A 57,428-nucleotide genomic window follows, 5' to 3' on the forward strand; every position below is an offset into this window, starting at 1 on the left:
TTTATCGGTATTACCGACGTCACGGTGGTCGCCGCCGAAGGGGAAGAGTCTGAAGCACGCTCTTTCGCAGTGTCCGCCGCCGAGGCTGAACAGCGCCTACTGGCGCTGGTCAGGTCGTTCTAGATGGCCTGGCTGTGGTTGCTGATCGCGGCCGGGTTTGAAGTGACCTTTGCCATGGGCATGAAGTACGCCGAGGGCTTCACCCGGCCTTGGCCGTCGCTGGTGACCGTCGTGGCGGCGGTGGGCGGGATCTACTTCCTGACCCTGGCCATGCGCGAGTTGCCGGTGAGCATCGCTTACCCGATCTGGACCGCCATCGGGTCATTGGGCACGGTGTTTCTCGGGTTTGCGCTGTTGGGCGAAAGCCTGACTCTGCTCAAAGTGCTGTCGGTCGGGCTGATCGTCGCCGGGGTGGTGGGGCTGAAGTAGGCTGGATGGCATAAACTGGTGCATGAGTTGTCATCTTTGCTGGCGATGCTAGGCGAGTTTTTTGCTTTGCGCCTTGCATCAGCTCACAGATCATCAGGATGTCCGCCCATGTCGCACGATTCTGCCCCGCGCTACCCTCTGGTGCTGGTACCGGGAATGCTCGGGTTTGTCCGGTTGCTGCTCTACCCCTATTGGCACGGGATCATTTCCGCGCTGCGTCAGGGTGGGGCGGTAGTGATTGCGGTGCAGGTCTCGCCGCTGCACTCCAGCGAAGTGCGTGGTGAGCAACTCCTGGCGCGGATCGAAGAGATCCTGCGCGAGACAGGGGCCGAGAAGGTCAACCTGATCGGTCATAGCCAGGGCTCGCTGACCGCCCGGTACGCCGCCGCCAAGCGCCCTGACCGGGTTGCTTCAGTCACGTCGGTGGCAGGGCCGAATCATGGTTCGGAGCTGGCGGATTACCTGCACGAACACTATCCCCATGACAGCGTCAGAGGACGCATGCTCAGCGGCCTGCTCCGTTGGATCGCGGCGCTGATGAGCCTGCTCGAAACCGGCTATCGCGGGCCGAAGCTGCCGGTGGATATTCATGCGTCCCATCATTCACTCACCAGTGCAGGCGTGGCGTTGTTCAATCAACGTTATCCACAAGGCCTGCCCGAATTCTGGGGTGGGCACGGACCGGAAGAAGTCAACGGCGTGCGTTATTACTCCTGGTCCGGGACGTTGCAACCGGGCAAGACCGACCGGGGACGCAATCCGCTTGATGGCACCCATCGCAGTTGCCGGTTGTTCGCCAAAACCTTCGTTCGCGAATCCGGGTATTGCGACGGGATGGTCGGGCGTTACAGCTCGCACCTAGGAATGGTGATTGGCGACGAGTTTCCGCTGAATCATTTCGACATCGTCAATCAGCCTTGGGGATGGGTGGGCAAGGAGGCCGAACCGATCCGGTTGTTTGTCGAACATGCGGCACGGTTGAACGCGGCAGGGCTTTAGACCGCGTTCTTGTTTATCTCGGACCACATGGCACGATCCCTGTGGGAGCGTGGCTTGCCCGCGATGAGGCCAGATCAGACAGCGTTTGTCTTTCGCCCCAGCACCGTGGTCCACCGCTCGGACAGAATCACCCCACCCAAGGTCAACAGGCCGCCCACCAGGTGATACAGCGCCAACTGCTCATGCAGCACCACCGCCGCAATGAGCGCGGTGATCAGCGGCAGTAAATTGAAAAACAACGTGGTCCGGCTCGGTCCCAGGCGCACCACGGCCTGCATCCACGCCAGAGGTGCAACCATCGAAGCCAGCAGGCAGGCGTACAGCACCAATGGAATGTTCTGCAGGGTCAGGCCGACTTTCGGGGAGGCGAGAAACAGCGGAAACAGCACCACCACCGCGACCAGCACCTGCAAGTACAGCAGCACCAAGGGCGGCAAACGCAGCTGCCATTTTTTCAGCAGCGTGCTGTAAATCGCGTAGGCCAGGGTGGCGATCAGCATCATGGCGTCACCCAGGTTCACGCCATGTTCGAGCAGTACCTCCAGGCTGCCGGACGAGACGACCACCAACACCCCGGCAAACGACAGCACCGCACCGGCCAGTGCGCCAATGGTCAGGCGCTGGCCCAGACTGATGATTGCCATGGCCAGTGACATCAAGGGCATCAACGACAGGATGATGCCCATGTTGGTGGCTGAGGTCAGGCTCGCGGCGAAATACGCCAGGCTTTGGTAAACCGCCATGCCGAGCACGCCGAGGACAAAGATCTTGCCCAGGTTCGGGCGAATCGCCGGCCAATGGGCGATCACCGGTTTGAGCATGAAGGGCGTGAACAGCAAGCCGGCCAGCAGCCAGCGGTAAAAGCCGATCTCGGCGGGGAAGATCGCCCCGGCTGACATTTTGGTGATCACGGTATTGCCGGCCCAGATAAAGATGGCCAGCAGGGGATAAGCGTATTGCATCGGGTAAACCAGAACGTTAATGGAGGGCAATTATCCTCTGTCTGGATACAAGCCTATACTTCGATCCTGACAACCTGCCCCTGAATCCGGACAGCATGACCCGTAAACACATCGACCTGCTGGATTTCAGCGAACTGCCTTCGGCGGTCTACTTCCGTTACGCCGACTTTGATACCCACGAATTCGCCGCGCCGCACCGTCACCCCTGGGGCACATTGGAGTATGCGGCCCACGGGGTGTTGCACATGGACGTCGACGGCAGCCGTTTCATGTCGCCGCCGCAATACGCGGTGTGGGTGCCGCCGCAAATCGAGCACAGTTTCTACAGCCATCAGCCGATCAATTACCGCGCCGTTTGCCTGGCGCCGACGGTCTGTGCCGATCTGCCCCGGCAGGCTTGCACGCTGGCCATCAGCGACATCCTCAAGGCGATCCTCAAGGACTTCGCGGCGCGGGATGTGAAGATCCCCGAGCGGGAAGCGGACAAACGCCTGGCCCAGGTCCTGGTGGACCAGTTGCAACAGGCACCGGTGCAGGAGTGCTACTTGCCCTACGCCAGCAGTCCCGGGCTGCTGGGCATACTCGAGGCGCTGCAAGCCGACCCCGGGGATAACCGGCCACTGGCGGATTGGGCCGGGCAAATACATGTCAGCGAACGCACCCTGGCGCGGCAGTTTGTCCGCGAGCTGGGCATGAGTTTCGGTGAGTGGCGCCAGCGCTTGCGCTTTCTGACGGCGATTGAGGCGCTGGACAGCCACCGCAGCATTCAGGAGATCGCCTTCGATCTGGGGTACAGCACAGGCTCGGCGTTTATCGCGATGTTTCAGCGCCAGGCTGGATGTACACCCGATTACTATCGGCGCAACAAGATGTTTTAACCAACTTGTTGAGATGTTTCATACAGCATTATCCGAATCAAGCTGCACAGGAGCAGGTTTGAGGCGCTGTAGGCTTCGGCGCTCTTTATATAAGTTTGCGGGTAATGATTGTGAAAAAATTATTATTAAATTCCGAGCGTGTTCCGGAAACTCCCGATATTGAACGCCGGGAAAGTATTCATTCCACTTTTATCAATGGCGCTATTCCCGACTGGGTAACCAGTGCCTCTCTCCAGCGAATAGGCGATTTGCGCACAGCCCCTAAAATTCTTCCCGAATGGAGCAAGACGGCATCCTACCTGGAGCATTTGGCCGCGAAAGACACCATGCAGGCCAGTTGGCAGGCACAGAGCCGGGTCGATCAAATGCTTGGGAAACTGCAAGATGTGGTGTCCTTCGCCCAGCCATTGCTGACCCGTGCCCTCAATGAGCAGTACGGTCTGATGCTGGATGTTCGTGAAACTTTTTTGCGCTTGTATTACCCGGCTAAAACATCGCCATGGACGATTAACGTCACAGGGGGAGTCAGTAGTCGAACCGTCTCTTTAATTGATGCATCACTGCAAAACTTTGCCGAAAGTGAAGTGTTTACCGGCGACTCTTCCTTTATCACCAGGCCTGACGAAGTCGGCCGCTTTGAAATAAAAAAGTTGGGTATAACGGTCGAGCAGTTCAAGGCGCTGTGCCGAACGCTGGATATAGGCGCCCGGTACCAAACCTATCTGCAAAGTTATCTGATGCCCGAAGAAGCCACTGCCCGGGCGTTACTGCGCAAGCACATTATCGCCAGCCAGCAGAGCGCCATGAAAGCCGCAGCACATCTGGCGTTGATGAAAAAAGACATCGGGGCCGAGGCGTACCTGACGGTATTGAACATGGTCCTGGGCAAGCGGGGCATTGTGTTTGATGGCGCACCTGCACGCTTCTATCACTTGAACATGCTCGACACCCGCCTGACCGGGGTTGTGCTGATCGCCGCCGATATCGACACGCCCGGTGCCAATGTCCGACGCGTCATTGCCTATGTACCGCACGATCCGGAGCATCCGCTGAAGGAGTATGCCTCGTCGGTCGACTTCGTGCGGGAGCTGACTCGCCAGTTGCAGGGCAATGATCAGGCGTCCCCTGCATCCCGTCGAAGCTATCAGGCGTTTTTCAGTCGATTTGTGGACCACGGGCAGCGTGGTCATTTTTTCGCCGCACTCAACGCGAAATTGTGGCAAGTCACCTATCACGGTGCGCAGCCTGGCTCCAGTTTGCCTGCCTGGCGCGAAACCCGGGTGGAACGCCCGGACCTGCGATTCACCACCCTGTCGTTCGAAAGCGATACAGCCAATCGCTTTGACGGCGACCTTTGGTCTTATCTTTATCAGCGGCAGGTGGACAAGATCCTTTCTGACGGGCGTGCGCTGGCCGTGTCCAGCGCCGATGCGGACAGTGCCGCAAGATGGGCCTGGATAGAAAACCTGGAAAAAATGCTCACCGACATCATGGAAGTGGCCCTGTTCGTCGCCACGCCATTTGTGCCGGTGCTGGGCGAGCTGATGCTGGGGTACGTCGTCTATCAACTGGTTGACGGGGTCGTGGAGGGTGTCGTCGAGCTCGCCGAGGGCGAGTACGTGGAAGCCGCAGAACATCTGCTGGGCGTCGCTGAAAACCTCATTCAGTTGGGCACCCTTGCCGTTGGAGGGGGTCTTGCCACCCAAGTAGTGAAACCCCGGTTGTCGTCCTTTCTTGAAGGGGCCCGTCCCGTGACGCTGAGAACTGGTGAGCAGCGGCTATGGGGGCAAAATCTGCGGCCCTACCAGCAACAGAACCTGCGTCTGGCGGCGGACTCCAAACCTGACCTCTACGGCCTGCATCAACACCAGGGCAGGCAGATTCTGCCTCTGGATGACGGCCATTTCGAACTCAAGGTTGATTCGCGGACCGGCAAGCACCGCGTTCAGCATCCGACCCGCCCCGAGGCCTATCAGCCGGTGGCGGAGAGTAACGGCACGGGCGCATTTGTGATCGAGGGCGAGAAACCCCATGCCTGGGATGCCGATACGCTGATCAAGCGACTCGGCCCGTCGGTAGAAGGTTTGACGGACAGGCTCGGTGAGATCCGCACGGTCAGCCGTGCGGATATCGGTGCGCTTGTACGCATGTACGCCGATAACGAACGGGCAATCCCTTTGCTGAGCGATACGGTGACCCGGTTCAGCATCGACCGGGATATCCACACCTTCATCCGAAACATCGGCAGCGCTCGCGCACAGGATTATCTGCAGGCCGATCCACTCTGGCAGTTTCAACTGCTGGACGGTTTGTGGCCCGGCAGAGCCATTGAGCTCAAGGGGGCCGATGGCCGTGTGTTGTACGCCATCGGGGCCGGTGAAGAGCCGGTGTCTTTCCCGGCGGATCAAGCGGCGGATACCGACCTGATCGACACCTTGCTGTTGCTTCTCGATGATGCCCAGACCCGGCAACTGCTGGGTGATGAACCCGATGCAGCGGTCGGCAGCCGTATGCAGAATGCCGAGCGTTTGAGGAGGCAGCTCGCGAAACGGGCCGAACAGCGCAAGGCGTCTTTGTTCGACAGGCGTTACCGAAGCGTCGAGCGCGCCGTCAGTGCCGAGGCGAGGTTCATCCAGGACCAGGTCGCTGGATTGCCTGGTGTCGTTGCACAAGAGCTGTTGGCGCTGGCGCGTCCGGAGGAATTGCAGGCGCTCAAGTTGCGCAGGCTTCCCGAACGACTTGAGGGTTTCGCCCATTGGGCGCTCAGGGATGTGCGAATCAGTCGTGCGTACGAGGGCTTTTATCTGGAGTCGGTCGACAACTCGGACTTCGACGCCCTGGCGCTGCACTCGCTGGAAAACCTGCCTGGCTGGAATGCCGATGTCAGGATTGAGCTGCGTCACTACCGCTTCGACGGGAAAAAACTGGACAGCATCGGTCGTGATGACGCTGCGATTCGACGAACGCTTGTGGTGAGCGACAACGGGTTTTTCCAGGCGTGTGACGAGCAAGGCGACGTCCTGCATTCAGGCGGTGATTTGTTTACCTCGATCTTGCAGGCGTTACCCGATGCCGAGCGAAATGCGTTGCAGATTCAAATCGGCCAGGGCCCGGCCCTGAAAGCGGCATTGCGTCAGCACGCCCTGAAACCCTACAGGCTGTTAAGTGTTCTTAGCGATTTGCCGGAGTTGAAAGCGCCGACTTTCGACCCGGCGATCATGCGCCTGCGTGGGGGAGCCCCCGCGCAGGCGAGCGAACTCGCGCAATTGCAAAAGGTTGAGCAAGACTGTCTGGAATTCGTCAACGGCGCATTCCATCCAAGTGTTCCTCCGATTGCACGATACGACTACCTGCGCGGCTTGAAGCTGATGTACGACAGCTTGTCCCTCGATTGCTGGGACTCACTCTGGCATGGCCTTTCCAAGGCGAACGGGGAGGGCCCCGAGGCCAATCTGCGAACAGTACAAAGCATCGAAGTGTTGCCTGACCTTAAAAAGCTGATGTCGCCCGAACAGTACGACGCATTGATCGGGCGACTGTTCACCGAGGACGGTTTGGTGGCGCTCACGGAATCCGAGCGCAATCTGGGTGCCCACGCCCGCAATCTCGAGCAAACCGGACGCCTGGAGGCGTATCAGACGCTGCAACGCGCTGTGAGGGACAACACTCCGACGTCCAGCGAGCGGTGGGTCGAGTTGGAAAAATATGCAGACAAGGTGCGATCAGTCGTCACGACGGCAGCACAGCCAACGGAAGTGACGCCCCAGGTCATGGCCAATTTGCGCCAGGCACAGCGTGCCATCTATCGAGCCAGGGAACTGTTGCCTCTCTCGGGCAACCAATTGCCGGGCATCTGGGAAAACGGCGGCTCGGCGATCGCGAAAATCAAGGGGCTGCGAGGGCTGGACCTGCAAGAAGGGGAATTCACCGCACGCTTGACCATTGCCGAACATGCGCGCAAAGCCATTGAAATCAAGGGGGGTAACTGTTCGGAAAACTCCAAGGTGACCTTTGCGCTGTTGGCCAGCCAGCCGAGAGTCTCCCGGGTCCACCTCGTCAAAGCCACTGCCTTCGATCATCAGTACGTGGTGATCGGCGATGACTTGACCAATCTCAAGCAGCTGGTCGTTGCTGATTCCTGGCCGGAGTTCCCTGTCGCCCATACGGCGGACAACGGCTATTTCCAGTTCGAACTGCCGCCCATTGAAACCCTCGAGCCAGGTCCGGCAAGCGCGGAATTCGCCTTTATCAACGATGTCCCGGCGGGTCGGGCTGCGCTGCCGGAGGTTTCGCAGAGCAACACCTTCCGGCAGATAAAAATCAACAAATTGTACAAGTCGGGGGCTTACGCCCAGTTCACGTCTTTGAAGGCGTTGGGCACGCAATACAGTCTGCCAGGGGAGGTCGGGGTGTCGTTCGAGCGATTGCCCGTTTCCGTGATCGAAAAACGCATTTTGTCCTGGGAAGGCTATAACCAGGCATTCAGGGACTTGTTGGCCGAAGAGCCCGCAATCGAACCCCCGACGCAATGATCCTTTATGACTGGAGGAAGGTGTAACCAGGCTTGACTACACTCCTCGGGGAGGCCGCATCGTTCGATGCGGCGACAAGGAGATAACTCCATGAAGATATTGCGTGTCCCTTTGTTGATGATCGGTTTGCTGCTCTGTTCCCAAGGGTTTGCCACCACTGACCAACAGAACAAGATGACCACTTGCAATGCCGACGCTACCGCTAAAAACCTCAAGGGCGATGAGCGCAAAGCCTTCATGAGTAATTGCCTCAAGGCTGCGCCGGCGGCCAACGATGCCGGCAAAGCCTTGACCCCTCAGCAAGAGAAAATGAAAACCTGCAACGCCGACGCTACCGCCAAAGCCCTCAAGGGTGACGCGCGCAAGGCGTTCATGAGTGATTGCCTGAAGAAAAAATAAACACTCAGCTGAAATTGCGGGGGAGCTGTGAGGGCCTCTTCGCGAGCAGGCTCGCTCCCACAATGGAACTGAGCACACAGGACTCAATGTGGGAGCCAGCTCGCGAAGAGGCCGGTCAAGGTACTGCAAAAAAACCTGAACCTGAGACCAAGGTCGCCCCACACAATCCCTAGTGCTGCCACCGGATCGCTGGCAGACTGCCCATCCTTTTACGCCGTTCGTTTTGAGGCTGTATGCCAACGTTTTCTCAGCGTCATGTTTTGCTGGTCATCAGCTGGGTCATTATTTTTGGCGGACTGCTGCTGGTGCTCCCGCTGCGGTTGCTGCCCAGCCTGATGGCCGGGTTGCTGGTGTTCGAACTGGTCAACATGCTCACCCCGCAGTTGCAGCGATTGATCGAAGGTCGGCGCGCACGCTGGCTGGCCGTGGCCTTGCTGGGGACATTGGTGGTCAGTGTGCTGAGCCTGATTTTCGCCGGCGCCATCAGTTTTCTGCTGCACGAGGCGGAAAACCCGGGTGCTTCGCTCGACAAATTCATGCACGTGGTCGACCGTGCTCGCGGACAGCTGCCGCCGTTCATCGATGCTTACCTGCCGGCCAGCGCCGCCGAGTTTCGAGTGGCCATTGGCGAGTGGATGAGTAAACACCTCAGCGAGTTACAACTGGTGGGCAAAGACGCCGCGCACATGTTTGTGACACTGCTGATCGGAATGGTACTGGGCGCGATCATTGCCTTGCAGCGCGCTCCAGATCTGACCAAGCGCAAACCATTGGCCGCGGCGCTGTTCGATCGTCTGCACCTGCTGGTTCAGGCGTTCCGCAACATCGTGTTCGCGCAGATCAAGATTTCCCTGCTCAATACGTTCTTTACCGGGATTTTTCTGGCGGTGCTCCTGCCGCTGTTCGGCATCAAGCTGCCGCTGACCAAAACCCTGATCGTGCTGACTTTCCTGCTGGGGCTGCTGCCGGTGATCGGCAACCTGATGTCAAACACCCTGATCACCATCGTCGGCTTGTCGCTGTCGATCTGGGTGGCGGTGGCGGCGCTGGGTTATCTGATTTTTATCCACAAGCTCGAATATTTCCTCAACGCGCGCATCGTCGGCGGGCAGATCAGTGCCAAGTCGTGGGAGTTGCTGCTGGCGATGCTGGTGTTCGAAGCCGCGTTCGGCCTGCCGGGGGTGGTGGCAGGGCCGATTTATTACGCGTATCTGAAGAGCGAGTTGAAGCAGGTGGGGATGGTTTGATCGGGAAATGTATTGCCTGATCTGACATCATCGCTGGCAAGCCAGCTCCCACAGATATGGCGTAGCCGCGAGAACGGCGCTGTACCTGTGGGCGCTGGCTTGCCAGCGATGGAGGCGACTCGGTGTCGGATCAGCCCATCGAGCCGTAGCGTTTTGCAGCTTCGATCGCCAGACCACTGCCGATGCTGCCAAAGATGTTCCCTTCCACATGCCGCGCATTCGGCAACATCGCCGAAACACTGTTGCGCAGAGCCGGAATCCCGCTCGAACCGCCGGTGAAGAACACGGTGTCCACCTGATCGACCCGCACATCGGCATCCGCCAGCAATCGGGTCACGCTGTCGCGCACCCGCTCCAGCAAGTTCTCGATGGCCGACTCGAACAGGGCACGGCTCAGCTCAACGCTCAGGCCGGCTTCGATGCGGTCCAGGGCTACGTGGCGGCTGTCGGCATGGGTCAGCTGGATCTTGGTTTCTTCCACTTCCATGGCCAGCCAGTGTCCGGCACGTTGTTCGATCAGTTTGAACAGGCGATCGATGCCACCGGTGTCTTCGATGTCGTACCGCATGCTGCCCAGCGCCAGGGTCGACTTTTGCGAGTACACCGAGTTGATGGTGTGCCAGGTCGCCAGGTTCATGTGGTGGCTGGTGGGCATGTAGGCGCCGCTCTTCATCCGGCTGCCGTAGCCGAACAGAGGCATCAGGCCCTGCAGGCTCAGTTGCTTGTCGAAGTCGGTCCCGCCGATGTGCACGCCACCGGTGGCCAGGATGTCGTCGTGACGGTTGTCGTGGTTGCGACGTTCCGGGGACAGGCGCACCAGCGAGAAGTCCGACGTACCACCGCCGATGTCGACAATCAGCACCAACTCTTCTTTTTCGATGGTCGACTCGTAGTCGAATGCCGCAGCGATCGGTTCGTACTGGAAGGACACGTCCTTGAAGCCGATGGCGCGGGCGACGTCCACCAGGGTGTTTTCCGCTTCCTGGTCGGCCATTTCATCGTCATCGACAAAGAACACCGGGCGACCCAGCACCACTTCATCAAATTCCCGACCAGCGGCAGCCTCGGCACGCTTCTTCAACTGCCCGATGAACAGCCCGAGCAGGTCCTTGAACGGCATTGCCGTGCCCAGCACGCTGGTGTCGTGCTTGATCAGCTTGGAACCCAGCAGGCTCTTGAGCGAGCGCATCAGGCGGCCTTCATAGCCTTCCAGGTACTCGTGCAGCGCCAGCCGGCCGTACACCGGGCGGCGTTCTTCCATGTTGAAGAAGACCACCGAAGGCAGGGTGATCTTGTCGTCCTCCAGCGCGATCAGCGTTTCCATGCCGGGCCGGAGCCAGCCGACGGTGGAGTTGGACGTGCCAAAGTCGATGCCACAGGCACGGGCTGGAGATGCGTTTTTCATGTCTTTCAAGTTCCGGTTAAAAAACGGCCGCGCAGTGTATGTCAGTGCGGCACAGAATCGAAGGCCGACTATCTGCTAAATCTGCTGATCAATGGCTTGAAAGACGCGCCATCACCCCCAAACTACCCTGCATCTAACCGGACAGCCGAGGGGGCAGGCGCCATTCGCCCCGCCCGCTGCCGATAAACTTCTGAAGCGCTGCCCGGTCACAAACTTGAGATCGGTCAAACCCTGTGCTGCAAAAAAGCGCATGCTGTGTCAGGTGGCGCGATTTCGATAACGGATGGTGATTCCCGCGATGGACTTCAAAGACTATTACAAGATTCTCGGCGTGGAGCCGACCGCAGACGACAAGGCGATCAAGGCCGCCTATCGCAAGCTGGCTCGCAAGTACCACCCCGACGTCAGCAAGGAAAAGGACGCCGAGGCCAAGTTCAAGGATGCCTCCGAGGCCTATGAAGCGTTGAAAAGCGCCGACAAACGCGCCGAATACGACGACTTGCGCCGCTATGGCCAGCATGGTCAACCGTTCCAGGGGCCGCCGGGCTGGCAAAGCCGTGGCGGTTTCGGTGGCGGCGGTCAGGATACCGGCGATTTTTCGGACTTTTTCAGTTCGATCTTCGGTAACCGTGGCCCCGGCTTTGGTGGGGCAGAGTCGCGTCGCAGCAGCGGGCGTCGGGGGCAGGACGTGGAAATGGAACTGGCGATTTTCCTGGAGGAAACCCTCTCGAACGAATCGAAGAAGGTCACCTTCCAGGTGCCGCAGTACAACGCTGCCGGCCAGCATGTCAGCAATACCACTAAAAGCCTGAACGTGAAGATCCCCGCCGGTGTGACCGACGGTGAGCGTATTCGCCTCAAAGGCCAGGGCGCACCGGGCATCGGTGGCGGCACCAATGGCGACCTGTACCTGACCATCCGTTTCGCGCCGCACCCGAAATTCGATGTCGAAGGCGAAAACCTGATCATTACGCTGCCGCTGGCCCCCTGGGAACTGGCCCTGGGCACCGAAGTGGCGGTGCCGACCCTGACCGGCAAGATCAACCTCAAGGTGCCCGCCGGCAGCCAGAACGGCCAGCGCATGCGGGCCAAGGGCCATGGCCTGCTGAGCAAGGCGGGGGAACGTGGCTACCTGTTCGTGCAACTGAAGGCCGTCATGCCGAAAAAATCGGACGATGAGATCAAGGCCCTGTGGCAGGAACTGGCGAAGAAGGCCGCGTTCGACCCGAGAGAACATTTCTGATCCAAGACCCGGAGTAGCCCGATATGAGCAGCCCTCTGATCGTTCAACTGGACATGGCAGAATTCTGTGAGGCGACCGACCTGTCGGACGTCTACGTGATCGAAATCGTCGAACACGGCATCCTCGAACCCCAGGGGGGCGCGCCCAAGGACTGGCGCTTCACCGATTACGAACTGACGCTGGCCAAGCGCGCCGCCAAACTGCGGCGTGACCTGGAACTGGAATGGGAAGGCGTCGCCCTGGCGCTGGATTTGCTCGAAGAGGTGCAGCAACTGCGGGCGGAGAACCGGATGTTACGGCAGCGGTTGGGGCGGTTGGTGGTGGAGTAATCGGCACACCGAATCTGTGGCAAGGGAGCCTGCTCCCTCGCCACAAGGGCCCACCGGTCATCACGTCTTCAAACCTTTCTGGGCAGCACCACGGTAAACAGTGTGCCGTCCTCTTCATTCGAGCTGACCTCAATCGTCCCCTGGTGGGCGGTGACCACCTCCTTGACGATAAACAACCCCAATCCCAGGCTGGTTGAAGGCTGGCCCAGTTCTTCGTCGGCACTGCGTACCAGCGGATCGAAAATGGTGGCGATGGCGTCCTCGGGAATCGGTGTGCCGTGGTTGTGTACCCTGAGCTGAACCGTTTCCGGCTCGCCCTTGAGGGTCACCGTCACCTCGCCTTTGTTCGAACCATGCTGCAAGGCGTTGCCGATCAGGTTCTGCAACAATTGGTCGATGCGCCCCGCGTCCCAGACACCCCGTACGTCGCCCAGTACTTCCAGCGTCGGATCGCACTCCGGATTGCCCGCACAGGCTTCGGCAATCGCCGCGTGTGCAGCTTCGGCCAAGTCCATGGGCGCAGGTTCGATCGGCAGACTCCTGCCCAGACGACTGCGTACCAGTTCCAGCAGGTCGCTGACCATCGCGGCCATGTGCCGCGCCCCTTGCTTGATGTTGATGGCGCACGTCAGAGCGTCGCCTTCCAGTGTGGTTTTGCGCAGCAGCAGTTCGGTAGACATGCTCACCGCTTGCAGCGGCGCGCGCAGGTCGTGGCCGAGAATCGCCAGAAAGATGTCCCGCGAACGATTGACCTGCTCGGCATAGGCCGCGGTGGACTCGGCCAGGGCTTCGTCGATGGCTTCATTGAAGCGAATCATGTCCTGGAAGTAGGCGAGGTCGGGGCTGTTCAGGCTGCCGATCCACAGACGAATCACACTGGCACGCAAATGGCGAAATTCACTGGTCATCTGCACCAGATCAAAACCCACGTTGTGGCGCAATTCGCCGTGACTGGCGCCGGCCTCATCCAGGCTTGGGGTCTTTTCCGGCCCTTCGCCACGGGCTTTGGCCGCCTGTTCGCTGGGGGTTTGAGGCTTTGTCATGTCCCTGGCCGCTGCCAGCAGGATCGACTTCGCATGATCGCGCAGCGAGGCACTATCCATCGAATGTGCGGCCGGGGTGATGGTTTTGGCGAATTGCTCCCACTCATCGACGATGCGATTAACGTTCAAGGTGATGAATTCGGAAAGACGCATGGCGGTTACCTGAGCATGAATCGAGGTCAGCGATTCGAATAGTAGTCTCTTTGACGGGAAAAATACGACCGCTGGTGCGACGGCATGACCAGAAGCATTTGTGGCGGTACATACCTATCGATGGCTCTTTGATTTTCGAACTATGCGCACCTTTTCAGAGGGTTGGCCCAACAGGAATTTGCTCTTTTTTTTCAGGCGCCGGTGAATAAACCTGTGGCTTCCTATCCTGTCATCAAGGTGATTGAACAGTGTCTGATTTGCATGGAAGCAACTTGCGGGCAACGCCCGCGCAAAATAATGGGGTTCATTACAGTCGTGTACTCGACGTCATACCCGGCGCAATCAAAAAGGCCTCGATGTCGAGACTGAAAAGCCTTGAAACACTGAGACCAGAGACCCCCGAGTGGTATAGCGCTGCACGGGAAATAGACCGCCAATACTTGAAAGAACTGATCGAAGAACAGGCACGCGTGCAAGGCGTGCTGGACAAGTCCCTGGGCGATTTGCGGCACGACATCAAGGCCTTCGCCGAACCTCTGCTCAGTGCGTCGATGCAGGCGAACTTCAATGGCGTGGAGAACATCGACGCCTTGAGCGCACAGCTTGAAGTGCCCAGCAAAATTGCCTTCGTCATTGATACCGGGGCCAGTCGCGTGCGGCAGTCCACGTTGCTGGAGGCGGCGCTGCACAACTTCGAGAAATCGGAAACCGCTGAAGACGCCTGGCGCAGCAGCTCGGGTATCTATCGCAAGGACGAGCGCGGCGCACTTGCGCTTGAGCCTGGGGTCTCCTTGCCCGGGTTTGCATCGATGTGCCGCCGCCTCGACATTGGCGGGCAGTACCAGCGGCACATCAAATCCATCCTGCTGCCTGCGACACCCGAAGCCCGGCGCGCCTTGCAGGACGAATCGGTGGCCAGTGAAAAAGCCACGTTTCAGGTGGCGTCACTGATCGCCCGATTGAAGGGCGATATCAGCGACCATGCTTACGGCCAGCTCGGGCAACTGCACCAGAGCCAGGCCGATGCCACGCTGTACGACCGGCCGTTGCACTGCCATCGATTGTCGTTGATGGGCTTTCGGTTGACGGGCATCGTGCTGTTCAGCGCCATCAGCGATCCGTCGCAGATCAAGCAGGCGATCGACGCCTTGACTCCTGACTCAGTGAAGTTCTGGAGCGAGTGGTCGCAGCGCATCCCGGTACTGCCAGGCTCGGAGTACGAGCGGTTCAAGCTGCTGCAGGCGTTTTTCGCCAATGGTCCCCAGGGGCTCAACGATGAGCTGTTGCGCCGGGACGACATCTACCATCAGAGCCGTTTGTCCGGCCCCTTGATCGCCTATGTACCGGATGATCCGGAACATCCACTGAGGGAATACCCGTCCCTGACCGCGTTCATGAAAACCCTGATCGGACAGCTGCGCGACTCGCAATACCAGGCCTTTTTCAGCCGGTTCGTGGCGCAAAAGGACAAGGGGCTTTTTTTCAGCCGGGTCAACGAACGCCTCAAAACGGTTACCTGGCAGCAACGCGAACCACTGGACATGGGGCCGTGGTGGCGTGAAACGGCGGTCGAGAATCCCGATGCAGAACCCATCACCAACCAGATCACAGGCGATCTGTGGGCGACCCTGTTCATTGAACGCCGCGACAAGGCCATCGCCGATGCCCGACGCATCGCGGTGCCCACCGACGACGAGGACGCCAACGCCCGCTTCAAGCGCCTGACCAGTTACCTGGACATCGGCTGGAACCTCTTCAACTTTGCCGCGATGCTGGTGCCGGGTCTGGGCGAAGCGATGCTGGGCATCATGATTGCGCAGATGCTCGCCGAAGTGGCCGAGGGTATCGAAGACTGGAGCAAAGGTGACAAGGAAGAGGCCACTGCCTACTTCAATGGCGTACTAATCAACTTTGCGCAGCTGGCGCTGATGGGCGCCGGTCATGGGGTGCCAGCCGGCCAGCTGACGCCGATCAAGGTCTCGCCCTTCGTCGAAGGGCTCAAGCCCGTGGAGGTCGCGGGCAAGCCGCGGTTGTGGAATCCGGACCTGACGCCGTATGAACAGTCGGTCACCTTGCCCAAGGAGGCCGTCGTCGGTGAAAAGGGCTTGTACCGGCATCAGGAGCAGGACCTGCTGCGCATCGATGACAAATGCTACGAAGTCAAACAGGACCCGAACACGGGCCAGCCTCGCCTGCAACACCCCACCCGCGCCAACGCCTATCAGCCCTTGCTGGAGCATAACGGCGCGGACCTGTGGAAGACTGAGCTCGATCAGCCGCTGGAATGGGATCGGCGTCAATTGCTCAAACGTTTGGGCGCCTCGGTGGATGGTTTCACGGATCAAACCCTGGAGCAGATTCTGACCGTCAGTGGCGTTCACGAAAATGCATTGCGCCGGCTGCACGTGGAACACGAAGCCGCACCGGCCCTGCTGACCGATACCCTCAAGCGCTTCAAGGCGTACGCCGAAGCCGAAGCGTGCGCAGACCAGATACTGGCCGGTCGAATCGGTCAGGATTGGGCCGATTATGCCGTGCGCTTCATGACTGAACTGCCGGGCTGGCCCGAGGGCAAGGCCATCGAAGTGTTCGAGGGGCCGGGCCTGTCGGGGGCGGTGATCAAGGAGGGCTATGCCGATGCGTTGCCGGCCGAAACCTTGCAGATGACCTGGCAGGATTTGCTGGGTGGTGCGCTGCCGGAACGGGTGGTCGGGTTCGTGGACGAACAGGCCCTTCGCGAAATGCTCGGGCAGTGGTTTGCCGGGGATGCAAAGGCGCGCACCAAGGCCTTGCGCGATCGCCTGGCCGATCAGGCGCGGGGCAGTAAAAAGCGTCTGTTCGACAAACTGTACGAGCGCCGGGAGCGTGTAGACGATGCCCGTGTGAGCTTGCTCAAGGGCGACGAGTCGTCGCTGTCGACCAGCGTGGCGCAAGCGCTGCTGGATCATGCCGACCCCTCGGACCTGAAACACCTGGCCGAGAAAAAACGCGTGCCCTTGAGGTTGTCCCAACAGGCTGGAGAAGCGGCGCACCAGTTGCGAGTGGCGCGCGCCTATGAGGGCCTGTACCTCGACGAACTGCACAACACCGACACCGAGCGCCTTGAGCTGCACTCCCTGGCGGCCCTGCCTGGCTGGCCTGCGGACCTGCGCCTGGAGATTCGGGACTATTCATTTTCAGGGCGGTTGCACGACAGTCTCGGCCCGGAGGACGCGCCGATCCGCAAAGTGCTGATCCGGGGGGAGGATGGCCGATATGAAGCACGGGACGCACTCAATCAACACCTGCACGGTGCGGACTCGCTTTATGCCGCCGTATTGCACGCTTTACCCGACCCACAGCGCATCGCCCTGGGTTATGAAATCCATGACGCGGCAGGGCTTGAGCGCGCGGTGAAGGCACAGCCTTTGGATCGAGCCATGTTGGAGCCGATCCTGCGGGACAACCCGCTGCTCAAACCGTCCTACGACCCGAGCGTCATGCGCTTGCGCGGTGGCATGCCGGGTTATGCGCAGGTTCCGCGCGGTATGGGATTGCGGCGCCGGGCTCGCTCGTTGTACCCGGGCTTTAGCCAGGACGAAATCGAAACACTGTTGACCGAGTTCACTCAGAACGGTGGTTCGCCCCATGATCGCCTGTCCGCGCTGGAGGCCGAGTTCGATCGGTTGAACCGGACGATGCAAAACTGGATGAATTCACCAACGGCGTCCTTCCGTTTCACGCCGTCAGGGATTGCCGAAATGCGCGCCCGCGAGCGTTTCTACAAGGCGATCCGGCAATGCTGGCAGCGCACCGGACCCGAGGGCGTGCAAGTGACGGGGGCGGTGCGCCCGCAATGGCTGCAGCTCGACGACTTTCCTTTGATCCGTAGGATCCTTGAGACGCTGCCGAAACTGGAGGCCAACTTCGATCACGTCACCAGCCTGAGCCTGCGCAGCGGCGAGTTGCGCAACGAGCATTTGGGGTTTCTCGCCTCGTTTCGTCGGGTGCGTTATCTCAACCTGCAAGACAACCTGCTGACCGCCGTTCCCGAGGCCATCAGCGAGATGAGTCATCTCACCGATCTGTCCTTCAATGAAAATCGTATCGAACTGGATGCACTGGCGGTGGATCGCCTGAAAAGGCTGGTTCATCTAAGGTCGCTGGGCTTGCGGGGCAACCCGTTGAAGCTCACGCCAAACATCAGTCGGATGCCGCAATTGCAGGTCATCTTGCTCAATGAAACAGGCCTGGACAGTTGGCCCGTCGGACTGTTTTCCCAGTCGCGGCCGCGCAGTATTTACCTCGACCTGCGACACAACCCGATCACCCGAATTCCAGAGGTCGCACCCGGTTCGTTTCGCGCCGAACTGCTGGCGCGCACCTTGATCAGCCGTGAGCCGCGCTGGATTTCGCCGGATAACCTCGCCACCCTCAAGTCCTACATCGAGTCGGTGGGCATGGACCCTGACCGACCGTACCCGCCGCGCGGCACGCTCGACAGCGCCGACTGGTGGATGGGCATGACCGAACGGCAATGGCAGGAAAAACAGGAATTCTGGAACGAGGTCGAGGATGAGTTCGACTCGGTGCCGTTCTTCAATGAAATCCGCAAACTCACTCAATCGGCCGACTTCACGGCGGGCGACGCCTACAAGACGGACCTGACCGCCAAGGTCTGGCGCATGCTCGAAGCCATGGCCAAGGACAGCGAACTGCGGGTCAAACTGTTCAACGAGGCCGCAACACCCACCGAGTGTGTGGACGGTGGCACGCAACTGTTCAATGCCATGGGCCTGCAGGTGCTGATTCATGAGGCCTACGCCCTGGGCAGCGCGGACCTGATCGAAACTCGGCTGCTGGAGTTGGCCCAGGGCAAGTCGCGGCTCGACGAGCTCGGCGCCATCGCCCGCCAACGGGTGGCGTCACGACTGGCCGCTGGGGAGCGGTTCCGGCGACTCGACGACCAGGGCAATGTCACGGGCACTATCGATGAAGTGGAAGTGCACCTGGCGTACATGACGGATCTGGCCCAGCGCCTGGATTTGCCGTGGCAGGCCCGGGGCATGCAGTTCCGCAAGATCGCCGGTGTGACCAAGGAGATGATCGACGCGGCGTTCCGGCGAATCGTGGCGCTGGAGGAGGGTGACTTGCTCACGGATCGAATCCTTGAACAGCCCCTGTGGAAAACCTGGCTGGAGTCTTCCAGCGGTGGTGAACTGGACAGTTTGAAGCGACAGATCGACGCGACCACGGAGTTGCTGGATGCGCTGCAACGTCGGTTCGAGGCCGTGGAGCCGGCCGCCAGGGCGGACCTGGACGTGGAGATCAAAGCGCTTTGTCGCGAGTTGAACCGCGACGAAAACGCCTTCAGCGAGGGGCAGGTCATGAGCGATGAGGACTACTCCAAGGCGTTGACCGACATCGACCGGCAGATCCGGCAAACGTTGAAATCGATCACTCAACAAGCGATCGAACGTGCCCGATTACCGCGGCTTGAGATTGAGCCCGCTCAATAACCGCGAACCAGAACGTTCATTCAAGAGGTAGAACGAGCAATCAGTAACCTGTGGCGAGCGAGCCTGCTCCGGGCGGCGATCCGACAAGCTCCCTCGCCACAGATACTGTGTTCGTTCTGAACGGACAGCGCTTTTTCGGGTTCACGCTCGATTATCCAGTACCCGATTCACCGCCAGCTCACTGAGCATGATCACTTGCTGAAGCGCCAGCATGGCGTTGCGGTTCGCGCCGTCCAGCATCCCGGCAAATTCACTCGCCATCACACTCGCCGACGCCAATGACTCGCAGGCATGGGCCAACAGCGTTTCGTTGTCGACGTCCGGTGCAACGACAAAAATGGTGCGGGGCGTACGCGTGGCGGCCGTCACCGGGATGTCGGGTTTGAGGTAATAGTCCAATGCGCGGTCGACGGCGGGGTGTAGCTTTCTTGCCGGCGTGCAGAGGTGCGCATCGTTGTTTTGAGGTGCTGATCCAGCGGGTGTGTCGGTGGCATTGGGCATGGTGAGTCTCCGTGAAAGGTCTGGAGTGGCCACGCTACCCCTCTGACTTCCGACGGCCAACCCTAAAAAGACGTCGGATGCGTCCTCGATTTTTCAAGAGTTTTCATCGTTTCTAAACGTTTCTTTTTCGTCGGTTAAACGGTGCTCGAAGGGTTTGTTTAAGCGCTGTCAGCATGCCTTCATTCGGGCTACAAAAGCTTGTGCCGTTGCCTACAGTTGCGCCAGAATCCGCCGGCTTGTGCGCCTTGGTGCGGGTCTCTATTGTTTTGCGGCCACTGCCCATCAGTGGTCGGGTTTAGCAGCCCGTTGATGTCAAGACGCACACTGCCTCTGTCAGTCAGGTATCCCATCCCTGCACTTGATGGTGGCTGTGCGCAGGGCGCTTCGGCGCGCCGATTTCTTGGCTCATCGGTCTGCTAACCTGCGCGCAGCTGCCTCCCTTGCCAATGCCTCGGAAGACCTGCTGTCCATCAGCGCCATTGCCGCAATCATCGCCCGGCAGCAAAGCCGGGCCGGCTGACGCGTCCGGCAGAAAAAGAAAACCCGATGGCGGTCACCCACCCTCGGGTTTTTATTGGGCGAGCCGCTCACCTTCAGAACAGGAAATACCGCTGCGCCATCGGCAACACATCCGCCGGTTCACACCACAACAACACGCCGTCGGCCTTGACCTGATAGGTCTGCGGGTCGACGTCGATGTTCGGCAGGTAGTCGTTGTGGATCAGGTCGGTTTTCTGCACCTGGCGACAGCCTTTGACCACGGCTATTTTTTTCTTCAGGCCCAGGGCTTCGGGCAGGCCGGCGGCCTGTGCGGCCTGGCTGATGAAGGTCATGCTGGTGGCGTGCAGCGAGCCGCCAAAGCTTGCGAACATCGGGCGGTAGTGCACCGGTTGCGGCGTCGGAATCGAGGCGTTGGCATCACCCATCAGGCTGGCCGCGATGGCACCGCCCTTGAGGATCAACGTCGGTTTGACCCCGAAGAACGCCGGACGCCAGAGCACCAGATCGGCCCATTTCCCGACTTCCACCGAGCCCACTTCATGGCTGATGCCGTGGGTGATCGCCGGGTTGATGGTGTATTTGGCGATGTAGCGCTTGGCGCGGAAGTTGTCGTTGCCTTCACCGTCGCCGGGCAGCGGGCCGCGCTGTTTTTTCATCTTGTCGGCGGTTTGCCAGGTGCGGGTGATGACTTCGCCAACCCGGCCCATGGCCTGACTGTCGGAGCTGATCATCGAGAATGCACCCAGGTCGTGGAGGATGTCTTCGGCGGCAATCGTCTCGCGGCGGATGCGGCTTTCGGCGAAGGCCACGTCTTCGGCAATGCTCGGGTCCAGGTGATGGCAGACCATCAGCATGTCGAGGTGTTCGTCGATGGTGTTGCCGGTGAACGGCCGGGTCGGGTTGGTGGAACTCGGCAGTACGTTGGCAAAGCCGCAGGCCTTGATGATATCCGGGGCGTGGCCGCCGCCCGCGCCTTCGGTGTGGTAGGTGTGGATGGTGCGGCCCTTGAAGGCGGCGAGGGTGGTTTCGACGAAGCCGGATTCGTTGAGGGTGTCGGTGTGGATCGCCACCTGCACATCGTACTGGTCGGCAACGCTCAGGCAGTTGTCGATGCTCGCGGGCGTGGTGCCCCAATCCTCGTGCAGCTTGAGGCCGATGGCGCCGGCCTTGACCTGCTCGATCAACGGCCCCGGCAGGCTGGCGTTGCCTTTGCCGGTCAGGCCGATGTTCATCGGGAAGGCATCGGCGGCTTGAAGCATCCGCGCCAGATGCCACGGGCCGGAAGTGCAAGTAGTAGCGTTGGTGCCGGTGGCCGGCCCGGTGCCGCCGCCGATCATGGTGGTGACGCCGCTCATCAGCGCTTCTTCGATCTGCTGCGGGCAGATGAAATGAATGTGGGTGTCGATGCCGCCGGCGGTGAGGATCATGCCTTCGCCGGCGATGACTTCGGTACCGGCGCCAATGGCGATGGTGACATCGGGCTGGACATCGGGGTTGCCGGCCTTGCCGATCGCGGCGATGCGCCCGTCCTTGAGGCCGACGTCGGCCTTGACGATGCCCCAGTGGTCGATGATCAGCGCGTTGGTGATCAGGGTGTCGACGACGTCGGCGGCGAGCAGCTGGCTCTGGCCCTGGCCATCGCGGATCACTTTGCCGCCGCCGAACTTCACTTCTTCGCCGTAGGTGGTGAAGTCTTTTTCCACTTCGATCCACAGGTCGGTGTCGGCCAGGCGCACCTTGTCGCCGACGGTGGGGCCGAACATGTCGGCGTAGGCCTGACGGGAGATTTTCATTCGTTTGCCTTGTAAATGATGAGTGGCAACCTGCGATCCATTGTGGCGAGGGAGCTTGCTCCCGCTGGGCTGCGCAGCAGCCCTGAAGCCGTCAATCGGGTTTCGTCAGGCACACTGAATTGTTTGGCTTGGCGAGCGCTGCGCACTCGAGCGGGAGCAAGCTCCCTCGCCACAGGTGAACCTGTCAGTCGAGATTCCCCATGATCCGCCCGGCAAAGCCGAACACCCGCCGATGCCCGGCCAGGTCGACCAGCTCGACTTCCCGGCTCTGCCCCGGCTCGAAGCGCACGGCGGTGCCGGCGGGAATGTTCAGGCGCATGCCACGACTGGCGGTGCGGTCGAAGGTCAGGGCGTCGTTGGTTTCGAAAAAGTGGTAGTGCGAGCCGACCTGGATCGGCCGGTCGCCGCTGTTGGCCACGGTCAGGCTCAGGGTGCGACGGCCAGCGTTGAGTTCGATGTCGCCGGGCTGGATCTGGTATTCACCGGGAATCATCAATGGGCTCCTTGGAGAATCTTGTAGTAGAGGGCGGTGGGCTTGTAGCGCCCGCTCGGGTCGCAGGCGTAGTCGGGGATTTCGCCGGCGCGGGTGTAGCCCAGGGCCTTGTAGAAATCTTCCGCCACAGAGCCGGCTTCGGTATCGAGGTAGAGCAGGCCGCGCTTGTGCTGCAGGGCCGCTTGCTCCAGAGCGTTCATCAATTGTTGGCCCAGCCCCCGGCGCCGCGCGTGTTCGCGCACCAGCAGCTTTTGCACCTCGGCACGGTTCAGGCCGTTGGCTTTCTGGCACAGGGTCAGTTGCACGCTGGCCTGTACTTGTTCGTCCTTGACCACCACCCACAGCAGCACATGGCCCTTGTTCAGATTTTCCTGAACCTCATCGAAGTACGCACGGGCCTGAGTCGCGTCCAGGTCGGCCATGAAACCGACACTGGCGCCATAGCCCACGGCGTCGAGCAGCAGATCAATCAAACCCTGACGATAGTGCGCAAAGCTTTCAACATTGACGCGTCGCAGTTGGGCGGGGTTCATCGGGTATCACTCCTTGTTGGCGCTCGGTGGTTGCGCGCCAGGATTGAGGGTCAGTTGCATAAAGGTCAGGTCCAGCCAGCGACCGAATTTGGTGCCCACCTGAGGCATTTGCCCGGTGACCACGAAGCCGGTGCGCTCATGCAGGCGAATGGACGCGGCGTTGCCGCTTTCGATGGCGGCGACCATCACGTGTTTGCCGCATTCCCTGGCGCGTTCGATCAGTACCTCCATCAACCGTGGACCGAGGCCATTGCCGCGCTGGTCGCTGCGTACGTAAACCGAGTGTTCGACGGTGTGACGGAAGCCATCAAAAGGCCGCCAGTCGCCGAATGAAGCGTAGCCCAGCACGTGGTTTTCGGCGTTGACGATCACCAGGATCGGGTAGGCCTGGGATTGCCGGGCGCTGAACCAGGCCTGGCGATTGCCCAGGTCCACGGCCTGTTCGTTCCAGATGGCCGTGGTGTTGAGCACGGCGTCGTTGTAGATATCGCGGATGGCCGGCAGGTCGGCATGTACCGCATCGCGGATGTGGTAAGTCATGGCGTGGTCTCAGGCGATCGGTTGATGGACGGTGACCAGTTTGGTGCCGTCGGGGAAGGTCGCTTCGACCTGGATCTCCGGGATCATTTCCGGGATGCCTTCCATCACTTGCTCACGGCTGAGCAGGGTGGTGCCGTAGTGCATCAACTCGGCCACGGTCTGGCCATCGCGGGCACCTTCGAGCAGCGCGGCGGAGATGTAGGCCATGGCCTCCGGGTAATTGAGTTTTACGCCGCGGGCCAAACGCCGCTCGGCCACCAGGCCGGCGGTGAAGATCAGTAGCTTGTCTTTTTCGCGTGGGGTCAGGTCCATTGGTGCAATCCATCAGGGCAGATTAAAAAGGTATTCGGGTACATCAACACGACCCCTGTGGGAGCTGGCTTGCCAGCGATGGGGACCTCAAGGCCGGAAAAAGCTCCCACAGGGATCGGTGTTCAGGTGTTCCAGATTCGCGGTGGCATGGCTTCGCGGCCAAGCAGTGCCGGGCGCAGCAACCTCCACACATCAATCAGCCAGCCACGGGCCAGCAGCGCCTCGCTGGCCAGGCACCGGGCGACCAACAGCCCCGGCAATTGCGTCAGATCCCCGCGCACGGGATGGGGCAGCGAGCGGCAGCGTTCCAGCAAGTCACTCTCGATTTCCCCGGTCACCAACAGGGTGGCGAACACCGGTTGCCCGTCCAGGCCAATCGGTGAGTCGAGCAAACCATCAGCCCCGACAATGCGCTGGCGTTCGTGCCAGAGCAACTGGCCGTCGCGGCGGATATCCAGTTGCGCCTGAAAGTGCCCGAGGTCGAAACGTTCGCCGCTGGCCGGGCGACCCAGGGCCACGACGTCCCAGTAGAACAGCCGCGCATCGCCTTCAAGGTCGATGGCGGTGCTGAGCTCAGCCTGCGCCGCACTGAAGATGATCGTTTCCTGGGGCAACCATTCCAGTGTCGCACCGGCCGCCACCCGCAATGTCAATTGCTGATAAGCGGGGCCGGCGGCGCGATACCACTTGGCCGCGCCGGGACTGGTGATCTGCGCCCAGGCGTCGCGTTCGACGCTGGCCGAAATCTCCAGCCGATCACCGCCGGCGATTCCACCGGGCGGGTGGACGATGATGTGTTGGCAGACTTCAGGCCCTTCGGCATACAAATGTTTTTGTACACGCAGCGGGCCCTTGTGGCGGCGCAGCACCGGGCGCGAGGTATCGCCGAACCGGGCGTAGGCCAATTCGAGCTCGGCGTGCCAACTGGGCGTGAACAAAAGAGAGGCAGGTAGATTCATGTTTTTTAATTATCGTTAGGACGCTACAGATTAGATCGTAACCAGACCGCGTACACCCTCGGCTTCCATATTTTCACCACGACCCTGTTGCACGATCTCGCCCCGCGACATCACCAGGTATTGATCGGCCAGTTCGGCGGCGAAGTCGTAGAACTGTTCCACCAGCAAAATCGCCATGTCGCCGCGGGCCGCGAGCTTCTTGATCACTGCACCGATTTCCTTGATCACCGATGGCTGGATGCCTTCGGTGGGCTCGTCGAGAATCAACAGGCGTGGGCGGCTGGCCAGGGCCCGGCCGATCGCGAGCTGCTGCTGTTGCCCGCCGGACAGATCACCGCCGCGTCGCTGCTTCATTTGCAGCAGCACCGGGAACAACTCGTAGATGAACGCTGGCACTTCTTTGGCTTCGGAGCCGGGAAAGCGCGAGAGACCCATCAGCAGGTTTTCTTCCACGGTCAGGCGCCCGAAAATTTCCCGGCCCTGGGGCACGTAGGCGATGCCGGCATGCACCCGTTGATGCGGCTTGAATGTGGTGATCGGCTTGCCCTCCCAATTCACCGCGCCCTCTTTGGCCGGCAGCAGGCCCATCAGGCATTTGAGCAGGGTGGTCTTGCCCACGCCGTTACGCCCGAGCAGGCAGGTGACCTCGCCGACCTTCACGTCAAACGTCAGGCCGCGCAGGATGTGGCTTCCGCCGTAGTACTGGTGCAGCTTGTCGACTTGCAGCATTCTCAAATACCCCTTGAATCCCTTGTGGGAGCGAGCCTGCTCGCGATGGCGGTCTATATGATAAAAAACCTGTTGCCTGACACACCGTTATCGCGAGCAGGCTCGCTCCCACAGTTAAATAGGTGTTCAGCCATCAGCGACCGAGATACACCTCGATCACCCGCTCGTTATCCTGCACCTGCTCCAGTGAGCCTTCGGCCAGCACGCTGCCCTGATGCAACACGGTGACGTGATCGGCAATCGAGCCGACGAAGCCCATGTCGTGTTCCACCACCATCAGCGAATGCTTGCCGGCCAGGCGCTTGAACAGCTCGGCGGTGAATTCGGTTTCGGCGTCGGTCATGCCCGCCACCGGCTCGTCGAGCAGCAGCAGTTGCGGGTCCTGCATCAGCAACATGCCGATTTCCAGGAACTGCTTCTGGCCGTGAGAGAGCAAACCGGCGGGGCGATTGACCGACGTGGTCAGGCGGATGGTGTCGAGCACTTCGGCGATGCGATCCTTTTGCTCGCCATTGAGCCGCGCGCGCAGGCTGGCCCATACCGACTTGTCGGTTTTCTGCGCCAGTTCCAGGTTCTCGAACACGCTCAGTGCCTCGAACACCGTGGGCTTCTGGAACTTGCGACCAATGCCGGCCTGGGCGATCTGCACTTCGCTCATCTGCGTCAGGTCCAGGGTTTCGCCGAACCAGGCCTTACCGTGGCTGGGACGGGTCTTGCCGGTGATCACGTCCATCAGCGTGGTCTTGCCCGCGCCGTTGGGGCCGATGATGCAGCGCAACTCGCCGACGCCGATGTACAGGTTCAGGTTGTTCAGTGCGCGGAAGCCATCGAAGCTGACGCTGATGTCTTCCAGGGTCAGGATGGTGCCGTGCCGGGTATTGAGGCCTTTGCCGGCGCGCTGGCCGAGGCCGATCGAGTCGCGGCTGGTGCCGGCGTCCTTGTTGGGCTCCACGGGGAAAAAGGCTGGCTCGAGCATGAATTCAGCCGTCGCAGTGACTCTCATTGTTCACCTCTTTTCTTCAGCAAACCGATCACGCCCTTGGGCAGGTACAGGGTCACGACGATGAACAGCGCGCCGAGGAAGAACAGCCAGTACTCAGGGAACGCCACGGTGAACCAGCTCTTCATGCCGTTGACCACGCCGGCACCGAGCAGCGGGCCGATCAGCGTGCCGCGACCGCCCAACGCTACCCAGACCGCCGCTTCGATGGAGTTGGTCGGCGACATTTCACTGGGGTTGATGATGCCGACCTGCGGCACGTACAGCGCACCGGCCAGGCCACACAACACCGCGCTGAGCACCCACACGAACAGTTTGAAGCCCCGTGGATCGTAGCCGCAGAACATCAGGCGGTTTTCCGCATCGCGCAGTGCGGTCAGCACCCGGCCGAACTTGCTTTGCGCCAGGCGCCAGCCAATGAACAGGCTGGCTACCAGCAACAGCACCGTGGCGAAAAACAGCACGGCGCGGGTGCCCGGTTCGGTGATGCCGAAGCCGAGGATCGTGCGGAAGTTGGTGAAGCCGTTGTTGCCGCCAAACCCGGTTTCATTGCGGAAGAACAACAGCATGCCGGCGAAGGTCAGGGCCTGGGTCATGATCGAGAAATACACGCCTTTGATCCGCGAGCGGAAGGCGAAGAAACCGAACACCAGCGCCAGTAGCCCCGGCGCCAGCACCACCAGGCACAGGGTCCAGAGAAAGCTGCTGGTGCCGGTCCAGAACCAGGGCAGTTCGGTCCATGACAGGAAGGTCATGAACGCCGGCAGGCCATCGCCCGAAGCCTGGCGCATCAGGTACATGCCCATCGCATAACCGCCCAGGGCGAAGAACAAGCCATGGCCGAGGGACAGCAACCCGGCGTAACCCCAGACCAGATCCAGCGCCAGGGCGACGATGGCGTAGCAGAGGATCTTGCCCACCAGGGTCAGCGTGTAGGCCGAGACGTGAAAGGCGCTGTCGGCAGACAACAGCGACAGCAGTGGCAATGCCAGCAGCAGAGTCAAGATCACCGCACCCACGGCAATCGTGACGGTCGGGCCGGCTTTTTGTGTCGCAGTAACGAGCAGGGGCTGGTTCATCAGTCGATCACCCGTCCTTTGAGTGCGAAGAGGCCTTGCGGACGTTTCTGGATGAACAGAATGATCAACGCGAGGATGAGGATCTTGCCGAGCACGGCACCGATCTGCGGTTCGAGAATCTTGTTGGCGATGCCTAAGCCAAACGCCGCCAGCACGCTACCGGCCAGTTGCCCGACGCCGCCGAGCACCACCACCAGGAACGAGTCGATGATGTAGCTCTGGCCGAGGTCCGGGCCAACGTTGCCGATCTGGCTCAGGGCCACGCCACCGAGGCCGGCGATGCCCGAACCGAGGCCGAAGGCGAGCATGTCCACGCGCCCGGTGGGCACGCCGCAGCAGGCGGCCATGTTGCGGTTCTGGGTGACGGCGCGCACGTTCAGGCCCAGGCGGGTCTTGTTCAGCAGCAGCCAGGTCAGCACCACCACAAACAGCGCGAAGGCGATGATGACGATGCGGTTGTACGGCAGCACCAGATTGGGCAGCACTTGAATCCCGCCCGACAGCCAGGCCGGGTTGGCCACTTCGACGTTCTGCGCGCCGAACAGCAATCGCACCAGCTGAATCAGCATCAGGCTGATGCCCCAGGTGGCGAGCAGTGTTTCCAGTGGGCGGCCATAGAGGTGACGAATCACCGTGCGCTCCAGGGCCATGCCAATGGCCGCCGTGACGAAAAACGCCACCGGCAAGGCGATCAGCGGATAGAACTCGATGGCCTGCGGGGCGAAACGCTGGAACATCAACTGCACCACGTAGGTCGAGTACGCCCCGAGCATCAGCATCTCGCCGTGGGCCATGTTGATCACGCCGAGCAGGCCGAAAGTGATCGCCAGGCCCAGCGCGGCCAACAGCAGGATCGAGCCCAGTGACATGCCACTGAAGGCCTGGCCGAGCAACTCGCCGACCAGCAGTTTGCGTTTGACTTGAGCCAGGCTGGTTTCGGCGGCGGTGCGCACGTTGGCATCGTTTTCGACGCCCGGTTCCAGCAAGCTTTCGAGGCGGGTGCGGGCCAGCGGATCGCCGGTTTCGCCCAGCAGTCGCACTGCGGCGAGGCGCACGGCCGGGTCGCTGTCGACCAGTTGCAGATTGGCCAGGGCCAGGCTGAGGGCAGCGTGAACGGTCTCGTCCTTTTCGCCGGCCAGTTGTTGGTCGAGGAATTTCAGTTGCGCGGGTTTGGCGCTTTTTTGCAATTGCTGCGCGGCGGCCAGACGGAGTCTGGCGTCGGCGGCTAGCAGTTGATGGCTGGCCAGCGCGGTGTCGATCAGGCCCCGCAGGCGGTTGTTCAGGCGCAGGGTTTTCGGCTGGCCATCGATAGTCAATTCACCTTGTTGCAGGGCGTTGATCAGTTCGATGCGGGCCGGATCGGGCTGCGCGGCCCAGGCTTCCAGCAGTTTGGCCTGCTGCACGGGATTGGCGGCGACGAAGTCTTCGGCGTCGCCGGCGTGGGTGGCCATGGGCAGCAAGAGTGCGATGGCGAGGATGAAGCGGTAAAGGGCGGTGGGCATAGAGAGTCGCCTTGACGCGGACAATGTGGGAGCTGGCTTGCCAGCGATGGCGTCACCTCGGTGCATCAGGTACATCGAGTCGTCTGCATCGCAGGCAAGCCAGCTCCCACAGGGTTTTGTGTCGGACCTGCATGCCGGGCCCGACCTCCAATGACTTAGTTGCTCTTCACCGCATACTCCGGCTTCTTGTCGTTGCCCGGAATGAACGGGCTCCACGGTTGGGCGCGGATCGGTCCTTCGGTCTGCCAGACCACGTTGAACTGACCATCGGCCTGGATCTCGCCGATCATCACCGGCTTGTGCAGGTGATGATTGGTCTTGTCCATGGTCAGGGTGTAGCCGGACGGCGCGGCGAACGTCTGGCCGGCGAGGGCTTCGCGGACTTTGTCGACGTCGGTCGACTTGGCTTTTTCAGCGGCCTGGGCCCACATGTGGATGCCGACATAAGTGGCTTCCATCGGGTCGTTGGTCACCGCTTTGTCCGCGCCCGGCAGGTTGTGTTTCTTGGCGTAGGCTTTCCAGTCATCGACGAACTTTTTGTTCACCGGGTTCTCCACCGACTCGAAGTAGTTCCACGCCGCGAGGTTGCCCACCAACGGCTTGGTGTCGATGCCGCGCAGTTCTTCTTCGCCCACCGAGAACGCCACGACCGGTACGTCGGTGGCTTTGAGGCCCTGGTTGGCCAGTTCTTTATAGAACGGCACGTTGGAGTCGCCGTTGACGGTCGAGATAACGGCGGTCTTGCCACCGGCGGAGAATTTCTTGATGTTGGCGACGATGGTCTGGTAATCGCTGTGACCGAACGGGGTGTAGACCTCTTCGATGTCTTTGTCCGCCACGCCTTTGGAATGCAGGAACGAGCGCAGGATTTTGTTGGTGGTGCGTGGGTAGACGTAGTCGGTGCCGAGCAGGAAGTAACGCTTGGCGCTGCCACCTTCTTCGCTCATCAGGTATTCCACGGCCGGGATCGCCTGCTGGTTCGGCGCGGCGCCGGTGTAGAACACGTTCGGCGACATCTCTTCGCCTTCGTACTGCACCGGGTAGAACAGCAGGCCGTTGAGTTCCTCGAACACCGGCAATACCGATTTGCGCGATACGGACGTCCAGCAACCGAACACCACGGCGACCTTGTCCTGGGTCAGCAACTGACGGCCTTTCTCGGCGAACAGCGGCCAGTTCGATGCCGGGTCCACCACCACCGGCTCCAGCATCTTGCCGTTCACGCCACCCTTGGCGTTGATCTCGTCGATGGTCATCAGCGCCATGTCCTTGAGCGATGTTTCGGAGATCGCCATGGTCCCGGACAACGAATGCAAAATGCCCACCTTGATGGTCTCGGCGGCCTGGACGGTCCAGGTCATGCCCATCGCGGCAATCGATGCCGAGAGTGTGAAAGCCTTGATCAAGCTACGACGCTTCATTGTGCGATCTCCATGAACTTATGAATTTTCTTGGTTGGCAGATGCGGACTACTGAAGGGTCTTTAGCAAGGGCTGTGCCCGGTCGGGAAAAGGCAGGGAAATGTCGGTTTAGAGCGGTTGCGCGGGTTGATGGCGCACCATGAAGGATCGTGTCGGGCACCTTGGTGCGCAGGGTGCGCCAGATTGGGGCGTAGCCGTGTGGTCAGCGACGACGCATCAAACCGATGAAGAACAAGCCGCCAATCGCTGCGGTGGCAACGCCGATGGGCAAGTCTTCGGGGGCGATCAGTGTCCGCGCAGCAACATCGACCCACACCAGAAATACGCTGCCCAGCAGTACGCATACCGGCAGCAACCGTCGATGTTCGGCCCCGACCAGTCGCCGCCCAATGTGCGGCACCATCAGCCCGACAAAGCCGATGGAACCGCTGATGGACACCAGCACGCCAGTCATCAGCGAGGCGATCACGAACACCCGCAACCGCACCGTTCGCGCATTCAGCCCCAGCGTCACGGCGGTTTGTTCACCGGCCATCAGCGCGTTCAACGGCCGGGCCATGCCGAGCAGCAACAGCAACCCCAGCAAAACGCTGGCAGCCGGCACCGCGAGCAATTCCCAGCGCGCCAATCCGAGCCCGCCGAGCATCCAGAACATCACCGCCGAACTGGCGCGGTGATCGCCCATGAACAGCAGCAAATTGGCCATCGCCATCATCACGAACGACACCGCCACGCCACACAGCAGCAGGCGATCACTGTCCAGCCGACCCTGGCGGTTGGCGATCATCAGCACCAACAGCATGCTCAACAAGGCGCCGATAAACGCCGCGATGGGCAACGTCAGCAGGCCGACGATTTCACCCACATGCAACACCACGATCACCGCGCCCAAGGTTGCACCGGAGGTCACGCCCAGCAAATGCGGGTCGGCCAGCGGATTGCGCGTCACCGCTTGCAGCACCGCGCCGATCAATGCCAATCCGGCACCGACCAGCGCGCCGAGCAACATCCGCGGTACGCGGATCAGCCAGACAATGTGTTCCTGCCCGGTGCTCCAGTCCGGTAGGCCGAGGCCGCAGAGCTTGTGCAGCAGAATCCGCCAGACGACGTCCAGCGGCACCCGCGCCGGCCCGAAACCCAGTGACATCACAGCCGACATCAGCAACAGCGCGCCGAGCGCGATCAGCAACCAGGGGTAGCGACGTTTGATCATTCGCGGTGCAAGCCCTTGGCCAGGGTGGCGACCGCGAGCACGTTGTCGATCCCCGGCGTGGCCTGTACGTAGGGAATGACGATGAAGCGCCGGTGCTTGATCGCGTCCACTGATTGCAGGGCTTTGTTGTTGAGCAAAAAACGGATCTTCTGATCGGCGGTGATTTCGCTGTAGTCGACGATCACGATCACCTGTGGATTGCGCTCGACCACGGTTTCCCAGTTGACCCTCGTCCAGCTTGCCTCGACATCGTCGAGCACGTTTCGTCCGCCAGCGGCGTCGATCAGGGCTTGCGGCATACCGAGGCGGCCCGAGGTCATGGCCCGGTCTTCACCGCTGTCGTACAGGAACACCCGCGGTTTTTCGGCGGGCAGACCCTTGCGGATCTCGGCGACTCGCGTTTGCATGGCGCCGATCAAGGCGTTGGCGCGATCCTGCACATCGAAGATTTTGCCGAGGTTGCGCAGGTCGTTGTAAGTGTCTTCCAGCGTGGCCGGCGGGCGCTTCATCACGAAGGCACAGGACTCGGTCAGCTCATAGACATTGATGCCCAAAGGCTGCAGGGTTTGCGGCGTGAGGTCACCACCCACGCGCATGCCGTAATCCCAGCCAGCGAAGAAGAAATCGACGTTGGCATTGAGCAGGGTTTCCACCGACGGGTACTTGGCCGCCAGTTCCGGCAAGCCATCAAGAAGGGTCTGCATCTCAGGCGTCACCGCCTTCCAGCCGGTCACACCGCTGTACCCGGCCATCTGTGGCTTGAGGCCGAGGGCGAGCATCATTTGGGTCATGTTGATGTCATGACTGACTGCGTGTTTCGGCGCCTGCTGGAACGTCACCTCACGGCTGCAGCTCTGAATGGTCAACGGGTACTGCGTGGCCTCGGCCAAGGCGTGGGCGCTGCCCAGCAGTAGAGCGAGGGTGAAAGTGCAGCGCAGCAGGGAGCGCAAAATCATGGTTGGGTTATCCAGGTTATTCGTGGGTAGCCGTGCAAGGGGTGCTCATCGATCAGCGCGTCGACGCCGAACACGTTACGCAACAGCGCGGCGTTGAGGACGTCTTTGGGCGTGCCGCTGGCGACGATGCGGCCGTGATTGATCACGTACAGCCGATCGCAAAATGCGGCGGCCAGATTGAGGTCGTGGATGCTGGCCAGGGTGCCGATCTGCAGACGCTTGACCAACCTCAACAGCTCCAGCTGATAGCGCGGGTCGAGGTGGTTGGTCGGCTCGTCGAGGATCAGCAACTGCGGTTGCTGGGCCAGGGCTCGGGCGAGGATCACCCGTTGTTTTTCACCGCCGGAGAGAGTGGAAAAGGCATGATCCTCGAAACCCTTGAGGCCGACCGATTCCAGGGTCTGGGTGACGAGGTGTCGGTCTTCGAGGGAGTCGCCATCGAACAGGCCTTTGTGGGGCGTGCGGCCCATGGCGACCACTTCGTCCACGGTCAGGCCGAAGGCCTCGGGGAATTCTTGCAGGACCACGGCGATGCGTTGCGCGCACCAGCGTGACGACTGTTTCCATACGTTGTGATGCTCGAGTCTGACTTCGCCGCTTTGCGGTTTGCTGAAGCGCCAGGCGCAACGCAACAGGCTGGTCTTGCCGCTGCCGTTGGGGCCGATCAAACCGACGAATTCACCGGCGGCCACGTGCAGCGAGGCATCACGCAGCTGGAACTGGTGATGACAGTGGCCGTGGCCCAGGGGGGACCAGGTGATGTTGTTGAGGTGAAGCGAGGTCATGCCGCTACTCTTGAGGTGAAGCTGATGGCCTCTTCGCTGGCAAGCCAGCTCCCACAGGTGTTGTGCAAATTCTGTGGGAGCTGGCTTGCCAGCGAAGGGGCCCGAAAGAAAACCCGGAACTGGCAGGGTGATGCGCGGGGCAGTCTACAGTGCTGACAACCCCGCGCATCTCGCCTGTCTCAAGATGAAGATGAGGCCGATTCAGTTTGCCGGCCCAGGCGCGAAAACAGCGCGCGATCCAGCACCCAGACCACCACCAGCGATGCACCCACCAACGGAAACGCCACGGCCAATGCGAACATGATGACCATCGCGGTTTTCCATTTCGGCAGGTCGTGACGCAGTGGCGGCACGCCGAACTTGCCTTGCGGGCGACGCTTCCACCAGATCACCACGCCGCTGGCGGCGCTGAGCAGGATCATCAGGCAGATCAGCAGTACGACGATCTGATTGAACACCCCGAACATCTTGCCTTCGTGCAGCATCACGCCGATTTCCGTGGCGCGGGCGACGGCGCCGTACTGTTCGAAGCGCACGTCGGCGAGGACTTTGCCACTGTACTGATCGACATGCAGGGTGGCGTCATTGCGCGGGTCATCGGCGAACACGGCGATGGTGAACACGCCCGTGGCGGTGGTTGGCAAGGCGATGCTGTAACCGGGTTCGACCTCGCGTTGTACGGCGATGTCCTGCACGTCTTGCAGGCTGATGGTCGGCGCCGCAGGGCCGGCTTGTGTGCCGCCGTGGGCCATGTGTTCGGCATGGTCGCCGGACATCGGCATCGGCGTATTTTCCATGGCCCAAGGCACGGTCTGGCGCGTGGCGCTGTTGAGGCTGCGTGCCTCAACGTCGGACTTGGGTACGTCATCCCACATCGCGGCCGGGAACACGTTCCACACTTCAGCGTATTGCTTGCCCCAGAACCCTGTCCAGGTCATGCCGCTGAGCAGCATCACCAGCAACAACGAAGCGCCCCAGAACCCGGTGACGGCATGCAGGTCACGCCACAGCACCCGTCCGCGACTGTTCAGGCGTGGCCACAAAATCCCCGCCGCCTGGCCGCGCGGCCACCACAGGAACACGCCGGACACCACCAGCACCACGCCCCAACCGGCCGCCAGTTCGATGAGTCGATCACCCACGGTGCCGATCATCAGCTCGCCGTGAATCGCTCGGGCGATGGCTTGCAGGTTCTTCTTGGCATCTTGCTCGCCAAGGATGTCGCCGTGGTACGGGTCGACGAATACATTCAGTTCATTGCCGCCATTGAGCACGACAAACTGAGCGCTGCGTTCGGCGTTGACCGGTGGCAGGTACTGCTTGATGGTGCCCTGTGGATACGCATCTTTGACGCGCTTGAGCAGGTCATCGGCCGGGACCGTGTGATGGCCGGCGGGGACATTGATCAGGCTGCTGTACATCAATGAATCGAGTTGCGGCTTGAACAGGTAAATGGTGCCGGTCAGGGCCAGCATCACCATGAAGGGGGCAACGAACAGGCCGGCATAGAAATGCCAGCGCCAGGCCAGGTTGTAGAAATTCACTTTGGGCTGTTTCATCGTGTGTGCTCCGCTTGGCTTGGATCTTTTTAGTTGTCTGGTGCGGTTGCTGTGCAACCGATCGCGGGCAAGCTCGCTCCCACAGAGGGAGCGGGTTGCCCTCGAGGGTTAGAAACTCATGTCCACTCGGGTCCAGAGCGTTCGCCCCGGCTCCTTGATGGCTTGCGGGTCATTGGCCGGGTAGCCGAAACCGGCGTTGCCAGCCAGGTTCAAGTGTTCGGCATAGGCCTTGCCAAACAGGTTGTCGACGCCGCTGCTGACCTTCCAGTGCTGGTTGATCCGGTAGGCGCCATTGAGCGAGAACACGCCGAATCCCGGGGTCTTGTCGAAGTCCTTGCCGACGACGTTGCCTTTGTTCTGGTCGATGCGGTTTTGCGCGGCGACCACTCTCCACAGTGCCCCGGCGCTCCAATTGTCCTGGCTGTAAGTCAGGCCGAAACGTGCATCCAGCGGCGGCATCTGCGGCAACGCATTGCCATCGCTGCTGTTCTTGCCCCAGGCGTAGGCCAGGGTCGCATCGGCTTTCCAGTGCTCGGTGAGCTGGTAGGCTGCGCCCAATTCACCGCCCATGATTCGCGCGTCGATGTTCTCGGCTTGCGAGGTGGTGCCCATCATGCCGGGCGTGTAGTCGAACAGGATGTAATCGCGCACCTGGCCGACATAGCCAGAGACCCAGGCTTCGAGCTCTTCGGTCCTGTATTGCAGGCCGACGTCGAGCTGGGTGGTTTTCTCCGGTTTGATCGAGTCGAAGGCATTCACCGAACCGGCAGGACCGGAGTCTGGCGAAAACAGCTCCCAGTAATCCGGGAAACGCTGGGTGTGCCCCAGGCCCGCGTACAGCGTGGTCGGACTGTCCGCCAGGTCGTGTTCATAGCGAATGAAGCCGCTGGGCAATGTGTCGGCGCGGGTGTCGTTGGCCGTCGGGTTGGGCAGGGTCATCATTCCCGAACCGATGGTCTGCCGGTAATCCTTGGCCGAGGCACGGTCCAGGCGTGCGCCGCTGATCAAGCGGTCACGCTCGGCGGCATACCAGGTCAGCTCACCGAACACCCCGTAATTATGGAAGGCGGCGTCCTTGGTGTAGGGCAGGTCCTGGTAGGTGTCGACGCCCATGGCGCTGCGTTCGCGGTGTTCGCTGGTCTGTGCGTCGATGCCGCTGATCAACTGCACGTCGGCCCAGTGCCAGGTGGCCTTGATGCGGGCGCCGAGGGTGCGACGGTCGACATTGGATGCCATGGGACCGGCCATCATGCCGGTGCCGGACGGCGTGCGCAGGGTGTAGTTGTCCATCACGTGGTCGGCGTAGTTGTAGTAGACCTGCGCTTCGAGCTTTTCCAGCACATCGCTGATGTTCGACTTCTCGAAGCGCAGGCCGAGGCTTTCGCGCCTGAACTGCGAACCGTCCATGCCGCGCCCGGCGTAACGGGCCTCGCCGTCGCCCTTGCCGGCGGTCAGTTCCAGCAGGGTGTCGGCGTCCGGGGTCCAGCCGACCGCGACGTCGCCATTCCATTTGTCGTAGCGCGACGCGACGGTGTCGTTGTTGCCGTCCTGATAATCATCGGAGTGCGCGGTGTTGCCGATGACTCGCACGTACCCCAGTGCCCCGCCAGCAGCGGCGTCCACCAGCTTGTCGAACCGGCCGTTGGAACCGGCCAGCACACTGGCATTCACCCGGGTACCGAGTTCGCCGAAGCTTTCCGGCTCGCGGTCGAACAGGATGGTGCCGGCCGACGCGCCAGGCCCCCAGAGCACGGTTTGCGGGCCTTTGATGACGGTCAGCTTGTCGTAGGTTTGCGGTGAAATGTACGAGGTGGGCGCATCCATCCGGCCAGGGCAGGCGCCTAGCATCATGCCGCCGTCGGTGAGGATGTTCAGTCGTGAGCCGAACATGCCGCGCAGGACCGGGTCGCCGTTGGTGCCGCCATTGCGCACCATGGCGAATCCCGGGATGGTTTTCAGGTAGTCGGCACCGTCACTGGCCGGCACCGGTTGGCGCGGGTCCTTGGGGTTGGTGACGACGGTCAGCGGGGAACTTGGCGCAACGGCGGTGATGACCGTCGGGCTCAGTTCTTCGCCAAGACCTGCGTGTTCATCGGCCAGTGCTACCGGCGCCAGAAGGGCGCCGCATAGGATGGCGGTGGCGTGCCTGAAACGAATGCTGGATTCGTTCAGGGCAAAAGAAGCCTGGGCAGGGCTCAAGCGTGAGTCAGCAGAAAACCTGGACATGACAATTTCCATCGAACAGTCGTAAACGACACGGCCGACAGCCTGCGCAATCCCTGTGGGACCGAGCTTCGGTTGTCTGGCGGACCGTGTGAAATCAGTGGTGGGTGTTTACGCGACGACGGGCGGGGCGCGGGTGCGGGCGCCGGGGAAGACGGTTTGCCGGGCATGGCCCAGGCGTGGGGAAGGTGTGGTGAAAGTATTGACGGGCGGGGTGTCGAATGCGGCGAATGACACGCCAACGGTGAGCGCCGGGCAGTTGAACAGCAGGCTGCAATAGCCGCATTTTTCCCAGAGGACATGATGCCCGGCTTGCGGCGGGCAGTGCTCGGCAGCGGATTGCGCACCGTGGTCGGCATGCTCCATTGCCGACATATCCATGCTCATGTCCATCGACATGTCCATGGACATGCTCATTGACATGGCCGCGCGCGAATCCATCGGCATCGACTGAGAAATCAGCGGGCCGATGAAAATCATCAACATGGCGAACAGGCTGATCCAGCTGCCACGTGTCAGGCTCAATGGCTGACGACGTGGTCTGGATGGCCTGGCGCTAAGCAGGCGCATGGGCGTTTTCAGCTCAGGCGATTACGGGGTATGCGCGTGTGCTTGCATGCCATCCGGCGCCTGCTTCTGCACCGCGACGTCGACCTTCACGTCACCGGCCTTCTCGAAGTGCAGGGTCATCGGAAAGCGTTTGCCGTCAGTGAGCAGGCTGCGGTCTTTCAGGTTCAGCAGCATCACGTGATAGGCCATCGGCGCAAACGTGACCTCGCCGCCAGCGGGGATTTCCACGCTGGGTACGTGCTGCATTTTCATCACGTCGTTTTGCATCACGTGCTCATGCAGTTGAGCTTCGCCTGCAATGGGGGTATCGGCGCTGAGCAGACGGTCTGCGGTTTTGCCTTCGTTGTGAATCACGAAGTACGCCGCAACGGTCGGTGCGTTGGGTGGCAATTCCTGCGACCAGGGGTGAGCGATTTCCAATTCGCCAACCTTGTATTCGTGGGCATTGGCAAAGCAGGCAGGCAGCAGTAAAGCGGCCAGAACGATGAGTTTGTTCAACATGGCAGTTCTCCGGAACGATTCGAAACGCAGTTCAATTGCGAGAAGGAATCACACCAGAGGGGATGCGCGGGGGTTGAGGCTTGGCCATTGCTGGCGCGGCGTCGGGGTGTTGAGGGAAGAGAGAGGCAAGCTCCGATTGGATTCGAAACTGGCGAAATACAGCTGCGGTTCATGCCCGGGCAGCGCCACCAGCGGCGCGGAACCGGAGCAGCACCAGCAATGCTGCATATTGGAGTGTTCGTCGCCTTGCGGCGCCTTCTGCTCAATCTTGCCCAGAGAGATCGCCACCATTTTGGTGCCGCTGGACGAACAGAAGCTGCCCCACAACGCTTGTTCGGCAGGCGCCTTGGCCGCCTGCGCCATCGCTGCGGACATCGGCATGGCAAGCATGTTGAACAGCACTGCGAAGCAGGCTATCCAGGCAATTGCGAGCCGTTGTCGGGACATGGGACAAATCCGGTTGGGTGGGCGATCAGGCGCGGGCTATTTAGCCTGATCAGGGCCGATAAGTAAAAAGGCTGCGTGCGGTGTGGTGTCGCAGCGAAAGTTACTTGTTTCTTATGCTGTCAGTGCGCACGAACCGCATGTACTTGCATATCTACCCCAAGCGTAGCGCGAATGACCGCGAATATCGCAGCCAGGTTGTCCATGCTCGGATTGCCTTTGGCAGATAGCATCCGATGGAGACTTTTGCTGGGCTTCGCTGTTCCCTTGGCCAGTTCTTCGAAACCAACAGTGGCGTTAACGAGGTCGCGCAGAATGATCCTGGCCATTTCAGGTTCGCCATTGAGAAACAGGGTAGCAGCCTCATCCAACAATGCTTGGGCGAACTCGGGATCACGCTGGGCACGCTCGGCGATCGTGTGTTTGTAGCTTCGGGTAAACGCCATGACTCTATCTCCGATTTCGTTGAGCTTTTTTTCGGGTGCGAAATTCGGCTATCAGTATTTTTGCCTGTTTGATGTCGGTTTTTTGCGTGGACTTGTCGCCTCCACCCAAAAGGATGATCAGGCGTTTCCCTTCTTGAACAAGGTAGATCCTGTAGCCGGGGCCCCAATTGATTCGGTATTCGCCGAGACCTTCAAACCACTTGATGTTGGATGTATTGCCTAGCTCCAGTCTTAGCAATGCATTGGAAACCTTTAGCGCTGCCTGAGCATTCAAGGTGGAAAACCAGCGCCCAAAGGGGCTTGTTTCGTTGTCCTGCAGGTATTCTTCGAGTGTGATCACAGGCGGCCCTGAAGGTAACAAATAGGTTACTGTTCATGCAAGCCAATGATCCTGCCTTACTGAGCGCAGGCCGCCAACGCATCAAGTGTTTCCTCAAGCGTCAAAAACTCCCGCTCAACTCCCGGCAACACCGGCCGTTTCAACACCAGCACAGGCACCCCGCGCTCCCGCGCCACTTCCAGCTTCGGTTCGGTGGCGGTGCTGCCGCTGTTCTTGCTGATCAGTACGTCGATCTGCCGGCGTTCGAACAACTCACGTTCATCGTCGATCTGGAACGGTCCGCGGGCACCGATGACTTCGCAGCGTTCGTTGCCGGGGTAAACATCCAGTGCGCGCAGGGTCCAGAATTGACCCGCAGGGATTTCGTCCAGGTGCTGCAAGGGTTCGCGTCCAAGGGTGAACAGCGGTCGCCGGAAGGGTTTGAGTGCCTGGATCAATTCAGCCCAGTCGCTGACTTCACGCCAGTCATCCCCGGGCTGGGGTTGCCATGCCGGACGCCGCAGCGCCCAGCAGGCAATGCCACTCAAGTGGGCGGCTGTCGCGGCGTTTTGGCTGATTTGGGCAGCGTAGGGATGGGTGGCGTCGAGCAGCAGATCAATCCCTTCATCGCGAATGAACTGCGCGAGGCCTTCGGCACCGCCATAGCCTCCGACGCGGACCTGGCAGGTCAGGTCCGTCGGCACCCGACCGACACCGGCGAGGCTGTAGATGTGTTGTGGGCCCAGGGTTCGGGCAATCGCCAGAGCCTCGGTGACGCCACCGAGCAACAGCAGGCGTTTCATTGGAAGGCTCCCGCATGGCCGACGATCCCGCCCTGGCGATCGATGGCGAACACTTCGACCTGAACCTGCGCCGGCACCACGCTGCGGGCAAATTCCAGGGCGTGCTGGCATACCGCATCGCCGAGGGCGATCCCGGCAGCGCTGGCCATGGCCAACGCTTGTTGGCTGGTGTTGGCTTCGCGGATGCCCTGCTGCAACGCCGCATCAGCGCCCACCGCTGCCGCCCATTCGGCCAGTTGTGGCAGGTCGATGCTCGAATGCCGACTGTGCAGGTCCATGTGCCCGGCCGCCAGCTTGCTGATCTTGCCGAAGCCGCCACAAAGACTGAGTTTTTCCACCGGTACTTTACGCAGGTGTTTGAGCACGGCGCCGACGAAATCACCCATTTCGATCAGGGCAATTTCCGGCAGGTTGTAGACCCGGCGCATGGTGTCTTCGCTGGCGTTGCCGGTGCATGCGGCGATGTGCAGGTAACCGTTGGTTCTGGCGACGTCGATGCCCTGATGGATCGAGGCAATGTACGCCGCGCAGGAAAATGGCCGGACGATGCCGCTGGTGCCGAGGATCGACAAACCGCCAAGAATCCCCAGGCGCGGATTCATGGTTTTCAGCGCCAGTGCCTCGCCACCCTCGACGTTCACCGTGACCTCGAAACCGCCGCCGTAGCCGAACTCATCGGCCAGTCGGGTCAGGTGATCGGTGATCATCTTGCGCGGCACCGGGTTGATCGCCGGCTCGCCGACGGCCAGCACCAGCCCCGGACGTGTGACGGTGCCGACGCCGCGACCGGCCTTGAAACTGACGCCCGGTTCGCCGACAAGGCGGACCCGGGAAAAGAGCAAGGCACCATGGGTCACATCGGGGTCATCGCCCGCGTCCTTGATGGTGCCCGCTTCGGCGCCGTCATCGGCAAGGCGACAAAACTCCAGGCGCATCTGCACCTGCTTGCCTTTGGGCAGGATGATCTCCACGGCATCCGAGCTCACACCGCTGAGCAGCAGGCGAGCCGCCGCAAGGCTGGTGGCAGTCGCGCAACTGCCCGTGGTCAGGCCACTGCGCAGGGGGGCGGGTTGTTCGGCGGTTTCGTCACGCATCGATAGGCTTCGTCACATCCAGCAAGGTAATCGGCAACGCCTGGCGCCAGGTATCGAAGTCGCCCAGCGGTTGCGCCTGAGCGATATGAATACGCGTCAGGTCTCCGCCGTGCTGGTCGCGCCAGGCCATCAGGGTCATTTCACTTTGCAGCGTGACGGCATTGGCGATCAGTCGCCCACCGGGTTTGAGGGCCGCCCAACAGGTGTCGAGCACGCCTTCGCGCGTCACGCCGCCACCGATGAAAATCGCGTCCGGCCGCTCCAGCCCGGTCAGGGCTTGCGGAGCGCTGCCACGAATCAGTTGCAGGCCGGGCACGCCGAGGGCATCGCGGTTGTGTTCGATCAACTGTTGCCGTCCCTCGTCGGCTTCGATGGCCAACGCGCGGCAACTCGGATGGGCGCGCATCCACTCGATGCCGATCGAACCGCTGCCGGCACCGACATCCCACAAGAGTTCACCGGGAACCGGAGCCAGGCGTGCGAGCGTGATCGCGCGTACATCGCGCTTGGTCAGTTGGCCGTCATGTTTGAACGCCGAGTCCGGCAAACCGGCCAATCGTGACAGGCGCGGTGTACCGGATTCGGCGATGCAGTCGATGGCGATCAGGTTCAAGTCGGCAATCGCGGGATCGCTCCACTCGCTGGCAATACCGTCGATCCGCCGTTCCGCGGCACCGCCCAAGTGCTCCAGCACGGTGAGGCGGCTCGGGCCAAATCCGCGATCACGCAGCAGCGCGGCAATGGCGGCGGGGCTGCCGCCGTCGTTGCTCAGGACCAGCAAGCGCACGCCGCTGAACAATTGCGCGTTGATCGCGGCGACGGGACGGGCCACCACCGATAACGTGACGACCTCCTGCAAGGGCCAACCCATTCGGGCGGCGGCGAGCGAGCAAGAGGAGGGCGCCGGCAGAATCTGCATGTCATCGCTGGTCAGTTGTCGGCTGAGACTGGCGCCGACCCCGAAAAACATCGGATCGCCACTGGCGAGTACACAGACGGACTGACCGCGCAGGGCCAGTACGGGCTCGATGGAAAACGGGCTCGGCCAGCTTTGGCGCTCGCCACCAATGCACGCAGGCAGCAGGTCAAGGTGCCGCTGGCCGCCGAAGATCCGTGAGGCTCGCAACAGGGCGTGCCGGGCATTCTTGCCCAGACCCTTGAAACCGTCTTCACCGATGCCTACTACCGTCAGCCAGGGGGCCATGCCGTTCCTCTTCTGTAAACCGAAGCCAAATCGCTCCGCGCGGACTGTATCGACTCACGCGGGTTGCGCATCATAACGCGGCGGCGATTGCATTCGCCCGTGGCGACGTGCGAAATCGTTGTTGGCGGTGACAGCGGTCTCGACGGGAGGGTGTAATATTTAATTTATTGATGACGCTTTCTCAGGTCGAACCGCTTCATTCTGATCTCGAGCAACTTTTTCGCAATCAGCGATCTTTTGCTCTCGAGTATTCTTTTATCCAGTTTAAGAAGGGCTCGATGCTGGATGATTTTTGCAGTCTGTTCTTCCCAATTCCAGAATATGAAGTTGTTCTTTTTTAAGTGAGCTACCAATTCCAGACTGAATACTGCAATCTCAAGAAACCCTTTTGAATCATACCGCGCGGGGATAACCTGAAGTCGCTTGCCATTAAGGCTTTCTTTATCCAGTGAAGCGATTGCCGGCTTGTCCGGCTTTAATGCGTCGAGGGTATCGATCATCGCGTTCCCCTGCCGGGAATCGGGCATGGTTTGTGCGCTCCGAACCAGAAAGTCTGCGATGCTTGTCGAGATTTCGTATCGCGTGCGAGTGAAGATGCTGTCCTGAAAGACAGACCAGCCAAAAAAATTCAGCGTTACGACATACTCATCCAACCATTTTGCCGAATCAGTAAAACGACTGCCGACCAGGTCGGCGGAGTGGGTGGCTATTTGTGTGCAAGAAGTAAAGTCATCGTAATCGTATGTTGAGAGTTCACTGATGCATGAAATCAGGTTGGGCCCGGTCAATGTTCCGTAGGGGTTTTCCATAACCATGTTCTGTTCCTTGGATGTAGTGGGTATGTTTTGAAATTTGGCTTCAATCGTTAATGAAGCTGCAAAAATTTATCTGTGGATGAAATGAGCGTGGGTTATAAATTTGATTCTTGCTGTTAAGCGTTTTCGTGGTGTTGTTTCCTGATTGAATGCCCACGGGCAATACAGGCTTGAACCGACGTAACCTTGGGCCCGGGATCGCTTTTCGTCGTCAATCTGCGTTGGCTTTTCATCCGGCCAGACAAAGCAGGCATAATGCTGCCCTTCATCTCGTACCGGTCATCCTGTGAATCCACATCAGACACGCACCCTTTTGCGCCCTTCGGCTTGTCCCGGGTTGTTGCGGGTCGTCCAGGCACTGGACGGTGGTATCTGCCGGATCAAACTCAGTGGTGGCTCCATCCAGGCACGGCAGGCGATCGCTGTGGCTGATGCTGCCGAGCAACATGCCAGTGGGGTGATTGAGGCGACCAATCGCGCCAATCTGCAGATTCGCGGAATTGGCCACGAACAATCGGCATTGATCAATGAGTTGCTGGCCGCGGGCCTGGGGCCTCAAAGCGCGGCTGGCGATGATGTGCGTAACCTGATGCTCAGCCCGAGCGCCGGGATCGACCGGCAGATGCTGGTCGACACGCGTGCGCTGGCGCAGCAGATTCTTGCCACGGTGCAGCAACACGAACGTTTCCACGACCTCAGCGCCAAGTTTGCCGTGCAACTCGACGGCGGCGAGGCCCTGGCGATGCTCGAACATCCCCATGATCTGTGGCTGTCGGCCTATAAAAGAGACGGCGAACCCTGGTTGGCGTTTGGCCTCGCGGGATGCCCCACGGATGCCCCCGCCGGTGCGGTCGCCCTTGCCGATGGCCACCGCCTGGTCGTTGCGACGCTCGACTTGTTCCTGGAGCTGGCACGTGCGGAGCAAACGCGAATGCGCCATTTGCTGGCCGAGCACCCGAGCGAAGACTTTCTGCGCCGACTGAGCGAACGTGTGCCCATCGAAGCCGTTGCAGGTTGGCGTCGCGCCTCGGTGACAGAGGCGCTGCACATCGGCGCTCATCCTCAGGCCGATGCGGGCCTGTCTTACGTTGGCGCGGTTCCGCCACTGGGACGGCTTGACCCGACGATGCTCAGAGGCGCAGCCGAACTGGCCGAAAAATTCGGCGACGCGAGCCTGCGTTTCACGCCATGGCAAAGTCTCTTGTTGCCCAATGTCCAGCATGGACAGGTCGCGCAGGTCATTCGCCACCTTGAGCAGCTTGGGCTGTTGTGCGAAGCCGGCCAACCGTTGTCCCGATTGATCGCCTGTACGGGCTCAAACGGCTGCGGCAAAGGCCTGGCCGACACCAAGGCTGACGCGTTGCAACTGGCCGCTTTGTTGCAACGCTATGGGCATGTGCTGAATGTGCACCTGAGCGGTTGCTCACGCTCCTGTGCTGCCGCGCATATTGCTCCGGTCACTTTGCTGGCGGTTACTCCCGGTCATTACGACCTCTATTTTCGCGATGCAGCGCAGCCGGGATTCGGCGCCTTGCACGCACGCAACCTTACTATCGACGCGGTCGGCGCCTTGCTCGACGCCCGCTCACGGAGCCCCCTTGATGCTTGATTACATCCGCGACGGTCAGGAGATCTACCGTAACTCCTTCGCGATCATTCGCGCCGAGGCCAACCTCGCGCGAATCCCGGCCGATCTGGAAAAACTCGCGGTACGGGTGATTCACGCCTGTGGCATGGTCGAGGCCATCGACGGTTTGCAGTTTTCCGATGGGGCGGGCAAGGCCGGGCGCGATGCGTTGGCGGCCGGTGCGCCGATCCTGTGTGATGCGCGCATGGTGTCCGAAGGCGTGACCCGTGCACGCTTGCCGGCGAACAACCCGGTCATTTGTACCCTGCGCGATGAAAGCGTGCCTGACCTGGCCCGTGAGTTGGGCAACACGCGCTCTGCGGCTGCACTGGAACTGTGGCGCCCGCATCTGGAAGGCAGTGTGGTGGTGATCGGCAATGCGCCGACTGCGCTGTTCTATCTGCTGGAAATGCTCGACGCCGGCGCCCCGAAACCGGCGCTGATCCTCGGCTTCCCGGTAGGCTTCGTCGGCGCCGCCGAATCCAAGGCGATGCTGGCGGCTGACAGTCGCGGCGTGCCTTTCGTCATCATGCAAGGTCGGCTGGGTGGCAGTGCCATGGCCGCCGCTGCCGTCAATGCCCTCGCCACGGAGATCGAATAATGCAGCAAACCGGACGTTTGATCGGCCTTGGCGTCGGCCCGGGTGATCCCGAGCTGATTACCGTCAAGGCGCTGCGCCTGCTGCGTGAATCGCCAGTGGTGGCGTATTTCGTCGCCAAGGGCAAGAAGGGCAATGCCTTTGGCATCATCGAGGCCCATTTGCAGGACGCGCAAACCCTGCTGCCGCTGATTTACCCGGTGACCACCGAGGCACTGCCGGCGCCGCTGTCGTACGAGCAAGTGATCAGCGATTTCTACGATGCCGCCAGTGAGCAATTGGCCACGCATCTGGATGCGGGGCGCGATGTGGCGGTGATCTGCGAAGGCGATCCGTTCTTCTACGGCTCTTACATGTACCTGCATGACCGTCTGGCCGAGCGTTATGACGCTGAAGTCGTGCCGGGCGTTTGCTCGATGCTCGGCGGGGCATCGGTGCTCGGTGCGCCGCTGGTGTATCGCAATCAGAGCTTGTCCGTATTGTCCGGCGTGCTGCCTCACGAAGAGCTCAAGCGCCGTCTGGCTGACGCCGATGCAGCAGTAATCATGAAGCTGGGGCGCAACTTCCCCAAGGTCCGTCAGGTGCTGGAAGAACTCGGTCTGGCCGAGCGCGCGCTGTACGTCGAGCGCGCGACCATGGCCAACCAGAAAATTGTGCCGCTGGACGAGGTCGAGCCAATGTCCTCGCCCTACTTCTCGCTGATTATCGTTCCCGGTGAAAGGTGGCAAGGCTGATGATCCGACCTGTTCCGGCGATCGTCATTCTCGGCAATGGCAGCCTCGCGACCGCGCGCAGTATTCAGACGCTTTATCCTGGTGCGTTGGTTCACGGCCTGAGCGCAAGGGTGGACGGCGCAGACCGCGTTTACCATGAATTTGGTGTGACCCTGCGCGAGCTTTATCGACAGGACACGCCGATCATTGCACTGTGCGCCGCCGGTATCGTGATCCGTACGCTGGCGCCGTTGTTGCTGGAAAAAGGCGCCGAGCCCCCCGTACTGGCGGTTGCCGAGGACGGCAGCGCGGTGGTGCCTCTGCTCGGCGGCCTGGGCGGGGTGAATGTGTTGGCGCGCGAGATTGCGGCTCATCTCGATGTGGCGCCCGCGATCACCACCAGTGGCGAACTGCGTTTTGGCACTTGCCTGCTCAATCCACCCAGCGGTTATGCCTTGGGTGACCTGGAGCTGGGCAAACGTTTTGTCTCCGACTTGCTGGCCGGTGAATCGGTTCGCATCGAAGGTTCGGCGCCCTGGCTGGCGCAGGCGCAGCTGCCTGAGGATGAGCAGGCGCGACTGACTGTTCATGTCGGCCATGCGGAGCGAGCGACGGCGGCTAATGAACTGCTGATCTACCCTCGTTGTGTGGTGGTTGCGGTCGGACCTGGTGTTGCGGATTTGCCGAAGGTGATTGGTGATGTTTTGCATCAGGCCAACATTGCCCGGCAATCGCTGGCTTGCCTGTTGGCTGCCGACACGGAAATGGCTGATCCGACACTGCGTGAGGCCGCACGCGAATTGGGCGTACCCCTGCGTTTTGCCAGCGCTGTTGGATCGCTTGGTGAGCTGGCCCGCGATGCCATCGGGCAGGCTGTTTCCATTATTGGCGATGACACCATCAGCGTAGCGGTCGCCGAACAGCCATTGGACCCGATGCAGATTGGCCGGCCTCGCGGACGCCTGGCGGTGATCGGTCTGGGGCCGGGTGCGGCCGAGCTGATGGTGCCGGCGGTGAAGGCCGAACTGGCGCGCGCCAATGATGTGTTGGGCTACGAAACCTACGTACGCATGGCCGGGCCATTCCGGGCTGATCAAGTGCTGCATTGCACCGACAACCGTGAAGAAATGCAGCGTGCGCGCCATGCCTTTGAACTGGCTGCCCAGGGACGGTCGGTGGTGGTGGTGTCGTCCGGCGATCCGGGTGTTTTTGCCATGGCGGCGGCGGTGCTGGAAGCGCTCGACGAGTCCACGGACGTCAATTGGCACAACGTCGATCTCGAGATCCTGCCGGGTGTTTCCGCGTCGCTGGCAACTGCCGCACAAGCAGGTGCACCGCTGGGCCATGACTTCTGTGTGTTGTCGCTGTCGGACAACCTCAAGCCCTGGTCAATCATCGAAAAGCGCCTGGATCTGTCGGCCCAGGCTGACCTCGCCCTGGCGTTCTACAACCCGATCTCGCGCTCGCGCCCTTGGCAACTGGGCCTGGCACTGGACATTGTCGCCAGGCATCGCACACCTGATACGCCGGTAGTGTTGGGGCGCGATATCGGTCGCCCAGGTCAGACCTTGCGAGTGACGACACTCGGGCAGTTGACTGCCGATCAGGTGGACATGCGGACGATGGTGCTCATTGGCTCTTCGACAACTCGTGTGATTCCTCGCCCGGATGGTAGTACCTGGGTGTACACGCCACGCAGCTATGGCGATAAGCTCAATCCGGCCCGATAACCACTGCTTTATTTCTTGCGTACCGAATAACACCAGATCGTCCGAACTCTTGTTTGACGACGGTCTGGTTGTTTTTTTGTGCGCTATTTTCTGGTGGGTGATTTTATTGTGTCGTGCGCGTGATTGATGGGTGTGCGCTACATATGTTGTATTTTGTTTTGGTTGTTGGTTGAGTTTTGTCGAGTTAGATTTGATTCGCTCCCGGATGGGGCGATATTTAATAAATAAAGGAATATTAATGTGAGTGATTTTGAAAGTTCTTTAAGTACTTCTGAACGTATCGATTTGGTAAGGGCGCGTGTTGAAAGGCGCAAGAAAGCCGTGGCGGGCAAGCGCCGCAAAAGATCGCTGCCGTCGGCGGTTGTAACCAGTCCAACAAAAGAGCTGGATGCGCTGGTACTCGGCAATAGCCTGGTTGGTTATGGTGACAATATAAGCATTGAAAACATGGCGATTATTGAGAATTTGATCACTATGTCGAAACTGGAGGCGAATTACGAAGTGCCGGGTAATAAAGATCCCAAAGCCTGGTATCACGCCTTTACGAAATGCTTGGAAGACCTTGGATGTTTTGTTCCGGATAAGGGCTACACAAAGTACAGCGCAACTTCGCTGAAGGTGGCGATGGATAATGTCATGGTTGATATTGTCCGGGCTGCCGTTGAGGCGGCAAAGGCCGCTATCCCAGGCGCCGCCGTACTTAGTGCGGTGACGAACTCAACATTGGACGCACTAAAGAAAGAACCCGAAGCAATCAACTTGTTGAATATTGGTGCGAAGAGTGCAGAAGGCGTGCGCTTGTCCACGATTCCCTGCGAACAAATGTCCAATGGCATCATCCTGGTTGCGATCGCCGCTGTTGACCATCAAGGCGGAGGCAATGATGGTGGGGTGCTGTTCGTTGATTGGAAAACTTCGTCGCTGGATATCTTTCACGGGAAGTCGTTCGTAACCTTCAATCCTGCCCGTTATGCGGAAATAAGGGCGGACATCGAAGAGTATCTTGGCGAGCATCGAAAGGAGATTTTGGTCAAGCGTTTCAGGCGTCGTAAGTAAAAGAAAAGGGCCAGAGGCGCGCGCTGCCTCTGGCCCTCCTGAAAAAATGGCTCGTCAATTGAAGCTGGAATTATCCCTCCCGATTGAAGTCTCGGAGGGGGAAGTGGCGGTTAAGGAACCAGATAGCCCTTGACCCCGGTGAAAATAATCTGCGCTGCCAACGCACACACGAACAACCCCATCAACCGGCTGACAATCTGCAATCCCTGGTCACCCAGAATGCGCTCGATGTGATTGGCCAGGTACAGCACCACGCCGACCGTGAAACTGGCCAGGGCAATGCTGAGGATCGCGGTGAGCTTGTCGTCCCAGTGCGGCTGGCTCACACCCATGACCAGCAAGGCGCCGATGGTGCCGGGGCCGACCGTCAGCGGGATGGTCAGCGGGACGATTGTCACGTCCTGCTGCACGTTGTCGGTCTGCACTGCCGACTTGCCTTGCGCCATGCCGAGCGCCGAGATGAACAGCACGCTGCCGGCACCAATACGAAAGGCGTCCACGGTGATGCCGAACACGCTGAAAATCACCCGTCCGAACAAGTACAGCAAGACACTGGAAACCAGCGTGGCGATTGCCACTTTCCACGCCAGGCGACGTTGTTCCTTGCGCGAGTAGCCGCGGGTCAGACTGATGAAGCAGGACAATACGAAGAACGGGCTGTAGAGCACCAGCATCTTCAGGTAAACACTGAACAACACGTGGAGCATGGTGCAGGCTCACTGGCGAGGGAAGTCGAGGGGGGAGTCTATCAGGCGTTGCGGAGCCTGTCGGCTCAGGACGTTGGGGTCGTGGCGCGGTTTTGCTGTTCGCGCTGCGCAACCCAGTGTTCGATCAGTTCACGCAGTTGCGACAATTCGACCGGTTTGGCCATGTGTCCGTCCATACCGGCCTGGCGCGCGCGCTCCTTGTGCTCGGTTAGGATGTGTGCGGTCAGTGCCACCACGGGGGTCCGAGTCCGCTGGTTGCCGACTTCCCAGGCACGCAACTGCTGGGTCGCCGAGAAACCGTCGAGGATCGGCATTTCGCAATCCATCAGCACCAGGTCGTAACGCTGGGCCTTCATGGCCTGCAAGGCTTCTTCGCCATTGCTGGCGGTGTCGGGCTGCAGATTGAGCTTGCCCAGCATGCCGCGGATGACCTTGGTCGAGATGCTGTTGTCTTCGGCCACCAGAATGCGGAAATCGGCGGGAACCTTTACCGGCAGGGGCGGACCCGAGGGTGGCTGCTGCATGACGGCGAGGCCCTTGTTGCGCTGGGTCAGCTCGTCGGCCAGGGTTGTCTTGAGGGTGTAGCCGGCCACGGGTTTGGCGAGGATGCGCTTGATTCCGGAATTGCGCGCGATGATCTTGCTCGGCGCATTGCTGATGCCGGTGAGCATGATCAGCAGGATATCGTGATTGAGGCTCGGGTCTTCCTTGATCTTGGCGGCCAGTTGCATGCCGGTCATGCCGGGCATGTTCTGGTCCAGCAGGACCACGTCGAAGTAGTCGCGCAGGTGCGCCTTGGTGCGCAGCAGTGCCAGCGCTTCCTTGCCGGACGGTACTGCGCTGACGTTCAGGCCCCAGGCGCTGCATTGCTGCACCAGCACCTTGCGGCAGGTATCGTTGTCATCCACCACCAACACCCGTGCGCCCTGCAGCGGGCCGTCGAGGTCGGAAGTCGGGTGTTCAAGGCGGTCAGGGTCCAGCGGCAAGGTCAGCCACAAGGTGCTGCCCTGGTTGTTGCCACTCTTGATGCCGAATTCACCGTGCATCAGGCGAATCAACTGACGGGCGATGACCAGACCCAGATTTCCGCCCGTCCGGTTGGCCGACAGGAAATGCTTGCTGTGCAATTCGGCGTGCATCAGCGCGTCGCGCTCTTCGGCGTCCATCGGTTCGCCACTGTCCTGCACGGCAATGCGCAGGCGTGGTTTGGGGCTGCGTTCGTCGAGAGCGACGACGATCAGGATTTCGCCTTCATCGGTTTTTTTCAGGGCGTTTTCAACAAGGCTCAACAGGGTCTGGCGCAAACGTGTCGGATCACCGCTGATGACTCGCGGCACTTGCGGCTGGATGAAGCTGATCAATTCGACGTTCTGTTGTTCGGCCTTGGCGCGGAAGATGCTCAGGCAGTCTTCGATCAGGGCGTTGAGGTCGAATTGCACATCGTCCAGTTCTATCTGCCCGGATTCGAGCTTGGAGATGTCGAGGATCTCGTTGATCAGCGTCAGCAGTTCGTTGCCGGCGCTGTGGATGGTCTGTACGTAGTCGCGCTGTTTGACCGAGAGTGGTGTGCCCAGTAACAGTTCGGTCATGCCCAGCACGCCGTTCATCGGGGTGCGGATCTCATGGCTGATCTTTGCCAGGAATTCGGCCTTGGCGTTGATCTCGGCGTTGCTGGCGGCCAGATCACGACTGATGCTGAAGCGATCTTCGGTGATACTGCGCTGGCGCTCGCTCAGGGCGATGCTCATCAGCAGGCCGCTGATACAAATGAACGCCAGTAGAGTGGTGATCAGGCCGTGGGGTTCGATCAGGGTCAGCCCCAGCAGTGCGGGCAGGATGATCAGTATGCCGAGATTGAACACCACCATGGCGGCCACGAACAGCCGCGCCGGGCGATAGCCTTTCTGCCAGTGAAAGGCGCTGGCGAACAGCATCGTCAAGCCGGCGAGGGCCACCAGTCCGTAGGTGATGAAGTTCAACGGCAGCGTGTTGACGAACAGCAGTAGCAACCCCGAGATCATGATCAACAGGATTTCGCCCACGATCACTCTGTTCAGCGGATGTACACCGAGGGGAGCGAAGAAGCGTAACGCAAACATCAGGCCGCAGGGGGCGGTCAGTAACAAGGCGAGGTACGCGCCAGGGGTTTGCACCGCTTGCCACTCCGGAAGCCAGGGACCTGCCAGGTTCAACAACAGGACCAGGCTGAGCATCAGGCAGCCTTCGGATGCCGCCAGCCACAGGCTGCTGCGCGAGCGGGTGTAGGCGTAGCGGATGAGGTTGTGCAGGATCAGCATGCCGATACAGCCCAGCAGCAGGCCGTAGATCAGCGTCTGGCTCTGATTGGCTGCAGTCATGATCGCTGATTGCAACGTGATGTAGGGGCGCAGCTGGTGTTCGGAAACCAGTCGCAGGTAGACGTCGAGAGGCTTGTCGCTTTGCGGCAACGGCAGCATCAAGTCGCTGCTGGGCAAAGGTCGATCGGTATTGGGTTGTTCGCCGCCTGTCTTCGATTGCTCGATCAGCCTGTCGCCGTCCAGCACATACATATTGAAGTGCAGCAAATCGGGTGCGAATACCCGAAGCAACTGCTCGTGCTTGCCGGGAGCAAGCCGGAATCGTAGCCAAAGCGCGCCATCGGGCGCGGCGGCGGTGAGCTCGTCGAGTTCGATAGGGCTGAATTGATTGGTGTAGCGTGCGGAACGGATGTCGCTCAGCTGCAGGTCGCCCTGTTCGTCGAGCAAAACGGACCAGCCACTGCCTTGCGCGGCCTGAGCCGGGAGCATGCAGAGCAAGGTCAGCAAGGTGACGGTGAAACCTATGGCAATCCTGAGCCAGCGCACGGCGAAATCCCTTCGTAGGTTGATGCCAGAATATAACTATGCGCGGCGCCGGAATAGTCAGGCAAGGGCCTGAAGCCCTTGCCCGGCTGAAAGGGTAGCTTATTCCTGATTTTCGCCACGCTCGCGGGCAATGGCGCGGTAGCCAATGTCCTTGCGATAGAAACAGCCTTCCCAATCAATCTTGGCTGCCAGCTTGTACGCCTGCTGTTGAGCGGCATCGACGCTGGTGCCCATGGCGGTGGCGCAAAGCACCCGACCACCGGCCGTCACGACTTGACCGTCCTTGAGTGCAGTACCGGCGTGGAAGACTTTGCCTTCCAGTGTCGCGGCTGCATCCAGACCCTTGATGGCCGCGCCTTTGGCGTAGTCACCAGGATAGCCGCCTGCGGCCAGTACGATACCGACGCTAGGACGTGGATCCCATTGCGCTTCAACTTTGTCCAGCGCCTGGGCCAGGGCAGCTTCTACCAGCAGTACCAGGCTTGACTGCAGGCGCAGCATGACCGGCTGGGTCTCAGGGTCGCCGAAACGGCAATTGAATTCGATAACTTTTGGGTTACCAGCCTTGTCGATCATCAGGCCAGCGTACAGGAATCCAGTGTAGACGTTTCCTTCCTCGGCCATGCCGCGAACCGTCGGCCAGATCACCAGGTCCATGACGCGTTGATGCACTTCACTGGTGACCACCGGAGCAGGGGAGTAGGCACCCATGCCGCCCGTGTTCGGGCCGGTATCGCCGTCACCGACACGTTTGTGGTCCTGGCTGGTGGCCATCGGCAAGACGTTCTTGCCGTCAACCATGACGATGAAGCTGGCTTCTTCGCCGTCCAGGAACTCTTCGATCACCACGCGGGAACCGGCGTCGCCGAAAGCGTTGCCGGCCAGCATGTCGCGCACGGCGTCTTCGGCTTCGGCCAGAGTCATGGCCACGATCACGCCTTTACCGGCGGCAAGACCATCGGCCTTGATCACGATTGGTGCGCCTTTTTCACGCAGGTAAGCCAGGGCCGGCTCGATCTCGGTGAAGTTCTGGTAGTCGGCGGTCGGGATCTTGTGGCGGGCCAGGAAGTCCTTGGTGAACGCTTTCGAACCTTCCAGCTGAGCGGCGCCAGCGGTCGGGCCAAAGCAATCCAGGCCGCGCGAACGGAACAGATCGACGACACCAGCGACCAGCGGCACTTCAGGGCCGACGATGGTCAGGGAAACGTTTTTCTCGGCAAAGTCTGCAAGCTGCTCAAGCGCCAGCACATCGATGGCGACGTTCTCGCACTTGGCTTCAATGGCGGTGCCGGCGTTGCCCGGAGCCACGAAAACCTTCTGCACACGCGGATCCTGAGCCACTTTCCAGGCCAGGGCGTGTTCACGGCCACCGCTGCCAATGATCAAAACATTCATTTCAAAAACCTCGGATGACGCAAATCTGGGAGCTGTAGGAGCGAGCCTGCTCGCGATGGTGGTTAACGATAACGCGGAGTGTCTGAAACACTGTGGCGTCTATTCGTTCTTCGCGAGCAAGCTCGCTCCTACAGTCAGTGGACGTATGCTTAGTGACGGAAGTGGCGCATGCCGGTGAACACCATGGCGATGCCGGCCTCGTCGGCTGCTGCAATCACTTCGTTGTCACGCATCGAGCCGCCTGGCTGGATCACTGCGGTGATACCGGCCTTGGCCGCGTTGTCGATGCCATCGCGGAACGGGAAGAACGCATCGGAAGCCATGACCGCGCCCTGTACCTGCAAGCCAGCATGTTCCGCCTTGATCGCGGCGATACGTGCCGAGTTCACGCGGCTCATCTGGCCAGCGCCAACACCGATGGTCTGACGGTTCTTGGCGTAGACGATGGCGTTGGATTTAACGTACTTGGCGACTTTCCAGGCGAAGATCAGGTCGTGGATTTCCTGTTCGGTCGGCGCGCGCTTGGTCACGACTTTCAGGTCATCGGCGCTGATCATGCCGATGTCGCGGCTCTGCACCAGCAGGCCGCCGTTGACACGTTTGTAGTCCCAGGCAGCCGCGCGGTCAGCCGACCACTCGCCGCAGGCCAGCAGGCGTACGTTGGCTTTGGCGGCCACGATGGCGCGGGCTTCGTCGCTGACGCTCGGGGCGATGATCACTTCGACGAACTGACGCTCGACGATGGCCTTGGCGGTTTCAGCATCCAGCTCGCGGTTGAACGCGATGATGCCGCCGAACGCGGATTCGGTGTCGGTGGCGTAGGCGAGGTCGTAGGCCTTGCGGATACCGCCTTCGGCGTCCGGGCTGACGGCCACGCCACACGGGTTGGCGTGCTTGACGATCACACAGGCTGGCTTGACGAAGCTCTTCACGCACTCCAGCGCAGCGTCGGTGTCGGCCACGTTGTTGTACGACAGTTCCTTGCCTTGCAGTTGGGTCGCGGTGGCGATGCCGACTTCGGCAGGCTTGGCTTCCACGTAGAACGCCGCGCTCTGGTGCGGGTTCTCGCCGTAGCGCATTTCCTGGGCCTTGATGAACTGGCTGTTGAAGGTGCGCGGGAATTCGCTGCGACCTTCGGTGCTGAGGGTGTCGGCGGCCTGGTTCACGGTGCCCATATAGTTGGCGATCATGCCATCGTAGGCGGCGGTGTGTTCGAAGGCCTTGAGCATCAGGTCGAAACGCTGGGCGTAGGTCAGGCCGCCGGCCTTGAGGTTTTCGAGGACGCTGGCGTAATCGCTGGCGTTGACCACGATGGCCACGTCCTTGTGGTTCTTCGCTGCCGAACGAACCATGGTCGGGCCGCCGATGTCGATGTTTTCGATCGCGGTCGGCAGGTCACAGCCTGGCTTGTTGATGGTGGCTTCGAACGGATACAGGTTGACTGCTACCAGGTCGATCGGCTTGATGCCGTGCTCGTTCATGATGGCGTCGTCGATACCGCGACGACCGAGGATCCCGCCGTGGATTTTCGGGTGCAGGGTTTTCACCCGACCGTCCATCATTTCGGCAAAACCGGTGTAATCAGCGACTTCCACTGCGGCAACGCCGTTGTCCTGCAGCAGCTTGAACGTCCCGCCGGTGGAGAGGATCTCGACGCCCAGGGCTTCAAGTTCCTTGGCGAATTCGAGGATCCCGGTCTTGTCGGAAACGCTGATCAAGGCGCGGCGGATCGGCAGGCGGGTAGTCTGGTCGGTCATTTCAATTTCCATCAAAAGCAAAGGAGTCAGCAAAAAAGGCGACCGGTTTTACGCGGGCGCCTTTCTGGTTTGATTGAATGCTTACAGCAAATCGTACTGCTTGAGTTTCTTGCGCAGCGTGCCCCGGTTCAGTCCGAGCATCTCGCTGGCCTTGGTCTGGTTGCCCTTGACGTAGTTCATCACGCACTCGAGCAGGGGAGCCTCGACTTCGGAGAGCACCAGGTTGTACACATCCGTGACGGCAGCGCCCTCAAGGTGGGCGAAATAATTGTGCAGCGCTTTCTCGACACTCCCACGAAGGGTCTGACCTTCTTCGCTCGGGGTATTGAGGTGCTGTTTCAAATTCACGTTGTCGCTCACGGGTGTTGTTCCACTCACTAAAGTCTCGGTCATCATCGTCATGCGGCCACCCCCTCTCCGTCCCCTGTCAGGCTCTTGTAACGTTCGGCGAAGAAGCCCTGAACGTTGGCGCATTGTGCTTCCGTATCTTCCAAACGATTGAAGTGGGCGCGAAACTCCCTGGCGCCCGGCAAAGTTGCGAGATACCAGCCCACATGCTTTCGAGCAATGCGTACGCCCATCACGTCTCCATAGAAGGCGTGCAGCGCAGCCAAGTGCTCTAGCAGAATGCGTTCCACCTCGATCAGCTCCAGCGCCGGGAGCTTCTCGCCGGTTCGCAGGAAATGGTCGATCTCGCGAAAAATCCAAGGCCGCCCCTGGGCAGCCCGGCCAACCAACAGGCCGTCGGCACCGGTCGCGTCAAGCACGTAGCGGGCCTTCTCCGGCGAATCGATGTCGCCATTGGCGAAGACCGGCATCGACACCGCCTGCTTGATCGCGGCAATGGTGTCGTACTCGGCTTCCCCGGTGTACAGATCGGCGCGGGTGCGGCCATGGACCGCCAGCGCCGTGATGCCTGCCTGTTCGGCGATCTTCGCCACAGTCAGGCCGTTCTTGTTGTCCCGGTCCCAGCCGGTACGGATCTTCAGGGTCACCGGCACATCAACCGCAGCCACTACCGCCTGCAGGATCTCGGTAACCAATGCCTCGTCCTTCAACAGTGCGGAGCCGGCAGCCTTGTTGCAGACTTTCTTCGCCGGACAGCCCATATTGATATCAATAATCTGCGCACCCAGCTCGACGTTGGCCCGGGCCGCATCCGCCAGCATCTGTGCGTCACCACCGGCGATCTGTACCGAGCGTGGCTCGGGATCACCTTCGTGGATCATGCGCATGCGTGACTTGCGGGTGTTCCACAAACTCATGTCGCTGGTAACCATCTCCGAGACTACTAGTCCCGCGCCCAGTCGCTTGCACAGCTGACGAAAGGGCTGGTCGGTGACGCCCGCCATGGGAGCGAGAATCAAGCCGTTGTGTAATGTGTATGGACCGATGCGTACCGCCGACATAGGACTTCCCTGTTGTGGGGCCGGATCATGAGAGTTCGAAAAAGGGTTGGCATGATACCCGCTCTCGATGACTGGATAAAGGCTGAATTGAACAAAATCTGAACAGTTATTCTGTTATCGCCAGCGGTTTGGTCCCGGCGCGCGCAGTCAGAAAGCCGTCGTCAATTCAGGATGGGTGAGC

General features: G+C 60.6%; 48 protein-coding genes and 2 pseudogenes. 15 read left to right on the forward strand and 35 right to left on the reverse strand.

The annotated features are described in order from the left end of the window. From F7R06_RS28830 to F7R06_RS28840, 3 genes and pseudogenes are all read left to right on the forward strand, one after another. Nucleotides 1-123, forward strand: a pseudogene (locus tag F7R06_RS28830) (FMN-dependent NADH-azoreductase); the annotation flags it as partial. Then, entirely contained in the window at nt 124-429 is a 306-nt protein-coding gene (locus F7R06_RS28835; RefSeq protein WP_090328598.1) for a DMT family transporter, read from the forward strand. A 108-nt stretch (nt 430-537) separates the two neighbouring features. Then, nucleotides 538-1,428, forward strand: a complete 891-nt coding sequence (locus F7R06_RS28840) for an esterase/lipase family protein (RefSeq protein WP_090328600.1) — start codon at nt 538-540, stop codon at nt 1,426-1,428. Between the two features lie 74 nt (nt 1,429-1,502). Here the strand turns inward: F7R06_RS28840 and F7R06_RS28845 are convergent, their stop codons facing one another. Then, complete coding sequence (locus F7R06_RS28845; RefSeq protein ID WP_090328602.1) at nt 1,503-2,390, reverse strand: DMT family transporter; 888 nt, start codon at nt 2,388-2,390, stop codon at nt 1,503-1,505. A gap of 95 nt (nt 2,391-2,485) precedes the next feature. Between F7R06_RS28845 and F7R06_RS28850 the strand changes: the two genes are divergently transcribed. The 4 genes from F7R06_RS28850 to F7R06_RS28865 all read left to right on the forward strand — a co-directional run bounded on the left by F7R06_RS28850 (nt 2,486) and on the right by F7R06_RS28865 (nt 9,446). Then, nucleotides 2,486-3,268 carry an AraC family transcriptional regulator gene (locus F7R06_RS28850; RefSeq protein WP_090328604.1) on the forward strand — a complete coding sequence of 261 codons (783 nt, stop codon included), beginning with the start codon at nt 2,486-2,488 and terminating at the stop codon, nt 3,266-3,268. Between the two features lie 104 nt (nt 3,269-3,372). Next, nucleotides 3,373-7,800 carry a dermonecrotic toxin domain-containing protein gene (locus tag F7R06_RS28855; protein WP_245706761.1) on the forward strand — a complete coding sequence of 1,476 codons (4,428 nt, stop codon included), beginning with the start codon at nt 3,373-3,375 and terminating at the stop codon, nt 7,798-7,800. Nucleotides 7,801-7,890: 90 nt separating this feature from the next. After that, nucleotides 7,891-8,199, forward strand: coding sequence for a PsiF family protein (locus F7R06_RS28860; protein WP_090328606.1), 309 nt, complete (start codon nt 7,891-7,893; stop codon nt 8,197-8,199). A gap of 233 nt (nt 8,200-8,432) precedes the next feature. Continuing rightward, on the forward strand, nt 8,433-9,446 hold the full coding sequence (locus F7R06_RS28865; protein WP_090328609.1) for an AI-2E family transporter: 1,014 nt from the start codon (nt 8,433-8,435) through the stop codon (nt 9,444-9,446). A 130-nt stretch (nt 9,447-9,576) separates the two neighbouring features. Here F7R06_RS28865 and F7R06_RS28870 read toward each other — a convergent pair whose 3' ends face one another. Further along, nucleotides 9,577-10,851: an Hsp70 family protein gene (locus F7R06_RS28870; protein ID WP_090328611.1), complete on the reverse strand. Its 1,275-nt coding sequence runs from the start codon at nt 10,849-10,851 to the stop codon at nt 9,577-9,579. Between the two features lie 298 nt (nt 10,852-11,149). On the opposite strand from F7R06_RS28870, the gene F7R06_RS28875 reads away from it, so the two are divergent. After that, entirely contained in the window at nt 11,150-12,094 is a 945-nt protein-coding gene (locus tag F7R06_RS28875; RefSeq protein WP_090328614.1) for a DnaJ C-terminal domain-containing protein, read from the forward strand. Between the two features lie 23 nt (nt 12,095-12,117). Beyond that, nucleotides 12,118-12,423 carry a chaperone modulator CbpM gene (locus tag F7R06_RS28880; protein ID WP_090328616.1) on the forward strand — a complete coding sequence of 102 codons (306 nt, stop codon included), beginning with the start codon at nt 12,118-12,120 and terminating at the stop codon, nt 12,421-12,423. A 68-nt stretch (nt 12,424-12,491) separates the two neighbouring features. On the opposite strand, the gene F7R06_RS28885 is transcribed toward F7R06_RS28880, so the two are convergent. Then, the gene (locus tag F7R06_RS28885) at nt 12,492-13,619 is read right to left on the reverse strand and encodes a sensor histidine kinase (protein WP_090328618.1); all 1,128 of its coding nucleotides are present in this window, start codon (nt 13,617-13,619) and stop codon (nt 12,492-12,494) included. Nucleotides 13,620-13,975: 356 nt separating this feature from the next. Here F7R06_RS28885 and F7R06_RS28890 point away from each other — a divergent pair, with 356 nt between their 5' ends. Continuing rightward, entirely contained in the window at nt 13,976-19,117 is a 5,142-nt protein-coding gene (locus tag F7R06_RS28890; protein WP_343287519.1) for an NEL-type E3 ubiquitin ligase domain-containing protein, read from the forward strand. Between the two features lie 141 nt (nt 19,118-19,258). On the opposite strand, the gene F7R06_RS28895 is transcribed toward F7R06_RS28890, so the two are convergent. From F7R06_RS28895 to F7R06_RS29025, 26 genes and pseudogenes are all read right to left on the reverse strand, one after another. Further along, nucleotides 19,259-19,618 (reverse strand): DUF6124 family protein, encoded by a 360-nt coding sequence (locus tag F7R06_RS28895; protein ID WP_090328622.1) that lies wholly within the window; start codon nt 19,616-19,618, stop codon nt 19,259-19,261. A 593-nt stretch (nt 19,619-20,211) separates the two neighbouring features. Beyond that, nucleotides 20,212-21,912, reverse strand: a complete 1,701-nt coding sequence (ureC, locus tag F7R06_RS28900) for an urease subunit alpha (protein WP_090328624.1) — start codon at nt 21,910-21,912, stop codon at nt 20,212-20,214. A 184-nt stretch (nt 21,913-22,096) separates the two neighbouring features. After that, nucleotides 22,097-22,405 carry an urease subunit beta gene (locus F7R06_RS28905; RefSeq protein WP_090328626.1) on the reverse strand — a complete coding sequence of 103 codons (309 nt, stop codon included), beginning with the start codon at nt 22,403-22,405 and terminating at the stop codon, nt 22,097-22,099. After that, on the reverse strand, nt 22,405-22,938 hold the full coding sequence (locus F7R06_RS28910) for a GNAT family N-acetyltransferase (protein WP_090328628.1): 534 nt from the start codon (nt 22,936-22,938) through the stop codon (nt 22,405-22,407). The genes F7R06_RS28905 and F7R06_RS28910 overlap by 1 nt, the downstream gene beginning before the upstream one ends. A gap of 6 nt (nt 22,939-22,944) precedes the next feature. After that, the gene (locus F7R06_RS28915) at nt 22,945-23,478 is read right to left on the reverse strand and encodes a GNAT family N-acetyltransferase (RefSeq protein ID WP_090328630.1); all 534 of its coding nucleotides are present in this window, start codon (nt 23,476-23,478) and stop codon (nt 22,945-22,947) included. Between the two features lie 9 nt (nt 23,479-23,487). Next, nucleotides 23,488-23,790: an urease subunit gamma gene (ureA, locus tag F7R06_RS28920; protein ID WP_007937143.1), complete on the reverse strand. Its 303-nt coding sequence runs from the start codon at nt 23,788-23,790 to the stop codon at nt 23,488-23,490. A 122-nt stretch (nt 23,791-23,912) separates the two neighbouring features. Then, nucleotides 23,913-24,749 (reverse strand): urease accessory protein UreD, encoded by an 837-nt coding sequence (locus tag F7R06_RS28925; RefSeq protein ID WP_090328632.1) that lies wholly within the window; start codon nt 24,747-24,749, stop codon nt 23,913-23,915. A 30-nt stretch (nt 24,750-24,779) separates the two neighbouring features. Then, complete coding sequence (gene urtE, locus F7R06_RS28930; protein WP_008031204.1) at nt 24,780-25,478, reverse strand: urea ABC transporter ATP-binding subunit UrtE; 699 nt, start codon at nt 25,476-25,478, stop codon at nt 24,780-24,782. A 133-nt stretch (nt 25,479-25,611) separates the two neighbouring features. Then, complete coding sequence (gene urtD / locus F7R06_RS28940; protein WP_090328634.1) at nt 25,612-26,481, reverse strand: urea ABC transporter ATP-binding protein UrtD; 870 nt, start codon at nt 26,479-26,481, stop codon at nt 25,612-25,614. Then, a complete protein-coding gene (gene urtC / locus F7R06_RS28945) occupies nt 26,478-27,557 on the reverse strand; it encodes an urea ABC transporter permease subunit UrtC (RefSeq protein WP_090328636.1) in 1,080 nt (359 codons plus the stop codon). The genes urtD and urtC overlap by 4 nt, the downstream gene beginning before the upstream one ends. Beyond that, nucleotides 27,557-29,059 carry an urea ABC transporter permease subunit UrtB gene (gene urtB / locus F7R06_RS28950; RefSeq protein ID WP_090328638.1) on the reverse strand — a complete coding sequence of 501 codons (1,503 nt, stop codon included), beginning with the start codon at nt 29,057-29,059 and terminating at the stop codon, nt 27,557-27,559. The genes urtC and urtB overlap by 1 nt, the downstream gene beginning before the upstream one ends. A 155-nt stretch (nt 29,060-29,214) precedes the next feature. Continuing rightward, nucleotides 29,215-30,480, reverse strand: coding sequence for an urea ABC transporter substrate-binding protein (urtA, locus tag F7R06_RS28955; protein WP_090328640.1), 1,266 nt, complete (start codon nt 30,478-30,480; stop codon nt 29,215-29,217). Between the two features lie 202 nt (nt 30,481-30,682). Next, entirely contained in the window at nt 30,683-31,693 is a 1,011-nt protein-coding gene (locus tag F7R06_RS28960; RefSeq protein ID WP_090328642.1) for a FecCD family ABC transporter permease, read from the reverse strand. Continuing rightward, on the reverse strand, nt 31,690-32,649 hold the full coding sequence (locus F7R06_RS28965) for an ABC transporter substrate-binding protein (protein ID WP_090328644.1): 960 nt from the start codon (nt 32,647-32,649) through the stop codon (nt 31,690-31,692). The genes F7R06_RS28960 and F7R06_RS28965 overlap by 4 nt, the downstream gene beginning before the upstream one ends. Continuing rightward, the gene (locus tag F7R06_RS28970) at nt 32,646-33,434 is read right to left on the reverse strand and encodes an ABC transporter ATP-binding protein (RefSeq protein WP_090328646.1); all 789 of its coding nucleotides are present in this window, start codon (nt 33,432-33,434) and stop codon (nt 32,646-32,648) included. The genes F7R06_RS28965 and F7R06_RS28970 overlap by 4 nt, the downstream gene beginning before the upstream one ends. Before the next feature lie 179 nt (nt 33,435-33,613). Continuing rightward, the gene (locus tag F7R06_RS28975; protein ID WP_090328649.1) at nt 33,614-34,993 is read right to left on the reverse strand and encodes a PepSY-associated TM helix domain-containing protein; all 1,380 of its coding nucleotides are present in this window, start codon (nt 34,991-34,993) and stop codon (nt 33,614-33,616) included. A gap of 108 nt (nt 34,994-35,101) precedes the next feature. Then, entirely contained in the window at nt 35,102-37,219 is a 2,118-nt protein-coding gene (locus F7R06_RS28980) for a TonB-dependent copper receptor (RefSeq protein ID WP_090328650.1), read from the reverse strand. Nucleotides 37,220-37,399: 180 nt separating this feature from the next. After that, nucleotides 37,400-37,786, reverse strand: a pseudogene (locus F7R06_RS28985) (DUF2946 domain-containing protein); the annotation flags it as partial. Nucleotides 37,787-37,807: 21 nt separating this feature from the next. Next, the gene (locus F7R06_RS28990) at nt 37,808-38,287 is read right to left on the reverse strand and encodes a copper chaperone PCu(A)C (RefSeq protein ID WP_090328654.1); all 480 of its coding nucleotides are present in this window, start codon (nt 38,285-38,287) and stop codon (nt 37,808-37,810) included. A gap of 48 nt (nt 38,288-38,335) precedes the next feature. Further along, the gene (locus F7R06_RS28995) at nt 38,336-38,734 is read right to left on the reverse strand and encodes a DUF2946 domain-containing protein (RefSeq protein WP_090328656.1); all 399 of its coding nucleotides are present in this window, start codon (nt 38,732-38,734) and stop codon (nt 38,336-38,338) included. 119 nt (nt 38,735-38,853) lie between these two features. Continuing rightward, nucleotides 38,854-39,177, reverse strand: a complete 324-nt coding sequence (locus F7R06_RS29000; RefSeq protein ID WP_090328658.1) for a helix-turn-helix domain-containing transcriptional regulator — start codon at nt 39,175-39,177, stop codon at nt 38,854-38,856. Nucleotides 39,178-39,181: 4 nt separating this feature from the next. Next, the gene (locus F7R06_RS29005; protein WP_090328660.1) at nt 39,182-39,517 is read right to left on the reverse strand and encodes a type II toxin-antitoxin system RelE/ParE family toxin; all 336 of its coding nucleotides are present in this window, start codon (nt 39,515-39,517) and stop codon (nt 39,182-39,184) included. A gap of 56 nt (nt 39,518-39,573) precedes the next feature. After that, nucleotides 39,574-40,299, reverse strand: coding sequence for a cobalt-precorrin-6A reductase (locus tag F7R06_RS29010; protein ID WP_090328662.1), 726 nt, complete (start codon nt 40,297-40,299; stop codon nt 39,574-39,576). Then, a complete protein-coding gene (locus F7R06_RS29015) occupies nt 40,296-41,393 on the reverse strand; it encodes a cobalt-precorrin-5B (C(1))-methyltransferase (RefSeq protein ID WP_090328663.1) in 1,098 nt (365 codons plus the stop codon). The genes F7R06_RS29010 and F7R06_RS29015 overlap by 4 nt, the downstream gene beginning before the upstream one ends. Then, the gene (cbiE, locus tag F7R06_RS29020; protein ID WP_090328666.1) at nt 41,386-42,597 is read right to left on the reverse strand and encodes a precorrin-6y C5,15-methyltransferase (decarboxylating) subunit CbiE; all 1,212 of its coding nucleotides are present in this window, start codon (nt 42,595-42,597) and stop codon (nt 41,386-41,388) included. Before cbiE ends, F7R06_RS29015 begins: the two co-directional genes overlap by 8 nt. A 164-nt stretch (nt 42,598-42,761) precedes the next feature. Continuing rightward, entirely contained in the window at nt 42,762-43,412 is a 651-nt protein-coding gene (locus tag F7R06_RS29025; protein ID WP_090328668.1) for a hypothetical protein, read from the reverse strand. Nucleotides 43,413-43,698: 286 nt separating this feature from the next. On the opposite strand from F7R06_RS29025, the gene cobG reads away from it, so the two are divergent. From cobG to F7R06_RS29050, 5 genes are all read left to right on the forward strand, one after another. Further along, a complete protein-coding gene (gene cobG / locus F7R06_RS29030; RefSeq protein ID WP_090328670.1) occupies nt 43,699-45,021 on the forward strand; it encodes a precorrin-3B synthase in 1,323 nt (440 codons plus the stop codon). After that, nucleotides 45,014-45,640 carry a precorrin-8X methylmutase gene (locus F7R06_RS29035; RefSeq protein ID WP_090328672.1) on the forward strand — a complete coding sequence of 209 codons (627 nt, stop codon included), beginning with the start codon at nt 45,014-45,016 and terminating at the stop codon, nt 45,638-45,640. The genes cobG and F7R06_RS29035 overlap by 8 nt, the downstream gene beginning before the upstream one ends. After that, nucleotides 45,640-46,371 carry a precorrin-2 C(20)-methyltransferase gene (locus F7R06_RS29040; RefSeq protein WP_090328675.1) on the forward strand — a complete coding sequence of 244 codons (732 nt, stop codon included), beginning with the start codon at nt 45,640-45,642 and terminating at the stop codon, nt 46,369-46,371. Before F7R06_RS29035 ends, F7R06_RS29040 begins: the two co-directional genes overlap by 1 nt. Next, complete coding sequence (gene cobJ, locus F7R06_RS29045) at nt 46,371-48,080, forward strand: precorrin-3B C(17)-methyltransferase (RefSeq protein WP_090328677.1); 1,710 nt, start codon at nt 46,371-46,373, stop codon at nt 48,078-48,080. Before F7R06_RS29040 ends, cobJ begins: the two co-directional genes overlap by 1 nt. Nucleotides 48,081-48,320: 240 nt before the next feature. Next, nucleotides 48,321-49,136, forward strand: coding sequence for a hypothetical protein (locus tag F7R06_RS29050; RefSeq protein WP_245706762.1), 816 nt, complete (start codon nt 48,321-48,323; stop codon nt 49,134-49,136). 110 nt (nt 49,137-49,246) lie between these two features. Here the strand turns inward: F7R06_RS29050 and F7R06_RS29055 are convergent, their stop codons facing one another. From F7R06_RS29055 to dusB, 6 genes are all read right to left on the reverse strand, one after another. Further along, entirely contained in the window at nt 49,247-49,843 is a 597-nt protein-coding gene (locus tag F7R06_RS29055) for a MarC family protein (protein ID WP_090328679.1), read from the reverse strand. Between the two features lie 65 nt (nt 49,844-49,908). Continuing rightward, nucleotides 49,909-52,686 carry a hybrid sensor histidine kinase/response regulator gene (locus F7R06_RS29060; RefSeq protein WP_090328681.1) on the reverse strand — a complete coding sequence of 926 codons (2,778 nt, stop codon included), beginning with the start codon at nt 52,684-52,686 and terminating at the stop codon, nt 49,909-49,911. Between the two features lie 99 nt (nt 52,687-52,785). Continuing rightward, nucleotides 52,786-54,081, reverse strand: coding sequence for a phosphoribosylamine--glycine ligase (purD, locus tag F7R06_RS29065; RefSeq protein ID WP_090328683.1), 1,296 nt, complete (start codon nt 54,079-54,081; stop codon nt 52,786-52,788). Nucleotides 54,082-54,230: 149 nt separating this feature from the next. Further along, nucleotides 54,231-55,838: a bifunctional phosphoribosylaminoimidazolecarboxamide formyltransferase/IMP cyclohydrolase gene (gene purH, locus F7R06_RS29075; protein ID WP_090328685.1), complete on the reverse strand. Its 1,608-nt coding sequence runs from the start codon at nt 55,836-55,838 to the stop codon at nt 54,231-54,233. 81 nt (nt 55,839-55,919) lie between these two features. Further along, a complete protein-coding gene (gene fis, locus F7R06_RS29080; protein WP_015093301.1) occupies nt 55,920-56,240 on the reverse strand; it encodes a DNA-binding transcriptional regulator Fis in 321 nt (106 codons plus the stop codon). Continuing rightward, nucleotides 56,237-57,247: a tRNA dihydrouridine synthase DusB gene (gene dusB / locus F7R06_RS29085; RefSeq protein ID WP_056852460.1), complete on the reverse strand. Its 1,011-nt coding sequence runs from the start codon at nt 57,245-57,247 to the stop codon at nt 56,237-56,239. The genes fis and dusB overlap by 4 nt, the downstream gene beginning before the upstream one ends. Nucleotides 57,248-57,428 lie beyond the last annotated feature (181 nt).

It is taken from the genome of Pseudomonas moorei (assembly GCF_008801475.1).
GTDB lineage: Bacteria > Pseudomonadota > Gammaproteobacteria > Pseudomonadales > Pseudomonadaceae > Aquipseudomonas > Aquipseudomonas moorei.

What these genes read in the sequence shown, in the direction of transcription:
- F7R06_RS28890 (WP_343287519.1), top strand. Translation starts at nt 13,976, where the DNA reads ATGTCGAGACTGAAAAGCCTTGAAACACTGAGACCAGAGACCCCCGAG.
- fis (WP_015093301.1), bottom strand. Translation starts at nt 56,240, where the DNA reads ATGACGATGATGACCGAGACTTTAGTGAGTGGAACAACACCCGTGAGC.
- F7R06_RS28860 (WP_090328606.1), top strand. Translation starts at nt 7,891, where the DNA reads ATGAAGATATTGCGTGTCCCTTTGTTGATGATCGGTTTGCTGCTCTGT.
- F7R06_RS28980 (WP_090328650.1), bottom strand. Translation starts at nt 37,219, where the DNA reads ATGTCCAGGTTTTCTGCTGACTCACGCTTGAGCCCTGCCCAGGCTTCT.
- F7R06_RS28915 (WP_090328630.1), bottom strand. Translation starts at nt 23,478, where the DNA reads ATGACTTACCACATCCGCGATGCGGTACATGCCGACCTGCCGGCCATC.
- cobJ (WP_090328677.1), top strand. Translation starts at nt 46,371, where the DNA reads ATGATCCGACCTGTTCCGGCGATCGTCATTCTCGGCAATGGCAGCCTC.
- F7R06_RS28960 (WP_090328642.1), bottom strand. Translation starts at nt 31,693, where the DNA reads ATGATCAAACGTCGCTACCCCTGGTTGCTGATCGCGCTCGGCGCGCTG.
- F7R06_RS28850 (WP_090328604.1), top strand. Translation starts at nt 2,486, where the DNA reads ATGACCCGTAAACACATCGACCTGCTGGATTTCAGCGAACTGCCTTCG.
- F7R06_RS28885 (WP_090328618.1), bottom strand. Translation starts at nt 13,619, where the DNA reads ATGCGTCTTTCCGAATTCATCACCTTGAACGTTAATCGCATCGTCGAT.
- F7R06_RS28910 (WP_090328628.1), bottom strand. Translation starts at nt 22,938, where the DNA reads ATGAACCCCGCCCAACTGCGACGCGTCAATGTTGAAAGCTTTGCGCAC.
- F7R06_RS29055 (WP_090328679.1), bottom strand. Translation starts at nt 49,843, where the DNA reads ATGCTCCACGTGTTGTTCAGTGTTTACCTGAAGATGCTGGTGCTCTAC.
- F7R06_RS28875 (WP_090328614.1), top strand. Translation starts at nt 11,150, where the DNA reads ATGGACTTCAAAGACTATTACAAGATTCTCGGCGTGGAGCCGACCGCA.
- F7R06_RS28840 (WP_090328600.1), top strand. Translation starts at nt 538, where the DNA reads ATGTCGCACGATTCTGCCCCGCGCTACCCTCTGGTGCTGGTACCGGGA.
- F7R06_RS28880 (WP_090328616.1), top strand. Translation starts at nt 12,118, where the DNA reads ATGAGCAGCCCTCTGATCGTTCAACTGGACATGGCAGAATTCTGTGAG.
- ureA (WP_007937143.1), bottom strand. Translation starts at nt 23,790, where the DNA reads ATGGACCTGACCCCACGCGAAAAAGACAAGCTACTGATCTTCACCGCC.
- urtC (WP_090328636.1), bottom strand. Translation starts at nt 27,557, where the DNA reads ATGAACCAGCCCCTGCTCGTTACTGCGACACAAAAAGCCGGCCCGACC.
- ureC (WP_090328624.1), bottom strand. Translation starts at nt 21,912, where the DNA reads ATGAAAATCTCCCGTCAGGCCTACGCCGACATGTTCGGCCCCACCGTC.
- purH (WP_090328685.1), bottom strand. Translation starts at nt 55,838, where the DNA reads ATGACCGACCAGACTACCCGCCTGCCGATCCGCCGCGCCTTGATCAGC.
- F7R06_RS28965 (WP_090328644.1), bottom strand. Translation starts at nt 32,649, where the DNA reads ATGATTTTGCGCTCCCTGCTGCGCTGCACTTTCACCCTCGCTCTACTG.
- F7R06_RS28895 (WP_090328622.1), bottom strand. Translation starts at nt 19,618, where the DNA reads ATGCCCAATGCCACCGACACACCCGCTGGATCAGCACCTCAAAACAAC.
- F7R06_RS29000 (WP_090328658.1), bottom strand. Translation starts at nt 39,177, where the DNA reads ATGGCGTTTACCCGAAGCTACAAACACACGATCGCCGAGCGTGCCCAG.
- F7R06_RS29035 (WP_090328672.1), top strand. Translation starts at nt 45,014, where the DNA reads ATGCTTGATTACATCCGCGACGGTCAGGAGATCTACCGTAACTCCTTC.
- F7R06_RS29025 (WP_090328668.1), bottom strand. Translation starts at nt 43,412, where the DNA reads ATGGTTATGGAAAACCCCTACGGAACATTGACCGGGCCCAACCTGATT.
- F7R06_RS28975 (WP_090328649.1), bottom strand. Translation starts at nt 34,993, where the DNA reads ATGAAACAGCCCAAAGTGAATTTCTACAACCTGGCCTGGCGCTGGCAT.
- urtA (WP_090328640.1), bottom strand. Translation starts at nt 30,480, where the DNA reads ATGAAGCGTCGTAGCTTGATCAAGGCTTTCACACTCTCGGCATCGATT.
- purD (WP_090328683.1), bottom strand. Translation starts at nt 54,081, where the DNA reads ATGAATGTTTTGATCATTGGCAGCGGTGGCCGTGAACACGCCCTGGCC.
- F7R06_RS28835 (WP_090328598.1), top strand. Translation starts at nt 124, where the DNA reads ATGGCCTGGCTGTGGTTGCTGATCGCGGCCGGGTTTGAAGTGACCTTT.
- F7R06_RS28925 (WP_090328632.1), bottom strand. Translation starts at nt 24,749, where the DNA reads ATGAATCTACCTGCCTCTCTTTTGTTCACGCCCAGTTGGCACGCCGAG.
- F7R06_RS28990 (WP_090328654.1), bottom strand. Translation starts at nt 38,287, where the DNA reads ATGTTGAACAAACTCATCGTTCTGGCCGCTTTACTGCTGCCTGCCTGC.
- dusB (WP_056852460.1), bottom strand. Translation starts at nt 57,247, where the DNA reads ATGTCGGCGGTACGCATCGGTCCATACACATTACACAACGGCTTGATT.
- F7R06_RS28845 (WP_090328602.1), bottom strand. Translation starts at nt 2,390, where the DNA reads ATGCAATACGCTTATCCCCTGCTGGCCATCTTTATCTGGGCCGGCAAT.
- urtD (WP_090328634.1), bottom strand. Translation starts at nt 26,481, where the DNA reads ATGAGAGTCACTGCGACGGCTGAATTCATGCTCGAGCCAGCCTTTTTC.
- F7R06_RS29040 (WP_090328675.1), top strand. Translation starts at nt 45,640, where the DNA reads ATGCAGCAAACCGGACGTTTGATCGGCCTTGGCGTCGGCCCGGGTGAT.
- F7R06_RS28865 (WP_090328609.1), top strand. Translation starts at nt 8,433, where the DNA reads ATGCCAACGTTTTCTCAGCGTCATGTTTTGCTGGTCATCAGCTGGGTC.
- F7R06_RS28870 (WP_090328611.1), bottom strand. Translation starts at nt 10,851, where the DNA reads ATGAAAAACGCATCTCCAGCCCGTGCCTGTGGCATCGACTTTGGCACG.
- cbiE (WP_090328666.1), bottom strand. Translation starts at nt 42,597, where the DNA reads ATGGCCCCCTGGCTGACGGTAGTAGGCATCGGTGAAGACGGTTTCAAG.
- urtE (WP_008031204.1), bottom strand. Translation starts at nt 25,478, where the DNA reads ATGCTGCAAGTCGACAAGCTGCACCAGTACTACGGCGGAAGCCACATC.
- F7R06_RS28905 (WP_090328626.1), bottom strand. Translation starts at nt 22,405, where the DNA reads ATGATTCCCGGTGAATACCAGATCCAGCCCGGCGACATCGAACTCAAC.
- F7R06_RS28855 (WP_245706761.1), top strand. Translation starts at nt 3,373, where the DNA reads ATGATTGTGAAAAAATTATTATTAAATTCCGAGCGTGTTCCGGAAACT.
- F7R06_RS28995 (WP_090328656.1), bottom strand. Translation starts at nt 38,734, where the DNA reads ATGTCCCGACAACGGCTCGCAATTGCCTGGATAGCCTGCTTCGCAGTG.
- F7R06_RS29010 (WP_090328662.1), bottom strand. Translation starts at nt 40,299, where the DNA reads ATGAAACGCCTGCTGTTGCTCGGTGGCGTCACCGAGGCTCTGGCGATT.
- F7R06_RS28970 (WP_090328646.1), bottom strand. Translation starts at nt 33,434, where the DNA reads ATGACCTCGCTTCACCTCAACAACATCACCTGGTCCCCCCTGGGCCAC.
- F7R06_RS29015 (WP_090328663.1), bottom strand. Translation starts at nt 41,393, where the DNA reads ATGCGTGACGAAACCGCCGAACAACCCGCCCCCCTGCGCAGTGGCCTG.
- urtB (WP_090328638.1), bottom strand. Translation starts at nt 29,059, where the DNA reads ATGCCCACCGCCCTTTACCGCTTCATCCTCGCCATCGCACTCTTGCTG.